This window comes from Paenibacillus sp. MMO-58, from assembly GCF_037146255.1.
In the GTDB taxonomy this organism is placed as follows: domain Bacteria; phylum Bacillota; class Bacilli; order Paenibacillales; family Paenibacillaceae; genus Pristimantibacillus.
This window is the reverse complement of record NZ_JBBCVY010000002.1, coordinates 400073-457743: the sequence shown is the minus strand read 5'-3', so window position 1 is coordinate 457743 and position 57671 is coordinate 400073. Positions and strand designations below refer to the sequence as shown.

Genomic DNA, 57671 nt, shown 5'->3' with positions numbered 1-57671 from the left:
ACTGTCCCGGCCGAATTTGTATTTCCGGCATTTCCTGATGTTCCTCATTGTGCTCACGATGGTCTTTCACGGCGGATTGATTCCAAGCTATTTGCTTGTCAACAAACTTGGCATGATGAATACGATGTGGGCGCTGCTTATTCCTGTCGCCATCAATACGTATAACCTGATAATTATGCGGACTTCTTTCCAGACCATTCCGGTAAGCCTGGAGGAATCGGCAAGGATGGATGGAGCGGGGGAATGGACCATCTTATTCCGGATCGTGCTTCCGCTCTCGATGCCGGTTATCGCCGTCATGATTTTATGGTATGCGGTGGGCCATTGGAACTCGTATTTCAATGCGCTCGTGTATTTGCGAGATACCCAGAAATATCCGCTTCAGCTCGTGCTCCGCGATATTCTGATCGCCAACAGCACGGATTCGATGATGACCAGTGCGGCAAGCGATGATAAGTACGCCATTGGAGAAACGATCAAATACTCGACGATTATCGTTTCGACTTTGCCGATCATTTGCTTGTACCCGTTCCTGCAGAAGTATTTCGTTAAAGGCGTTATGATCGGGGCGATCAAAGGGTAGGAGGATGGCCTATGACAACGGTGACGTACGACAATACGCCAAGCAGCTGGAACGAAGCCTTGCCGCTCGGCAATGGGCATTTCGGCGGAATGGTCTATTACGAAGACGAGACGATGACCATGGCGCTTAACCATTACGAGGTGTACTATCGCAAGCTGCACCGTTACAGCACAGCCTTTCGGCAAGGGGAAGGACAACATTTCCGTTTGCAGTATGGCCGGACGTTTGACGAGCTTCGGAAGCATGCGCAGGAAATGTACCGCAACCCTGCAGAAGAACCGTTTTTTCTATATGGAGATGCCCTGAGCGACAATAGCATGTACCGGCAATACGGCAAGCCGCCCGGGGGGAGCTCCCATTATCCGACCGGAGAGATAAAGCTTTATCCGTCTGCAGAACTGAAGGCTCCGGATCATTACGAGCTGCAGCTTGACGTAATCAAGGCGGATGTCCGGCTGCGAATCGAGAAAGAGGATAAGAAGCTCGAGGTTGCAACGATGGCAGCCGAAGGAGAGGATTTCATTGTTACGGATATTAAACAAACGGACGGCACTCTGCTAAGCGAAATCGAACTTGCGCTGCCGTTAAGAAGATATGCCGATATTAATGCTTCCTACCATTCGCATGATGATACAACCTTTTATTATATAGGCTCCTTCTACCCGGACGGGGAAGACAAGGATCGTCATCGCCCCTTTTCCTTTGCTGTTATGACAAAACTGCTTGGCGCGAAAGGTACAGTAGTGAGTTGCGCCGGAGCTATTCGAATTCGGTTAAAAGATGCAGAGAATAGTCTAACTTTGCTTACGACGGTCGTTACGGAAGTTCAGGCGAAGGACCCGCTGCAGACTGCATTTGAGCGTCTGGGTCAATTTATTCCTGGACTAGCTGCGGCGAGAGAGCGACATCAATCCTATTGGCAGAGCTTCTGGAGGCGTTCGTCCGTTACGCTTCCGGATAAGCTGCTTGAGGATTTATACAGGATCAACCTTTATGCTCTGTCCTGCAGCAGCGGACGGGGAGGAACTATGCCTGAACAGGCCTGTGGACTAAACGGGCTATGGGATATCAAGCAGCCGACCAAGTGGGGCAGCATGTGGTACTGGGATGTCAACATTCAAGCCGCTTTTTGGCCGCTGTATACGTCCAATCACCTGGAACTGGCCGGCTTGTTTAATGAAGGCTTACTTTCCTATGCCGGCAGCGCCGAACGAATGGCTAAGCAGTTCTACGGATTGGATGGGATTGCCGGGGATTACCCGCATGCCTTGTATTACAGCATCTGGCCTTGGTGCGCGCAATTTTTATGGAATTATTACCGGTACAGCATGGACGAGACGTTTCTGCGGGAGAAGGCTTATCCGCTGATTTGCAAGATCGCCCATTTTTTTGAAGGGTTATTGCTATTTGATGCCGAGAGCGGTTTGTATAACGTCTTCCCGGATATTTCGCCGGAGCAAGGACCGCTTACGCGTAACTCGACTTGTACGCTGGCATCCGTCCGCTATTTATTCCGCATGGCCATAGAAGCAAGCGAGTTGCTTGGCGAGCCGGAGGAAGAGCGGAGTAAATGGGAGGACATTGCCCGGAAGCTCGCTCCATATCCTGAAGCGGATTCTACGCGTTACGGCAAAATATGGCTCGATTCCGAATGGGCGCAACCGGATCTTCCTCTGCGGCATCCTTCCCTATTAATGCCTCTCTATCCGATTGGCGAAATCGATAGGAAAGCCAAGTTGCCGCTGCGACAGCAGGCAGAGAATACGCTGAGTTACGTGGAGGAGAATACGGAATTTGGCATGTTCCAATTCGGGTGGCTGTCCTGTACGGCTTCGCGGTTAGGCAAGGGAGACGATGCACTGCGGCTGCTGTATGAGCAGGGTATCGACCTGTCGCTTCGTTGCAACGGTTTGTTCGCGGAGGAGACGGAAAGGTGGATGAATTACTGCAACATAACCAACGAACCGTTGTACCATCCGTTTATGATGGAGGCTTCCGGCGAGCTTGTCGCTGCCGTAAACGAGATGCTGCTGCAAAGCTATGATGGCGTAATCGAAGTATTCCCGGCCGTTCCGGAAGGAACCTTGGAGCAGGAACAGACAAATAAGATGTATAACCATCAGTTAGAGGAGCGGACTTATGGCAAATGGGAAGCTTGCGCTTTCCGGGGATTGCTTGCGGTTGGCGGCTTCGAAGTCAGTGCCAGACGCAGGGAAGGACGTACGGAATGGGTTCATATACGAAGCCTTGCCGGCGGAAAGGTTGTTTTGAGATATCCGTTTGACGTTGAAGAGAACATCAAGGTTGTGAATTTATCCGGACGTGCCTTGACGATGGAGGAGTATGCACTTCATCAAGAATGTCTGGTTTTCGATACGGTTCAAGGCAGTGATTACCTCGTCTTTGTTGATCATGCGGAAGGTATTTTACAGTCAGATTGGCCGCTGGCTCATACAAGGAGGATAAGAGATGATAATGCCTTCAGCAGCCCGCATGTTCATGAAGCGCACACAAGGCGGCGCGTATTTCTGGGGAAGAACCGGGACACAGAGCATTACCGGCTGCTCGATCATTTTACGTTCGATTATTATGCGGGAAACAGCAGAGTATCGAGACTTGCGGCATACCGGCTTGATTTTGGCGTCAAGGAAGAACTGCTGGGCAAAAATTATACGGAAGCCCTTCCCCGCCAGATTCATATTGCAGGTGTGCTTGGTCAGGCATTCCGAAAAGTAACCCCGGATATGATCTTTACGCCATATAGCGGGATTGGCTGGGAGCGGATGGATCAGCTAACCGCCATCGACCGAGGAGCCTCCGACCTGCTTCGGCGAGACTTTGTTGGTGGAGAAGGCGATGCCGTTTTTAGGATCGAGCTGCCCAAGGGCCGATACGATCTCCTGATCGTCACGGGAGACGAAGCAGCCCCTTCCTGCACAGAGCTTGAAATCGCGGGTCAGCTGAAGTGGAGGCCGGATAAGCCTCTTAAAGCGGGAGATTATGCCACGGAAATCATCCCGATTACGCAAAAAAAGGATGGCTGCGTATCTCTGCATTTCCGTTCTTGCGAAGAGCTGCCTTGGCGGATAAATATGCTTATTATTAATCGAAATTACTCGTATTTGTGAAGATGCGAGTGAAGGAATTTTCATGCGAGAAGGCGAAGAAGTTTGACACGGAAGTTCTTTCCAAAGCTGCAGTGAATGAAGAAAGAAGTATAGCAGTCAAGCAGGTATGTTGAAGAAATCGGAGGAATGGAAATGGTGCAGATCCGAAGATTGACAGGCATTGAAATACAAGAAGCTGTCCGCTTGTCGGATGCGACATTCCGGGACGGCAATCAGACTTCCATGGGCCAATTGTTTCCAATCCTCTTCTCCGATGCGGCGTTGCACTTATCTTACGGCGCATTTGAAGATGACGGCAAATTGGTATCGTTTATGGGCGTTGTCCTATGGACGATCCGGATTGGCGAGGCTGCGCTGCGCGTAGCCTCGCTTGGTTCGGTCTGTACGGAACCGTCGGCAAGAGGCAAAGGGTACGCGAGTCAGCTATTGGAGCAAGTTCAGCAATTCACGCGGGATGCAGGGGCGTCATTGCTGCTCGTATCCGGTGACCGTTCTTTATACACGCGGGCGGGTTGCAAGTTGTTCGGGAGAGTTAGCAAATACCGCATGGATGCGCTGCAAGCAGAGTCCTTGTTAGGTGGATCGGAAGTAACAGGCGAGATCCGGGAGATGCGGCCGGAAGATTTGTTTGCCATGCAGGAGGCTGCTGAAACTCGGGAGGTTCGTTATCAGCTGGGCATTAATGAATTCGGCACGCTGCTCAAGGCGGAAGCTATCGCAAGCGTGATGCGGATGAGTCAACGGGTACTTGTCCAGGAGTCGGATGGGAAAGTCATCAATTTTGCAGTTATTGGCGTTACGTCGGATCAGCAGTTAAACGGGGCGGTTCTCGAGTATGCCGGAGCTTCGGCTCAGGTTATAAGACTGTTCGCCGATGCCGTAAACCGATATGGCCTGCAGTCCTTGGAGATTCCTATTCCGTGGCATGAAACAGACATTCATGAAGAGTTGTCGGCAATTCCTTCTGCGGAGGAAGGTCAACCGGGTACCGTCCAAATTCTGAGCGGCGAGGCTTTAATCAACCAGTTATCGCCATGGCTGGAGAAACAAGAAACTGCGAATGGTCTTCGGTTGAACCGGAAGGAAAACAGCTGGCAATTGTCCGACTCCACAGGCCGGCCTTCCGCTACGTTAAGCGATGAAGAACTGATTCGATTGCTATTTGATCGTGTCGGAACAGATGCAGTAGAGCTGCCTGCTGAAGCCCAAGCCTATCAGAAATTATTCCCGGTTCCGTTTCCGTATACGGCAGGCTTATGCTTTGTGTAAAGTTGTTATAAGAGTAACTTGTTCCGTTTATATGAATAAAGCTGCCGGCTACGGCAGCTTTATTTTTTGTATTGACCATAAAAGGTGCGTTTCATAAATAAAACAGGTATTATTAAATATAAACGAATAATAAATAAATTCAATTTTGCGGGGGAAATCTTTGGAAACGCTCAGAACCTTTTTCACTCATCCGATTATCAAAAGAATTGTGTTTGTCTTACTGGTCGTAGTTCTTCTCTATAGTCTCCGCGATATGTTGAATTTGTTGCTGCTTCTGTTTATGGTCACGTTTGTGATGATGCGGCTGCAGAGCTTTATAACCAAGCAAATTCGCAGGGTGATTCCGGTGTCGCCCGTTGTAGTAACCTCGGTCCTGTATGTTGCGCTTGTGTTCGGCCTCGTTTACGGTCTGGTCAATTACGTGCCAAAGCTGATTAACGAGATCGTGGATATCGTCAACAACGTGCAAAAGTTTTTAGGATCGGCGCAAAACGATCAGATCGCCCAAGTGGTCGCGGATACGCTCGACAAGATCGAATACAAAACGTTTTTGAACAGTGCTCTCGCTTATGCGAAGAAGATTGGCGGCTGGCTCGAAATTATTTTGCTGGTTATGTTGCTTAGCTATTTCTTCCTGCTGGAGAGACGCAAGATCGTTCAGTTTACCGAGAAATTCAGCAAAAGCTCGATTAGTTGGCTGTATCTCGAATTCCGGTATTTTGGCGGCAAGTTTATTGCTTCCTTCGGCAAGGTACTTGAAGTACAGCTGATGATTGCCGTATTTAATACCGCCCTTACCATTGCCGGTCTATGGATCATGGGCTTCCCGTACCTATTCGCGCTGACCATTATGGTATTTTTGCTAAGCCTCATTCCGGTTGCGGGCGTCGTTGTTTCCTTTGTCCCGATTGGAATTATCGGCTACCAGATTGGCGGAACTAAAACCGTTATTTGGGTTATCGTTCTGGTGCTGCTCATTCATGCTCTTGAAACGTACTTCCTGAACCCAAGGTTATATTCGCACAAAACAAACCTGCCGATGTTTTACACATTCTTTATCCTTATTTTGTCCGAGCATTACATGGGCATCTGGGGGCTGTTGATTGGTATTCCGATCTTTATGTTTATGCTGGACGTGTTAAAGGTGGAGCAGGCTGATACGTTGGAAGAGCAGACGAAACAGGTGAGAAGCGGAAGATAATCATCGGATTTGTAATCCGAGTATGAGACAGATGGTCAAAAAGACCAGCTGTCTTTTTTTTAAAAAAGAGAGTTCAACGTAACATTCCAATCGCTGGAAACGTATATATTTTAGCTAATAATCAAACAATTTTTTCTGGTAAGGAGCGTTGATTAATTGAGACCAAGCAGGCAGAACATATATTGGTTTTTAGCCGGAGTATGCAGCAGCGCCATTGTTTTTATCGTTGTAGGGCGGATTCACTTATCCCATTTAGCCGCTGTCCTGCTGACTGCTGTAATCGTTACTTTAGGTGGTGGCAGTATTAAGAGGGCTTTTAGGTTCACGGATGAAAGGAGCTTCCACCCGCTGTTTTTCAGCGCAGGGATGCTTTTATTATTTATCGGTTTCAGCATTATTGGCGTTATAAAATAATAAGGCAAGGTACGATTAGGAGTATAAACGTAATGGAAGAAATGAAAAATATGGATACTTTACAATTAAAAATACGTAAGGGAAGTTAATTACGGTGTGAAGATCATTTATTTGCTGATTGGATGAGGAGATGATTTTTCGTGCAGAGGTGAATCACAGTGAAAGCTATAACGAATAAGATTCTGAAAACAAGTCTAGGGATATTTGTAGCTTCGGTAATTCTGATCTTTGTCCTCATGTGTTTGTTTGAAATTTTTTTTATTTTGGGAGTTTGGTACAAGGATGCCTTCATGAATTGAATTATGTTTGAGAGAGCCGGCCGTGCATATTGCACAGTCGGTTTTTCTTATGACGGGATAGTTGAAACAGTAATCGCATGGTAAACGTAAAACTATTATTCGATAACCTGACGAGATAGTATTTATTCCTCCGAATTGTAAGCAACCACGACGTATGTAATGCCAAAACAAGAAGGAGAAGATCGTTGTGAGTGAAGATTGGAAAAAAGTTGAGGAAGCATTAAAAAGCATTGAGGTCGTTGGACATGAAAATAATAAGCCGGTCTCGGTCATCGGCTTCTCGGAAGATTTGCGTTGCATCGGCATAGGTACGGATGCCGCGGTCTTCTATCACTCTGACACCCCTGATTACGCATATAAAGTATATACCGCTCAGTCTTTAGAGAAGAAGAACGTGGAAGCAGGCATCTATGAACGTTTACAAGGCTCCCCCTATTTTCCCCATTGTTATGGTGCCGGTTCCAACTTTCTAGTGTTAAGTTTTGAACAAGGAGTTACTCTATATGATTGTCTTTTACAGGGGATCCCTGTTTCGGAGCAGGTGATACAGGACGTCGAAAATGCCCGAGCGTTTATTCGCAGCCAAGGGATGAACCCTAGAGATATTCATCTTAAAAATGTGCTCTTGCAAGACGGAAGAGGAAAAGTTCTCGATGTATCGGAATATAGCAAGGACGGAAACGATAACCGGTGGGAACACTTAGTATGGTCATACAATCATTTTTATCCTATGATTAGCGGAGTGCAGATCCCTTTATGGATATTGGAAACGATAACGAATTGGTACAATCGGATCGATACGGCAAGTTTTGGAATAGAAGACTTCTCTAAACGGGTGAGTCAACTTTTCTTGGGAAAACGCAAATAAAACGGAGCAGTTATTTCATCTTGGAGGAATTTAAATGAGCTATGATTTAATGGTTTTTGAACCAACTAAGGCACCACGGGAAAGAAAGGACTTTATGGAATGGTATGATCAGCAAGTAGAGTGGTCGGAAGATCATCCATATAATGATCCGTCGGTTTGTTCTGAGGCGTTGCAGCGCTTATATAAAAAGCTTTCAGAGCATTTTCCCAATATGAATGTGGATGAGGAAGTTTTTGAAGCAATGGAGGAAGCCGGGACGGATAATCGGTTAACCGATTATTCATTGGGCTCAGCCGTTATCTATGCGGCTTTTGCATATTCCGTAGCTGATGAAGCATACACGACCTTGCGAGAATTGGCTTTTGAATGCAAGGTAGGATTTTTTGATGTCAGCAGTGAAGAAGGCGCAATTATTTTTCCGGATTAATACGCTTGGTGTAAAGGCAGATGGTCTTAAGCGGACCATCTGCCTTTATTTCTTAACAGAGTGCTGTTTACTTAATCGTTTTGTTCACAAGGTTGATATGATTTAAGTTCGTTCCACTCGTGCCATCAAAGATGAATTCGAGCTGGTATTTTCCGCGAACATAAGTGATTTTCTTTTGTACGGTTTTACCCGACTTAATCAGGACGGACTCATTGGGAGCGCCCCAGTGTTGAACCAGCATTTTAAGGGAGATTCCTCCCAGGTTGGTCTGCCGCTCAACATTTGTTCCGAAGTAACGCATTTCCTTGATTTTGCCTAGCTTATAGCTAATCGCATATCCAGGGTGTCCCATTTCGGCATGATATACATCAAAGTCGTCGGAATCCTTTGCCGGAGATTCAGCTTCACCAATAGCTTTGATAACCGACGCATGCGTAGTTGAACCAATCGTGAAACCGTGGAAATTAGGGAACTGGCCATTAAGGGCCGGCTTATAGAAGCTCATTAGCGTTTCAAAAGCTTTTGCGTGCGCATCAACAGAAGCGGCGCTTTGAGCAGCGGCTGCATGCGATGGGACAGCACCTGTGGCAGACAATGCTAACGTTCCAGCGACTACTGAAGCCACTGCGATTTTTTTCATGGATTTATAAAATTTCAATTTATTTACCTCCTCGGGATGTCGGGATATGTCCCCGTTCAAGTTGCACTAGCTTTGACGCATGTACATCGCAAATTGTTGCAAGCAAGATTCGATGTAAATAATTACCTCGAAAGGGGGAGGGGATTCCAATATGTGGTACAATTCATATAACCTTAAAGCGACCTATTCTAATTTAAAACGGGAGGAAAGATAGATGATTCAACTTATCCCTGTTAAAAGTCAATCCTTCAGTACGAAAGCTGAGGTGACATAAGTGTGATTCGGTTTCTTGTTTATGCGATATGGATTATGGTTCTGATTATCGAAATGTTTTAGTTTTTCAAACACAATACATAGAGTACATGATTTCGAAGAAACGTTATTCCATATCGTCCTTATATTCATTACGTTAGTAGTTGGAACGGTAGGAACATTAATTGCTCGAAAGAATTGAAGAGTTCAAGAGAGGATGAAAGATTATAGCTGGGGCGAAAAGATTTTTTAAGTTGTTTGCCAAAAATCTGAAGGAAGTCAAGGGACCAGGTGAATATAGCGCTAATGGAATCACTGTCCTTTGCGTGCATTGCCATAATAATAAATTCGAAAAAAGTTACGCGCAATTAAACACGGCTTTTATGAGTTTCCTTAATCTTGATTTCGCTAACCGTTCAGCAAATATATTGATCTGTGATCGTTGCGGTTATATTCATTGGTTTAATAAAGAAATCAAAAGAGAGTATTAAAAAGGGGAAAAATACTAAAAAGGCTGCTTAGGAAGAAATAACTAGTCCAATCTACTAAATTTTGCTATGATGCCAATAGGAAAATTTTCACCTAACAAGGAGTCATAGACAAATGAGGAACAACATTTCTACATGCTTGATGGGAATCGGAATCTTGCTGCTTGTCATTGGGTTTATTGAAGGCCTAATTTTTGGGAATGCTCCTGATGGCTTTCATATGACCATTGCCCTATATTGGTGGCTGTCGGGAGTTACGGCAGGGTTTATCTTTATAGGCTTATCGGAGATTGTTAACCTGCTGCAGAAGCTAGTGACTAAATTTGATGCCGACCAACCGATTCAGCCCGGCATTCTATCGCTGTTCCAGCCAACTTCCTCCAGAAGCGTACAGGAGAAGATCGCTGAAGTCTCCGACACCAAAATTAAGGATCTGACGATATTAATAGACGATGTGCGTTTTAGAGGATTCTTTGTATTTACCGATACTGAAGTTAAAGTGATGAAAAAATCGTTGTTCCAGGCGGAGTCTGAAGCCGTGCTCATTAAGGAGATCAGCAAGAATAGTCTTTCGGCAGATTTCGAGAGGGATGCGGATTATGTTATCTTTCAATTCACGGAAGGCAGCAGCCTTCATAAATTAGCCTTTAAAACCTTTAACATTTATGACTATGAACGAATCATCAACCTGCTTAAGCAGAAGGAAAGCCGATAACTTATCGGCTTTTTTTTGTTACTGCTGAACCGATTTGCGATAGCGAAGCGGGGAGATGCCTTCCCTGCGCTTGAAGCAGGCCGTGAAATAAGGGGCATACCGGAAACCAACCTCTTCGGCAATTCGTTCAATCGACCATTCGGAGGAAACGAGCAGCTTCTTCGCCCGGTCCAGGCGGAATTCAAGCAAGTAGTGGCTAGGCGTCATGCCGTATTTCTTCTTCATGCAGCGGACGATGTAATTGGGATGAAAGTGCAGCTCTTCAGCAAGAAGCTCATTTGTAATGTCTTTCTGAAAATTTTGCTGAAGATAAAAGGCGGCTTTTTCCGCGAGACGTGTGGCGGGAGTGCTTGTTTTGTTTAAGCTTTCGTTTTCGAGCAACGAGAGAAGCTGTGCCAGCAAGCTTTGTTCCTCCCAAAAGGAATCCCCGACGGTCAGATTCAGCAGCTGAAGCATCAGCTTGAAAACATTCTCGGGATCATTAAGGGAGAGATGCTTCGGAATCCGAATGAGGTGAGGATTCAAGAAAGATTGCGCAGAAGCTCCTTCCTTGGCATGCGATCGCCAGATCAGATGCTCGAAATGTACCCAATAAAAAACGGTGTGCTGCTCGCATGGCTTCACCGAATAATGTTCTCCGTCCGGCAGCAAAAGTAAGGTATCCCCTTTGCCAAGCGACCATTCCCGACCGTTCTCCCCGATAAATAACTCTCCTTCAGCCACAATAATCAAGTCGAATATGCCGAAGTTTCTGCGATTGGGATGCCGGTCTCCGGCCCGAAACTCGGAGCGGCCGGACTCCCAGTAATATGGGAGGGGCGGGGTTTGCAGTTCTATGAAGCTCAAAAACGATTCACATCCTTTACTGTGTCATTTTGTATAAGAAAAAGTTCATTCCGTTCCTATTGATTCAGATGAATAAAGCATATACTCGAACTTATAAGGAGTCAATTTTTATCGTTTTTAGCGAATTGGCAGTCATCTGAAGGAGGATTATGATGAAGAACACGCAGATCAGCATCAAGGATGATTTTTGGAATGAATATACAGAGCTAGTACGCAGTACGGTCATCCCTTATCAATGGGAGGCTTTAAATGACCGCATTCAAGACGCCGAACCCAGCTATTCGATCCGTAATTTCCGGATTGCCGCGGGCTTGGAGAAGGGCGAGTTCGGCGGATGGATTTTTCAAGACAGCGATCTCTACAAGTGGTTGGAGGCCGTTGCTTATTCGCTTGAACGTCAGCCCGATCCGGAGCTGGAAAAGATTGCGGATGAAGCCATAGAGCTGATCGGACAAGCTCAGCATGAGAACGGATATTTAAACACTTATTTCACGATCCAAGAGCCGGGCAAAGAGTGGTCTAACCTGTATGAAGCTCATGAGCTGTATTGCGCGGGTCATTTGTTCGAAGCGGCTGTTGCTTATTATCGGGCAACGGGCAAGCGTAAGCTGCTCGACATTTCCTGCCGTTTTGCCGACCTTATCGCAAGCTTGTTTGGTACGGAACCAGGGCAAATGCGGGCTTATTGCGGCCATCCGGAGGTTGAACTAGCCTTAGTTAAGCTGTATCAAGCTACGGGAGAAGGGCGTTATCTGAATCTGAGCTTGTACTTTATCGACGAACGCGGCAGCAAGCCCAATTATTTTATCGAGGAATGGGAACGCCGCGGCCGGACAACGATTTGGGCCCAAGGGGAGCCTAATCTCGAGGTTTACCAAAGCCATCTTCCGGTTCGCGAGCAGCCGGTTGCCGTCGGACATGCCGTTCGTGCGGTATACCTGTATACGGCAATGGCGGATCTTGCCCGCTTAACCGGTGACGTCAAGCTCCGCGAAGCATGCGAGCGGCTGTGGGCGAATACGACCGGCAAGCAAATGTACATTACCGGGGGGATCGGCGCGACGCATCTCGGAGAAGCTTTTACATTCGACCACGATCTTCCGAACGACATTGTCTATGCGGAGACCTGCGCGTCGATCGGCCTGATCTTCTGGGCGCGTCGGATGCTTCAGTTGGAGGCCAAGAGCGAGTACGCGGACGTGATGGAGCGGGCCTTGTACAATAACGTGCTCGGAAGCATGGCGAAGGACGGCAAGCATTTCTTCTATGTGAATCCGCTTGAGGTCTGGCCGGAAGCGAGCACGAAAAGCCCGGATAAGTTTCATGTGAAGCCGGTTAGGCAAAAATGGTTCGGATGCTCCTGCTGCCCGCCTAACGTAGCCCGTTTGCTTGGTTCTCTTGACGAGTATATTTATGATGTATCTGAGGATGGCTCAACCGTGCGTGTCCATCTCTTTATCGGAAGCGATGTGGCATTCGAGACGGGAGGCAAGAAAATCGTGCTGAACCAGAAATCGGAGCTCCCGTGGAACGGCCAGGTTGAATTTAGGGTATCGCTGCAAGAAGATAAAGGTGATGTTCCGTTTATGCTTGCGCTTCGTATTCCGAACTGGTTCTCTTCGAAAGAGCCGGTATTGAAAATAAACGGAGAAACGGTCCGATATCATGTGGATAAAGGTTACGCTACCGTATACCGCGTATGGCAGGACGGTGATCAGGTGGAATGGCTGCTGCCACTCGAGACGCAGCTGATTGCCGCGAACCCGTTAATCCGTGCGGATGCCGGTAAAGCCGCCATTCAACGCGGTCCGCTTGTCTATTGCGTGGAAGAAGCAGACAACGGCAAACCGCTGGTATCCCTGTCGCTGGCGGAAGAACCGGAATTGACAGCCAGCAAAGCTTCGGATCTGCTAGGTGGCTGCGTCGTTGTGGAAGGGAACGGAGTTGTTATCGACAATGCCGGCTGGGCAGAAGGTCAGCCTTATCAGCTGCTAACCAAGCATAGAGAATCGGTCCGTTTCAAGGCGATTCCTTACTATTTATGGGGCAACCGCGAGCCTGGCGAAATGAACGTATGGCTCCGCTATTAAAAAAGTTTTTCGGTACCCTGCATAATGTGGTTGCAGCTGGAGAAATTAATTTCAGCACCAAAAATTACATCACAAACCAACACATTAGGAGGGCTTTTCAATGTCTAGAAGCAACAGCAATACTTTAGTGGTACCACAAGCAGCGCAAGCTTTGGATCAAATCAAATTCGAAGTGGCTTCAGAGCTCGGTATTTCCTTATCGCGTGATGGTTACAATGGTGATATTACAACTTATAATGCCGGAAAAATCGGCGGATCGATTACTCGCCGCTTGGTTGAAATCGCTGAGCAAAGCCTCGGCGGTGCATCCACTAACTTCCGTCGTTAGTAAATACTTAACCAAAAAAGGCTGCCTACTTTATAGGCAGCCTTTTTGCTGTTCTTATTTATTAGCCTGCAGAGCCCGTTTGCGGGTCAACTGCCGAACGGATGCAAAGCAGATAAACGTCACCAGCAAGGCAGAGACGATAAAGAAGACGGATCCTAATATAGAGTTCGAAATCGCATGGGCAAATTCCGATGCGGAAGGCTGTTCGATGCGGATCGAGGTATTAAACACCGTAATAAGAACCGCAAGGCCCAAGGAAGCACCGCTTTGATGGGCGACATTGACCAGACCCGAAGCTGCGCCGCTATCTTGTGGCTGCACACCGGTCAGACCCATTGCCGTAAGCGGCTGGAATACCATTCCGGCACCGATACCCATGATAGCGAGAAGGATAAATAGATCCGGGAAGAATGACGTCTGCGCGGAAACCATACGGCTTAGCAGAAGAGTACCGATAATCGCGATGATTAACCCGGCAGACAGCACTTTGATATTGCCATACCGCCGAACCAGCCCCGGTATAATGTACATCATTCCGAACTGCGCAACGGTAAACGGCAGGAAGGCAAGACCTGCTTCAAAGGAGCTGAACCCGAGGGCATTTTGCAAATATTGCGGGATGAAGAAAAAGAGGGAGAAGTTCCCGCCTACCATCAGAAATCTTCCCAAGTAAGCCCCGGAACGCTGGCGGTTCGCAAATAACCGCAGCGGGATAATCGGTTCTGCTGCCTTGGATTCAATAAGAACAAATACCGCCAACAGGATAATTCCCGCCGCAAGGGGAATCCAAGTTGCAGGATTACCCCAGCCGTAATCAGCCGCTTGAACCAACCCGTAGACCAAGGATGACATGCCGATAACAGAGGTCAGCGCGCCGCCAATATCAAAGCGGCCGGATCTGATGCTTGTTGGCTGAATAAACTTGTGAACCAGGTACAGCAAAACAATTCCGATGGGTACATTAATAAACATACCAAAGCGCCAGGAGACGAAATCGGTAAAGAATCCGCCAAGAATGAGGCCGATGCTTCCTCCCGCAGCCGATACGGCACTGTACATGGAAATCGCCCTGGAGCGTTCCTTCGCTTCAACAAAGGTGGCAGACAGCAAAGCCAGCGCAGCTGGCGTGGCGAGTGCGGCGGCAAACCCTTGCAGGGCCCGCGAGATAAGCAAAAATTCAGCCGTCGGCGCTATACCCGCAAAAAATGAGGTCAATGAGAACAACCCGATTCCTATGCCAAGCATTCGTCTGCGCCCCAGCAAATCTCCCGCGCGGGCACCAAGCAGCAAGAAACCGCCAAAAGCGAGAATGTAGCTGTTATGAACCCAAGTCAAGCTGGTTGTCGACATGTGAAGCGTCCGGCCGATTTGGGGAATGGCCGTTACCATAACGGACGCGTCAAGCACAACGATAAGCTGGCACGCGATAATAATCGTGAGAATAATCCATTTGGACTGATGCATGTTCACGTTCCTTTCCTGTTCCGTGTTAGTGTTCCTGAAAGCTATTATGAATGGGATCGGCGGCGCGAAGTAGATCGTTCCTGCTTAAAAGTTGCCTAAACCTGCAATTCAGCTTTTCTTTTACTTTCCAAGCGACAAGAATGCTTATATAATCAGGAACAAGGCGGGAGGGATCAACGGATATGCCGGAGCAAACAATGGATTCCCGTTCAACGGGAGGGAAAAGCATTTCGATTTATAAGAAAACGCTGGATCAGCTTATTGGAATGACGGAGAGGATGACGTTGGAAGAAGGGCGGAATTCAACGATCGTGCCTTTCCTGTCCATCGTCAAACGCAGTCACGATACGGTGCGGTGTCCAGGCGTATTGACACCTTCTTTTTGTCTGATTCTCCAAGGGGAGAAGAAGCTGTATCTCGGTCAGGATATCTTTCATTACAGAGCGGGGGATTACGTTGCATCGCTGCTGGATATCCCTGCTTTTGGCCAGGTTGTTGGAGCAAGCGAAGAGCAGCCTTATATCGGACTGCGCATAGACTTCACGACGCAGGAGATTGCTTCCGTCGTTGTGGAAGCTGAGATCCTTGCGGAGCCAAAAGAGAAAGATTTGACTTCCGCAGCTTTTATCGGCAAATCGGATGCCAATCTGCTGGACATCTTTTACCGGCTGCTGAAGTTAATCGACAAGCCGAAAGAAGCCCGGTTTCTGTCCGAGCTGTTGAAGAAGGAAATGATTTTTAATCTGCTGTCAGGCGATTTCGGACATTTGTTTATGCAGAAGGTATTGTTTGACCAACGGGCGGATGGAGTAGCGAAGGCGATTCACTGGATCCAGGAGAACTACACTCACTCCTTTACCGTCGAGGAGCTGGCGAAGTCATGCAATATGAGCACGTCCGGGCTTCATCATAAATTTAAAGCCATCACTACAATGGGGCCTTTGCAATATCAGAAGCAGCTTCGCCTGCAGGAAGCGAGGCGCCTGATGCTAAGCGGTCCGGTAGGGGCAACAACAGCCGCGCTGACGGTAGGCTATGAAAGCCCGTCGCAGTTCAATCGGGAATACCGAAGACTGTTCGGCCAGCCTCCCCTTCAGGATATCAAGACGCTTCGCAAAGCATCGGGCAGTGCGGAATTTGAGGACCCTATATAAGAAGTTTACAGAAAGTAACGGAGCCGCGCGGCAAGCGGGCTCCGTTTTTCTGTTTTGGCCTAATTTATATTATAATGCAGTCATGGTGTTTCAAACTGAAACGAAAAACGAGGTGTAATGATGAATATTAAAGTTCTAGCTATAGCTCCGTATGTAGGGTTGCGGGATTTGCTTTTGGAAATGGTGCAAGAAGAAACAACGATTCGGATGGATGTGGAGGTAGCGGATTTGGAAGAAGCGCTTCCGCTTATCCAGCAGGCCGAGGAAAGGGGCTACGACATTATTATCAGCCGGGGCGGTACGGCAAACCTGATTCGCAAGCATTCCTCGCTGCCGGTCGTGGACATCCCGGTATCCGGGTACGATATTTTGCGGGTGCTGACGCTTATCCGCCGCACGAATTCCAAGGTAGCCATTATCGGCTTTCCGAATATATGCAAGGCAGTTGCGGAGGTGTCCAGCCTGCTTGATTTTGAAATTCCGATTATCCAGATCAGCGACCAGACCGAGGTGCGCGGCGCTCTGCGGCAGGCATTTGGCGACAAGGTTCAGATCGTGCTGGGGGATGCCGTTACGGTCCGGGCCGCGCAAGAAATGGGCTATCACGGTATTCTTATTACCTCAGGCAAGGAATCGGTCGGCGATATGTTCCGGGAGGTTAGGCGCGTATACGACGTTTACCGGCAAGGCCAGGAACAAACGATGTTCTACCGGGACATCCTGGACCAGGATACCAGAGCGATTATCGCGCTTGATGACCGTCAGCGGATCCTGTTCATGAACCATACTGCGGGAGAACTGCTCGGCAGCAGCGGTAATACGGATGCGGAGGCTTTGTCAGGCAGCAGCATTCAATATTCGTTACCGGCGCTTTACAAGCTGATAAGCGGAGCGGAGGAGACGGACAGTTCCGCCAAATGGTCCAAGCAGTTTCTCTATTTGAACGAGCAGCAATACAAAGTAAGCGTTAGCGAGGGCCGCAAGGAAGGAAGCTTCCGCTATCTGGTTTCCCTGGACTCGATCGAGAATTGGCGCAACGAGCGGAGATTCGCTGCTTATATTCCTCCTAGGCTTACAACGTTTAATCAAATGGTGGGCTCCAGCGTGATGTTGAATAAAACGATAGCGAAGGCGCAAAAGTATGCACTAAGCGATCGTAACCTTTGGGTTTCCGGTGATAGGGGAACAGGCAAATCGCTATTCGCTCAAGCGATCCATTCGGCAAGCAAGCGCCATGCGCAAGGCTTCTATATGATTCCGTGCGAAGGGATGACGGAGCAGGAAACCAATCTTCTGTTAAAAGGAACTGCGGAGGAGCTTGGTCTGCCCGAGACCGGTTTCTGCGGAACGATCTATCTGAACAACGTGGACAGGCTGGACCGCGGAGCGCAGGACCAATGGCTGCAGGCCATACGCCGGTACCCGCAAATCCGGTTTATTGCCTCCTCCTCAACAAGCCTAACCCGCCTGAAAGGAAAGGCGGACTACAATCATGAGCTAATCGCAGTGCTCGGCGAGCTTCAGTTAGCGGTTCCTCCTCTAAAGGAACGGATAGAGGACATCGATGAGATCATCCGGGTCATGATTGCGAATTATAATTTTCAATCCGGCAAGCAGATCGTCGGTTTCCGCGAAGCGGCTCTTGATGAGCTGTTGCAATACGATTGGCCGGGGAATTTACGCGAGCTGGAGCGTGCCATTCACGAAATGCTTGTCCTTACCCAAGGCAATCATGTAGAGAAGAAGGATGCGGTTACTGTTATTGAACAATATAAAGAGTCCATGATTGCGGATGCGGACAATGTTTCCACCACGATAGATCTGCGAGGGACGCTTGAGGAGATCGAGCGCCGGATCATTACTTATGTTTTACAGGAGGAAGGAATGAATCAATCCAAAACCTGCAAGAGGCTCGGTATGAACCGGACAACCTTTTGGAGGAAAATGAACAAAACGTTTAATAATGAAACATAATGATGGTTGTTCATCACATAAGCTCGCTTTATAATTAGCAATGTAGCGCTTACAAATTGAACTTACTGTTTCAATATGAAACAAAAATGTATCTTAGGGGGACTACTTGTGAAGATTAAAGCGAGCATTGAAAAAATCCCTGGCGGTATGATGATCGTCCCATTATTGATTGGAGCAATCATAAATACGGCTTTTCCAACGATTTCGACTTATTTTGGTTCCTTCACCGGCGCATTGATGACCGGATCGCTTCCCATGCTGGCTGTCTTTTACGTCTGTATGGGATCCACCATCGATTTTAAAGCAACGCCTTACATCGTAAAAAAAGGCGGCACCTTATTGATCACCAAAATCGCTATTGCGATGCTGGTCGGCTTTATCGCCGGCAAGTTTCTTGGCAATGGCATGATTGATAACGGTTTCTTCGCCGGGCTATCCGTTCTGGCAATCGTCGCGGCCATGAATGATACAAACGGCGGTCTGTACATGGCGCTGATGGGTCAATTCGGACGCAAAGAAGATGTAGGCGCATATTCGATCATGAGCCTTGAGTCCGGCCCGTTCCTGACCATGATTACGCTTGGCGCAGCCGGCCTCGCCGCGTTCCCATGGCAAACGCTTGTAGGCGCTATCCTTCCGCTGGTTGTCGGCATGATTCTCGGTAATTTGGATAAAGAGCTACGCGGTTTTCTCTCTAAAGGGGTACCGGTCCTCGTTCCGTTCTTTGCCTTTGCGCTTGGTGCCGGGCTGAATCTGGGCAATGTGTGGAAAGCGGGCGCGCTTGGCGTGCTGCTTGGCGTTGCGGTTGTTGTCATTACAGGCTTGGCGCTGATGGGTACCGACCGGCTTACGGGCGGCAATGGCGTAGCCGGCTTGGCTGCAGCTACTACCGCGGGCAATGCCGCAGGCGTACCGGCGGCCGTCGCCGCCGCAAACGCGATCTATGTACCGCTGGTGCCTTCGGCAACCGCGCTTGTTGCTTCGAGCGTTATTGTGACGGCTATCCTTACGCCGATTGTGACCGCATGGTGGTCTAAACGTCTGGAAGCTAGAAGCAAATAAAACGACGGAGGATGCAACGTGAAACAAATATCGATTATTGCAGATGATTTAACCGGCGCATCGGACTCCGGCGTTCAATTTGCCCGGAATGGCCTAAAGACGCAGGTGTTGTTTGATTGGTCGGCCATTCCCGATGATCAATCGGAGCTCGATGTGATCGTGCTAGACACGGACAGCCGCTCGATGCCGGGCGAGCTGGCTTATGAACGGGCGGCCAGTGCAGCCGCGGCGCTCAAAGAAAAAGGGTTTAGCTTTATTTATAAAAAAATGGACTCTACGCTAAGAGGGAATCTGGGGCAGGAAATACGCGGGGTCATGGACAGCTACAGCTTCGATGCCGCTTTTATTGCGCCTGCCTTTCCAAGAATCGGCCGGACGACCGTTGGAGGAATTCATTACTTGAACGGTACGCCGATTCACGAAACCGAGATGGCAAGAGATCCGAAGACACCGGTTCCGGATTCCCGGGTCGCCAATGTTTTGCAGGAGCAATCAGGCCTTGCCAGCGCGAACGTAGAGCTTGCTTTGCTGCGCGAAGGTCCGGAAGCTGTCCGCCGCTTTATCGAAGAACAACTTCGTCAAGCTGTAAAGCTGTTTGTGTTCGACGCGGAGACGGATGGTGATCTTGCTATTATTGCCGCGCTTATTCCGGTATTTCAATCCAGCGTATTGTGGGGAGGCTCGGCCGGCTTGGCAGAGTTCCTGATTGCGCCGGACCCGTCGAGAACCGCTGAACGATACGAAAAACAAGCAGCGGAAGGTGCCGTCGTTCTCGTAGCGGGAAGCATTTCGGCTATTACCCGGGAACAAGTTGCGGAGGTTAACCGGCAGGCTAATGTTACCGCCTTGGAGATGGATCCGCTTGCGGCCATCGGACCGATGGAAGAGCGGGAGCGCGAAATCGCAAGGTGTGCGGCCGAGCTGCAGCTTGCGATTGCAGCAGGGAAAGATATTTCGCTGCACGCAGGTTCTTCTCCGGAGCAGGTCCGCGCAGCCAAGGAAAAGGGAGCCGCGCTAGGACTAGATCCCTCGGATGTCTCCAACCGGATTGCGGATACCCTTGGTCAGATTACTAGCCAGGTTGCCGCAGGCAGCTCCGTACAAGGTCTCGTACTCACCGGCGGAGATACAGCCAAAGCCGTCTGCCGGTATTTAGGCGTCAGCGGTTTTGAACTTCATCATGAGGTGGAGCCGGGTATCCCGTTCGGAACGTTAGTTGGCGGATCCCGATTGCCGGCAATTACGAAAGCAGGGGCGTTCGGCCGTAAAGGATCGTTATGGCATGCCATGCAGCATATACGTGAAGGAAGAGGGGAATAACAATGAAAGCGATTATTGGGATCACAATGGGAGACGGCGCAGGCGTCGGCCCCGAGATTATTATGAAAGCTCTTGGCGATAACAAGGTATACGAGGACAGCAATCCGTTTGTGATCGGCGATGCCAAGATCTTAGAGCGTGCGGCCCGTGTTGTGAACAGCGAGCTCAAGGTTCGTCCTATTGCTTCCGTAACGGAAGCGCAATACGAATACGGCACGGTGGATTGCCTTGATCTGAATCTGCTTCCGGCCGACCTGCCGTTTGGACAAGTGTCTCCGGAAGCGGGGCATGCCGCGTTTATGTACTTGAAGACCGCCATTGAACTGGCGAACGAAGGGCTGATCGACGGCATTTGCACGGCGCCGCTGAACAAAGAAGCGCTGCATAAGGGCGGACATATTTATCCCGGTCATACGGAGATCCTGGCCGATTTGACGGGGACGCAGGATTTCGCGATGATGCTCTCCGCTCCAAAGCTGAAGGTTATTCACGTAACCACGCACGTAGGCATCATTGATGCTGTAAGAATGATCGAGCCGGAACGCGTCTACAAGGTGATCAAAATGGCTCATGAGACTCTCCGTAAAGCAGGTTACGCGGAGCCTCGCATCGCGGTTTGCGGCATTAATCCGCATGCCGGAGAGAATGGCTTGTTCGGTTACGGAGAGGAAGAAGAGAAGGTTATTCCCGGAGTTCAGCGGGCTCAGCAGGAAGGCATAAACGTGCAAGGTCCTCTGCCGGCAGACACTTTGTTCTTCCGTACGACGCGCGGCGACTTCGATATCGTTGTTGCGATGTACCACGATCAGGGACACGGTCCGGTAAAAGTATTAGGCCTCGAAGCAGGCGTGAACATTACCGTCGGCCTGCCGATTATCCGCACAAGCGTCGATCACGGGACGGCTTTCGATATCGCGGGCAAAGGCATCGCGGATGACCAAAGCATCAAAGAAGCGCTCCGCCAAGCGGTAGAGCTTGCGCCAAAGCGTTAATTTCATAACAATGATAAAGCCCAGGTCCGGATCTTCCATGGACTTGGGCTTTTTGGCATGCAAGCAGGTCGGGAAAGAGCAAGAGAGTAGTCGGCAAAGGCATAGACCATACTAAAAGCTATCAAGTAAGATGAAGAGTGACGGCATAATCGGGTGAAGGCCGCTAAGATGAGGAACTTCGATCGGAGGGCCCGAATGATCAAACGTTTGAAATCTATTCCGTGGAATTCGATTCCGGTCAAGCTGGTGCTTGGCCTTTTAGGTATTACCATGCCTTTAATCGCGCTTCTGTTCTATAACAATTCGTATAGCATGAACGTCGTTCACAGTCAGGTAGCGGCGTCGAACAAAAATTTAATCGCTATTTACATGAACCAGACCGATGGGCAATTGACCGAGGTTGAGAGACATTTGGCCAGTCTAACCTCAACGGATCTTAACGTACAGGACATGGGCGACGCGAGGACGGAAGACGATTTCGTTCTGGCCAAAACCGCGGTCTACCGCAAGCTCACTTCGGACTTGTCGATTTATCCTTATATTGACGGTTTATATGTCTATTCCCTTAACCGGCATGAAGGGGTTGAGGCATACAAAGGCAACTTGTCCTACCCTCAGCTGACCCGTATCCGGCAAGCGCTGGCAGACAGGGTGTCCGAGCTGACGCAGAAATCACAGTATCGGAACGTCGATTGGAAGATCATGCTGCTGGGAGGAGAGTCGTACCTGGTTCGCCTTATGCGCGACGGAGACCTGGTTGTCGGGGCATGGGTTAAGGCTTCAACCGTGCTGCAGCCGCTGCGCGGAATGCGTATCGGCAACACGGGAGCGGTGCTCCTCGTTGATGACAATGGCGGTATTTTATCTGCCACAAGAGATCTCTCAAACAAGGAACTTGATCTCGCGAAAGGGTTTCAGCGTTATTATTTGTCCGGAGGAGAGGACAAGTTCCTGATCGTGGGTGAGTCCTCGGCAAAAGGCGGCTTTAGCCTCGCGGCCGCCATTCCGGACGAGTCTATTTTGGAGAACCTTCCTTACTTGACCAAAGCGTCCGCCGTCGTTATTATATTGGCTCTGCTGATGCTGCCGCTTAGCTTCCTGATCTTGAGAAAAGCGATTTTGCTTCCGCTCGGCAAGATGGTCAGCGCCATGAGAAAGATCGGGAAGGGCAACTTCCAAATCCGGATTGATGCCGCCGGAGCGCCCGACGAGATTCAGCTGGTTAACCAGGCTTTTAATACGATGATTTCCAGGATTGAAGAGCTTAAGATTCACGTATACGAGGAGCAGCTCAGCAAACAAAGGGCGGAGCTGAAGCATTTGCAGCTGCAAATCAATCCGCATTTTTTCATGAATTCGTTAAACATTTTGTACAATCTGGCTCAAGTGAAGCAATTTGAGCCGATTCAGGAAATGACCATGCATCTCGTGCATTATTTCCGATACCTTTTTCAAAGCTATCATCCGCTCGTCCCGCTAAAGAATGAGCTAAGCCATATTCGGCACTATTTGCGTATTCAGCAGATGCGTTTTCCGGATACGTTCTCTTGCGAGGTGGAGATTCCGTCTTATTTGGAGACAACGGCTATTCCTCCGCTCCTTCTGCAGACGGTGGTCGAAAACTCCGTTAAATACGCGGTTAAGCCCGGTGAGCCGATCAAGCTGATTATTGAAGCGGAGCTAGATGATTTGGCCGAGGAGCCGATGGTTGTCATCACGGTAAGAGACACCGGCGAAGGTTACTCCGAGGCTGCTCTTTCCCGTTTGCGTCAAGGAATGACCTATGCGGATGAGACTGGCGAGCATATCGGACTATGGAATATAAGAGAAAGATTGAGGCTTCAATTCGGCGATAAAGCATGGATGGATTGTTATAATGACGACCCGCATGGAGCGGTAACCGAGATTGCGATCCCTCTTCATGCTAGTCAGGAGCAAAAGGAGTGAACGGGCATGCGTCAGCTGCTTATTGTGGACGATGAACCGATAGCGGTAGAAGGTCTGAAATCCGGCGTCGACTGGCAATCGATTGGAATCTCGCGGGTCATGACTGCTAATAATGCCGATCAGGCCATGGAGATTTTCGGCAGGGAGCGGGTGGATATCCTGTTATGCGATATCGAAATGCCGAAGGCATCAGGGCTCCAGCTGCTGGAGTGGGTGAGAAGCCATTGTCCGGGGACGGAAACGATATTTCTAACCTGCCATGCCGATTTTCAATATGCGAAACAAGCGATTCAACTGGGCAGTCTCGATTATCTGCTGAAGCCCATCCCTTACGACGAGCTTAAGGCTGTCGTGGAGAAAGCGATCCGCAAGATGGACAAGGATCGGTACATGAGCGAATTCAGCCAATTCGGAAAGTTTTGGCTGCAGCATCAGCCGTTGCTCGTGGAGCGTTTCTGGCTGGATGTGCTCGGTCAGGCCATTCCCGCTTTGCCTCGGGCGATCAGCATGGCAGCGCAGGAGCGCAACATTCCGTATTCCGACAAGCTTGTTTTCCTGCCTATTCTGCTGCGCGTCCGCCGCTGGTACAAGGAGTATTCGCTGAGGGACAAGAAGACGATGGAGTATGCTCTCCGCAAGGCCGCCGAAGAAGTGCTGATGCAGCGGCAGGACAGCGGTCTGCTCATTTCCGCGGGCGACGATAGTATGCTGGTTGTGTTGAACGGCGGCAAAGAAGCCTCGGAGCCGGAGAGTTTGAAAGCGTTATGCCATTCTTACATCTCCGCTTGCCGAACCTATTTCATGTGCGATGTTTCTTGCTATATCGGAGAGAAGGTCCGCGGACACGAGATGGCTGCGGCTTATCAGCGTTTGCAACGGATGGATGCCGATAACGTGGCTTCGGACAACTGCGTTGTTTTTCTTGGAGATCGGCAGGGCACGGCTTCTCCGCACACGCTCCCCGATATGGGGATGTGGGGCATCATGCTGAAGGAAGGGGCAGGGGAAAAGGTGATCGGGGAGGCAGAGAGCTTTATCGGTCAGCAGGTCGAAGCCGGCCGGCTTTCGCCTCAGCTTCTGGCCTTGTTTATCCAGGATTTTCAGCAGATGGTCCATTACGTTCTGCAGATAAAAGGGATCCAGGCCCATCAACTGCTTAGCGACAGCCTGTCGGCTGAACGCTTTGCCCGCGCCGGAAGGTCGGCGAAGGATGCGGTTATCTGGATTCGTCATATGGTGGACAAATCCCTTGATTACATGAACTCCCTGGAGCATTCGCCAAGCGTCGTGGAACAAGCGAAGACTTATATTCATCAGCATTTGGCGGAAGAAATTTCAAGGGAAGACATTGCGAGCCATGTATTTCTGAACCCGGATTATTTGACCCGGATCTTCAAGCGAGAGACCGGGATGTCGATCTCGGATTATTTGCTGCAGCAGCGTCTTCGCATTGCTGCCGAGCTCTTGGCGAATACGGATCTGGCGGTCAGCGCGGTGGCAAGCCGGATCGGGTACGCAAATTTTTCTCATTTCTCCCGCATTTTCAAAAAATACATGGGCATCAATCCTCTGGAATACCGGCAGTCACAGGAAAGTCGGAAAAGTGACAGCGTGAAGTCGTAAGAACGGCAGAGGGTGAAGCGTTGTCCTTTTACAATAAAGACAGCTTCACAGAATGAATCTAGCGGGGGGAATAGAAAATGAAAAAGTCTTTGGCCGTATCTTCGGCGCTGCTTCTTGCGATTTCGCTTACCTTGTCGGCATGCGGCGGCAATAACGGCAATAACGGCTCGGAAAGCAAGGGGAGCAACGCCTCTTCGGCGCCAAGCGGCAAGATCGATGAGCTTACGATTGCTTTTCCGGGAACATCGCCACAGGATTTGAAGCTGGTTGAGGATGAGATCAATAAGATTACCGAGCAAAAGATTCAGGCGAAAGTCCGCTTGACTTCAATCAGCGGGGGAGAATGGGTGCAGCAGACGAATCTGATGCTCACCAGCAACGAAAAGCTGGATTTGATGTTTGTCTCGGGCGCTTTGTATAACAGCATGGTGTCGAAAGAGCAGCTTGTACCGCTCGACGAATTGCTGGACAAATACGGGGAAGGCATTAAGTCGGCGGTTGGCGAGGACTATTTGAGCGCAGCCAAAGTAAACAATAAAATCTTTGCGGTTCCAAGCGTACGTGACATGGCAGCTTATTACGGCATCACCATGCGCAAGGATCTCGTGGATAAATACGGGATAGACACGGCCTCGATCAAGACTTTGGATGACCTCGACGGTGTACTGAAGACCATTAAGGACGGAGAAGGTTTTGCTCCGCTTATTCCTTCCGGTGCCGGTCAGACATATCTGGACAATTATTTGTTCTACGACCGTCTGGGAGACGGCATTGGCGTGCTGCCGGGCTACGATAACGGCTTGAAGGTTGTCAATCTCTATGAAACGCAGGAATACAAGGATCTCTTGACGAGACTTCGCGACTGGTACCAGAAGGGCTATATTATGAAGGATGCCGGCACCAACAAGACAACGCCTTGGGAGCTGATCAAATCCAATAAAGGATTTGCGTATATCGCGGGCATGAAGCCGGGCTTCGCCGAACAGGAATCGCAAGCGGCCGGAACGCCGCTCGTGGCGATCGAGCTTCTGCCGTCCGTTGCAATGACCAGCACGGTTACCGGCGCGATGTGGGGCATTCCGGTGAATACGAAGCTCGAGGATAAAGCCGTGCAATTCCTCAATCTCATGTATTCGGATAAGGCTATCGTCAATCTGCTCGACTGGGGAATCGAAGGCAAGCATTACGTGAAATCGCAGGACGGGGAGAATGTCATTGACTATCCGCAGGGCGTTGACGCAACGACAACCGGCTACAATATGCCGTATGGCTGGATGTTCGGCAATCAGTTCCTGTCCTACGTGATGAAGGGCAATGATCCGGCCATCTGGAGCAAGACGGAGGAGTTCAACAAAGCTGCGAATCGCTCCAAAGCGATGGGCTTTGGCTTTGATCCGACACCGGTGAAAACGGAGTATGCCGCCGTCTCCAACGTCATTACGCAATACAAAATGCCGCTGGAGACGGGCAGCGTGGATCCGGAGAAGGTACTGCCGGAATTCATCTCCAAGCTGAAGGCTGCGGGGATCGACAAGATCATCGCGGAGAAGCAGAAACAGCTGGATGCATGGGCGCGGGCCAACTCCGTCCAATAATCGGCATCGCTTTAAGCTTAGAACCGACCAATCCGGAATTGGTCGGTTTTTTTGCGTTTGCAAGCTTCCCTGGAAGGTCAAATGAAGGTCGGTAAAACGCAAGCCGGAAGTCGTTCGCGCGGTAGAGGGGGTAGGCCCAAATTCATTACCATATAAGTAACATCGGCGATAAGCCGAAGCGAGAAAGGGGAGAGAAGCGGTGACTACCATCACGCATCGCAGCAAAAGAAGAAGCCTTCGCCGGTTCATACCGCTGTACATCATGCTTCTGCCGGGGCTTGCGTACCTGGCTATCAACAATTACATGCCGTTGTTCGGCTTGTCGATTGCTTTCAAGGACATTAACTTCCGCAAGGGGTTGTGGCACAGCGATTGGATCGGGTTCCGGAACTTCGAATACCTGTTCAAAACGAGCGACGCTTGGCTCATTACGCGCAATACGCTGCTGTATAATGCCGTGTTTATCGTGCTTGGTCTAGCCTTGGCGGTCGCGATTGCGATTCTGCTGAACGAGATCCGCAGCCGGTTCGCGTCGCGTTTGTACCAGAGCGTTATTATCCTGCCATTCCTTATTTCGATTATTCTGGTCAGCTATCTGGTCTATGCCATGCTCAGCATCGACACGGGGTTCATCAATAAGACGATCCTCCCCGCGCTTGGCATGGAACCGATCAATTGGTATAACGAGCCGAAATATTGGCCTTATATCCTGACGATCGTCCATCTGTGGAAGGGAGCCGGTTACTCCTGCATCATTTTCCTGGCGGCAATCATCGGCATCGATCCGGAATATTACGAGGCGGCGAAGCTGGACGGCGCATCCAAGTGGTTGCAGATCCGCAAAATCACGATTCCGATGATTACGCCTGTCATCATTATGCTGACGCTGCTTGGCATCGGCCGGATTTTCTATTCGGACTTCGGCTTGTTCTATCAGGTGCCGATGAACTCGGGAGCGTTGTTCTCCACCACGAACGTTATCGATACGTACGTGTTCCGCGGGTTAATGCAGCTTGGCGATATCGGCATGTCCGCCGCGGCGGGCTTTTATCAATCGCTGGTTGGATTCGTATTGGTTCTCGTCTCCAATCTGGTCGTCCGCAAAATCAACAAAGAGAACGCTTTGTTCTAGAAAGGAGCTCTTGTCATGGATAAAGAAAACCGGATTTGGCAGTGGTCGGCGCATATCATCATGATCGCTCTTTCGGCCGCTTGCGTACTGCCGTTTATCCTGCTGTTTATGGCGTCGATTACCGATGAATCAACCATCGTCAAGGAAGGCTATACGCTTTTCCCGTCGGCCTTCAGCTTTGAAGCCTACGAATATTTGTGGAAGCAGTCGAGCCAAATTTTTCACGCTTACGGCGTTACCGTCCTAGTAACGGTGATCGGAACGCTGGCGAGCCTGATCATGACGTCCCTCTTGGCCTACCCGCTGTCGCGCAAGGATTTGCCGGGAGGCCAGACGATTGCGTTTATCGTCTTTTTCACGCTGTTGTTTAACGGGGGCCTTGTTCCGACTTATCTGATCTATACGCAGGTCTTCCATTTGAAAAATACGCTGTTTGCGCTGCTGATCCCCTGGCTGCTTATGAACGGCTTTAACGTGCTCTTGATGCGAACCTTCTTTTCCACAACGATCCCGACGGCGGTGCTGGAGTCGGCTTCGATTGACGGAGCGGGAGAATTCAAGACGTATTTCCGGATTGTTTTGCCGCTGTCGATGCCGATTCTCGCTACGGTGGGCATGTTCCAAGCGCTTGGCTATTGGAACGACTGGAATAACGGGCTTGTGTTCGTGACGAATCCGGATTTATTCAGCCTGCAAAACGTGCTCAACCGCATCATGAGCGATATACAGTTCCTGACCACAAACAGCCGGATGGGGACCAGCCAGGCATTGGCGCAGCTGCCAAGCGAGACGTTCCGGATGGCGATTGCGGTGATCGGCGTTATTCCGATTCTGCTTGTCTATCCGTTTTTCCAGAAATATTTCGTGAAAGGGATGACGATTGGCGCCGTGAAGGGCTGATCCAGTCCGGCTTCATATAGCTAGAAGGGAGAAGAGAGAACCATGATTGGATTATGGCATGCTTTCGTGGAAACGCCGCGATTGAAGCTGAAACTGCAATTTAAGGTATCGAAGAAAGGGGACTATACGCTCGACATCGCGATGGAGCCCATACCGCTGCCCATTCGAATGGAAACGGTTGAGGCAGGGGAAGACAGCCTCCGGGGAACCGGACATGCATTCTGGAAGCCGGATGAAAAGGTGAAGGTGGAGCTGGCTTTCAAAGAATCGACTTTTACCGGAACCTTGTACATTCCGATGTTTGGTTCGTTTGCGCTGCAGGGCGGGAAGGGACGCGGTCCATTCTTGTCGGAGGCGTTAGTCGAGACGGTGAAGCCGTACCGCAAGGGCAAGATGGCCGAACGTACGGATGAGGAGATAGCGGCTGCGGTAGAGCAGCTCCTCGGTAAGCTGTCTTTGGAGGAAAAGATCGGTCAGATGTGCCAATGCATGGCCTCCAACTTCTCGTTTGGCGGTACCGTGACTTCCGATCCTCCCGAGAAGCTGATTGCCGAAGGGCGGGCAGGTTCGGTATTGGGCGCGTTTGACGTCAACCGGGTATTCGAGCTGCAAAAGATTGCGGTGGAGCAGTCGCCGCATAAGATTCCGTTATTTTTCAACGGCGATATTATTCACGGAGCGCAGACGATCTTTCCGGTTCCGCTTGCCTGGTCCTGCAGCTGGGATACGGAAGCGATCCGGGAAGCCTGCGCGATCTCGGCCAAGGAAGCCAGCGCCTCCGGCATCATGTACAATCATGGCCCGATGATCGACATTTCCCGCGATCCGCGCTGGGGACGCGTCGTTGAAGGCGCGGGAGAAGATCCGTACCTGGGATCGCTGATTGCGAAAGCGCAGGTAGAGGGTTATCAAGGCTCTTCTCTTCAGAATGAGGAGACGATTATCGCCTGCCTGAAGCATTTTATCGGTTATGGCGCGTCCGAAGGCGGACGTGATTACAATACCGCTGACTTCTCCGAAGGAACGCTGCGGAATTTGTATTTGCCGCCGTTCCGGGCGGGAATAGCAGCCGGTGCCGGCTCGGTCATGAACGCTTTCAATATTTATCAAGGCGTACCGGTGGCCGCAAGCTCTTATTTGCTAAAGGAGCTGCTTAGGGATGAGCTTGGCTTTGACGGCATTCTGATTTCGGATTACGGAGCAGTAGACGAGATCGTGGAGCACGGCTATGCCAAGGATGCCAAGGAAGCGGCCAAGCATGCGGTGAACGCGACGATGGACATCGAGATGGTGACCCGTTCTTTCGATTATATCCCGGAGCTTATCCGCGAAGGAAAGCTTTCGGAGCCGCAGCTGGACGAAGCCGTGCGCAGAATTCTAACTCTCAAGTATAAGACCGGTCTGATGGACGATCCGTTTCGTTATATTCGTCCGGAGCAAGAGATGGCTATTCACTTTAGCGAGGCGCATTTGCGGGCGAGCAGAGAGCTGGCCAGGAAATCGATTGTATTGCTGAAGAACGACGGGGTGCTTCCGCTTGCGGGGGAAACGGGAAAAGTCGCGCTGATTGGTCCTTTCGCCGACAGTAAGGATTTGCTTGGCCCTTGGCAGTTTTCCCGGTATGGCCATGAGACGGTGACCCTGTACGAAGGACTGCGGGATAAAGGCATCCCCGAAAAAAACTTACTCTATGCTGCCGGCTCCGGCGTGAGTGCTTCTCTTGAAGGCGGCATTGAAGCTGCGGTGGAGCAAGCCGGACAAGCCGACCTAGTTATTCTGGCGCTTGGCGAGAGCAGTGATATGTCCGGCGAAGCGGCCTCGAGGATGAGCCTCGAGCTGCCGGAAGCCCAGCTTCGGCTGGCTGAAGCGGTGATTGGAGCGGGCAAGCCGGTCGTGCTGGTGCTGACAAACGGCAGACCGCTTGTGCTGACAGGGTTCGAAGGAAGGGTAAACGCGATTCTGGAGACGTGGTACCTTGGCGCGCAGGCGGGGCATGCCATAGCGGATGTGCTTGCGGGAGATTACAACCCTGCAGGCCGACTGACGATGAGCTTCCCGGTGCATACCGGACAGGTTCCGGTCTATTACAATCACTTCCGCACCGGACGCCCGCTTACGGAAGCGAATGCTGCCGAGAAATTTATAAGCAAATATCTGGACGGTCCCAACGAGCCGCTTTACCCGTTCGGCTTCGGACTTAGCTATACAAGGTTCGAATACGGGGAAGTGACCTTGGACCGGAAGGAAATGAAGCCGGGGGAAAGTCTCCGCGCCAGCGTAACGGTTACCAATGCCGGAAGCCGTGCGGGAGAGGAGACGGTGCAGCTGTATATCCAGGATGTCTATGGCAGCGCGGTTCGCCCGGTGAAGGAATTGAAGCGTTTTGCCAAAGTCATGCTTGAAGCCGGAGAAAGCCTGGAAATCGCATTCGAGATTGATTGCTCGGATCTTTCCTTTTGGTCTCCGGTTCACGGCTATAAGGCAGAGTCCGGTGATTTCAGCATTATGGTTGGGCCTAACAGCCGGGACGTGCAGACGGTACAAATGGAATTAATCGAATCGTGAAGGAGATGTTTCGGAAGATGAGTCAAGCAAGGGATATACAAGCGCTGATTGCGCAAATGACACTGGAAGAAAAAGCGAGTATGTGCTCCGGCTTGGATACCTGGCATATACGCGGCATCGAACGTCTGGGCATTCCGCCTGTCATGGTGACGGACGGCCCGCATGGACTGCGCAAGCAGCGCGCTTCGGCGGATCATTTGGGCCTCTTCGACAGCGTTCCGGCCACTTGCTTCCCGTCCGCGGCCGGTGTCGCAAGCTCGTGGAACCGAAGTCTGATCCGGCGCATGGGCGAAGCGCTTGGCCGCGAATGCCAGGCGGAGGAAGTAGCGGTCCTTCTCGGACCGGGAGCGAACATTAAGCGCTCGCCGTTATGCGGGCGCAACTTCGAGTATTTTTCGGAGGACCCGTATTTGTCGGGCGAGATGGCGGCGAATCATATCCATGGCGTGCAGAGCCAGGGGGTAGGGACTTCGTTGAAGCATTTCGCGGCCAACAACCAGGAACACCGCCGCATGACCTCCGACTCGATCGTAGACGAGCGAACGCTTCGCGAAATTTATTTGGCAAGCTTTGAAGGCGCCGTGAAGCAGGCTCAGCCTTGGACCGTGATGTGCGCGTACAACAAAGTGAACGGTGAGTTCGCTTCCGAGAATAAAGAGCTGCTCACGGATATTTTGAAGGAGGAATGGGGCCACGAGGGAATTGTGGTGTCCGACTGGGGCGCGGTCAACGAACGCGCCAAAGGTCTTGCGGCCGGACTTGAGCTGGAGATGCCGGCAAGTCATGGCGAGGGTCAGCGGCAGATTGTTGAGGCGGTACGCGGCGGCGAGTTGGATGAAGCGAAGCTGGACGAGGCCGTTACGCGCTTGCTAAACATCGTGTTTCGAGCGGTGGACGAGCGGCGTCCGGATACGGTTGTCGACGCGGAAGAACACCACCTTCTGGCACGCGAGATTGCCCGCGAAAGCATGGTGCTGCTCAAAAATGAAGACGGCATTCTTCCGCTGTCCAAAAGCAAGAACATCGCCGTCATTGGAGCGATGGCCAAAGAGCCGCGTTATCAGGGAAGCGGAAGCTCCCAAATCCGGCCGACAAGGCTTGAGGATATCAGCGAAGAGCTTGCGAAGTCGGCGGGCGATAAGGCAACGCTTCGATTTGCGAAAGGTTACGAGCTGAACGGCGAGGAGCCGGATGAAGCGCTTATCGCGGAAGCGATTCAGCTTGCTCGGCAATCGGACGTTACCGTTCTGTTCGCTGGACTGCCAAGCCGCTACGAATCCGAAGGATTTGATCGGAAGCATTTGCGGATGCCCGCCAATCAAGCTGCGCTCATCGAAGCGGTTGGCAAGGCGCAGCCGAATCTGGTCGTTGTTCTTAGCAACGGAGCGCCAATCGAGATGCCATGGCTCGGCCGTGCCAAAGGCGTGCTAGAGGCGTATCTCGGCGGACAGGCATTAGGCGGAGCAATCGCTGATCTGCTGTTTGGCGATGCCAATCCTTCGGGCAGGCTTGCCGAGACGTTTCCCGCGCAGCTGTGCGACAATCCTTCTTACCTGTTCTTCCCTGGCGAAGGAGACAAGGTGGAGTACAGGGAAGGGATTTTTGTGGGCTACCGCTATTACGACAAGAAGAAGATACAGCCGTTATTCCCGTTTGGTCATGGCTTGAGCTATACCTCCTTCGACTATTCGGAGCTTGCAGCGGATAAAGGAACGTTGACGGATACCGATACCTTGAAGGTATCGGTGAAGGTGACGAATACCGGCGGGCGCGCGGGTATGGAAGTCGTGCAGCTGTACGTGCGGGACAAAGTGAGTAAGGTTATCCGTCCGGACAAGGAGCTGAAGGGCTTCGATAAAATCAGGCTGGAGCCGGGAGAATCCAAGGTGGTATCGTTTGAGCTGGATAAACGAAGCTTTGCGTATTATGACGAGGAATTGCGGGATTGGACCGTGGAAACAGGCGAATTCGAGCTGCTTATTGGCCGGTCCTCGCAGGATATCGTTTTGTCCGAGACCGTAACCGTACAGTCGACGACAGTCCGACGGATGGCGTTCCATCGCAATTCGACCTTGTCGGAGTTGAACCAAAGTCCGGTTGGAGCAAAAATCGTGAATCAGCTCATCGCGAATCTCCCGTTCTCTGCCGGACTAACGGATGAACATGCCGCCATGCTGAGGGCTTTTATGGAGCATATGCCGCTTCGCGGGCTGCTCTCGTTCAGCGGAGGCAAGTTTACGGAAGCGGGACTTGCCGCGATATTGACGCGGTTGAACGAACAATGCGAGAAGGAGGAAGCGCGATGATGACGCCCGTTTATCTCTATCCCCAGCCTCGAAGGTATGTCGCTTCCGGAGAAAGCTCGCCTGCTGCCGAACGGTTTGTCGTGCGGCATGCCGATCAAGAAGCGTTGTGGATGGCGGAGAAGCTTAACGTTGCCAATCGGCTAGCTGGCTTGCTGAAGGCTGAGGCATCAACGAATCTTCCTGCAACCTTGGTCTTTATTGAACATCAGTCCGGTCTTCATCCGCAGGGTTATATTCTCGAATGGAGTCCTGCGGGACTCCGGCTTGCGGCAAGCACGGCGCAAGGGCTGTATTACGCCTTGCTTACTGCTCGTCAGATGATAGATGCTCAGCAAGGGGAATGGATGCACTGTCTCATCGAGGACGAACCGGATTTCCCGGTCCGCGGAGTGATGCTGGACATCGGGCGGAACAAGATCCCGAAGATGGAAGCCTTGTTCGCTAGCGTTGACCGCATCTCCGAGCTGAAATACAATCACCTCCAGCTTTATATGGAGGGCTACAGCTTCCATTACGAGAAATACAGCGCCTTATTCCCGGATGCAACGCCATTGACGGCAGCGGAATACCGGGAGCTGGACGCTTACGCGGCGGAACGTTTCGTTGATCTCGTACCAAGCCAGAATTGTCTGGGCCATATGTGGCCTTGGTTGTCGAAGCCGGAGCTCCGGGATTTGGCCGAGCATCCGGACGGGATGCCATCGCCGCTGCCGTTTAAGATTCCGCCTACAACCATGAATCCGGTCGACAAGAGGTCCGCAGCGCTGGCCAAGGACCTGTTCGACGAGCTACTGCCAAACTTCTCTTCGGAATATGTCAATCTGAACATGGACGAACCGTTTGGGCTTGGCACCGGCGTAAGCAAAGAGCGGGCTGACGAGATTGGCGTCGGCAAGCTCTACTTGGAATACGCGGAGCAAATGTTTGCCGTTGCGCGTTCCCATGACAAGAAGCCGATGATGTGGGGAGACGTGCTTACGCATCATCCGGAGCTGATAAGCCTGCTGCCGGATGATGTCACGGTGCTTCATTGGAATTACGACGAACCGATCCCTTATGAACCGCATTGCAGGAGACTGCAGGAGAATAACATCCGGTATTATGTTTGTCCGGGAACAAGCACCTGGTCTTCCATCGCGGGCCGTACGGACAATATGCTCGGCAACATTGCCGACGCCGCCAAGAACGGAAAAGCGTATGGCGCTGCCGGTCTAATCGTCGCCGATTGGGGCGATGGCGGCCATTGGCAGGTACCGGCCGTTAGTTACCCGGGTTATGCTTACGCAGCCGGTGCCAGCTGGCAGCTAGATGCCAATCTTGATCAATTGGATGCGCTGAAATTTCACATCTCGCGTCGGATGCTCCAGGACGGCAGCGGAATCGGCGGGGAATTGCTGATGACGCTTGGCCGATATTACCTTTTGGAAAGATGCACGATCGAGAACGGTACTTACACCAACTATCTGATCAATCACGGATTGTCCTCTCGAGAAGACTTGGAGCGGGACACCCAGCTGCTTCCAAGAATCGCCGCGCTTCTGGGAGGCGTCGGAACTCCGTTCCGGCTCGATTACCGATACCCGGAGATGGACAAATGGCTTGCTGTCCGCCGGGAGGAGATCGAGGCGCTGGAGCTCTATGGATCGGACTCGGAGCTTGTGAAGGATGAACTGCGGAATACGCTGCGGTTAATCAAACAAGGAGCCGGGCTACACCGCTATATCTGCGGACAGGAGTTTGCGAATTCTGCTGCACAGACGGATTGGTTGAAGCATCTGCATGCGGACCTTCAAACGGCATTGAGGGAATTCGAACGTCTATGGTTGGCCCGCAACCGAGAAGGCGGTCTAACCGCCAGTACCGCAGCATTCCATAAGCTGCTCAAGCAATACGAGGAACAGCTTGGGCAATAAAGTTAAAGAACAAAAGGGATATTGGCCGATGTCCTTTTTGTTCTTTTTTTTGCCTGAACGAGAAGAAGCATTGGATAAAACAAATAAAATAATTTGTTATAAAAGATATACATAATTTTATTTTGACATGTCAAATAGGTTGTAATATATTGGGATCTGTGAAGCCGAAAGCTTAGAGGGGGATTGATCGCCCGTTCATCGGTTGCGGAAGCATAGGAAATCGGGGTAATTCAAGAGGCAAGAAGCCAGAAAGAAGAGGCAGGGGAATCCAATGTCTAGTAAAGAATCGGTTTACCGGCAATTTCGAATGTACTGGAACAATAATATGTATTTCCTGGGAATCGCCTACCGCACGGCGCCTCGCCGGGTTATCCTGCAATTTACACTCGCTGTTTTAAATTACGGAATGGATTATCTCTATGCCATATTATTTATCGGGTATGTGTTTGGTGCGGTAGAGAACGGGACGCCTTATCGCTATGTATTAGCTTTTATATGCGCCATGATCGCAACGTATTTCATTTTGTCAGTCGTCTCCGAATGGTTCGAGAAGCGTTATAAGCCGGTGTGCGATCTCATGATCTCTCAAGATCTCAACCGGATCTTGTTCGAAAAAGCCGCGGAGGTTGAGCTAGCCTGCTATGAAAATACGGAATTTTACGACAAATATACGCGGGCGGGGCTGGAAGCGGACACCCGCATGGCCAGCGTTCTGGACAATCTGACGAATTTCGTGGGGGCGCTTGCTTCATTCATCATGCTGTTAATCACGGTTATTTATCTGGATCCGATTGCCATTGTTTTTATTATTCTTCCGGCAGTAACCAAGCTTACGATCACGGTCCGCCGCAACCGCGCTTTATATGAACTGAACAAAGCAAACACCCCGTCCGTCAGGGTTGGCAAATACGTAAACCGGATTGCTTATCTGGAGAGCTATGCGAAGGAACTCAGACTCTCGAATATATTTCGGGTGATGCTGGACCGTTACGGGAAGGCTGTTGGCATCATGCGCGGCAACTTCCTGACCTTGGGCAGGCAGGTCGCCAAATACCGTGCGCTTGACGATGTTCTGGGCAGAGTCGCTCCGTATCCTCTGGCCATGCTGTATGCGGGATACAGCGTGCTTGTCCTTCAGAAAATCAAAGCCTTCCAGTTTATCGTTCTGCTGAATGCCATTAACAATTTAAGCCACTCAATGGCTACCGTGTCCGGCTTCTTCACCAATTTGCAAGAAAACGGCATTTATATTGAGAATGTGAAGGAATTTCTGCGCTATGAGCCGGTTATTCCGCAGAGCCAAGAGGGTGTGGCTCCGGACGCCGGAAAGCCAAGCCTGGAGCTTACACAGGTCGGATTTGCTTATAACGGACAGTCTCAGCCAATCCTGAGCGGCATTGATCTTAAGGTGAAGCCCGGCGAGAAGATCGCGCTGGTTGGTCATAACGGAGCGGGCAAATCCACGCTGATCAAGCTGATGATGCGGCTCTATGATCCAACGGAAGGCGTCGTTCGCTTAAACGGCGCGGAGATCAAAAACTATCGGCTTAGCGATTATCGGGAGCTGTTCGGAACCGTATTCCAGGATTGCAAGGTGATCGCGATGCCGCTTGCGGACAATGTATTTATGCGTAGAGCATCCGAGCATGAATATACGCGGGCAGCTGAGGTATTGGATAAGGTTGGCGTCTATCAAAAGATTAAAAGCATGGGAGGCTCGGTTTCTTCCGTCATGACCAGGGAATTTGACGAGAAAGGCTTGGTGCTCTCCGGCGGGGAGATTCAGAAAATTGCAATCAGCCGATTATTCGCGGATAACAGCCGAATCGCTATTCTGGATGAACCGTCAAGCGCGCTTGATCCGGCAGCGGAAGCCTATATGTTCGAGCTGCTGCTGCAGGCATCGGGGGACCGGACCATTATCTTTATCTCGCACCGGCTCTCGTCTGCCGCGCTTGCCGACCGAATCTACATGCTGGAAGAGGGCAGAATCGTAGAGACCGGCACCCACAAGGAGCTGATGGCCGTAAACGGGAAATACGCGGATATGTTCCGCAAGCAGGCGGAGCATTACCGGGAGGAGGCGGCACAATATGGTTAAGCGGGGAGACGTTCTTCGCAATAATCTTTTTATGCTCAGGTATGTGTTTCGAATCGTACCGCTATACGCCGTAGTGCACCTAATCATGCAGGCGTTGTTCGGGTTGTTTGATGTGATGTGGGGCGTTTTGCTCATCAAACTTGTCGTTGACGCGGTAACGGTTCATCATTCGGTTGTCCCCATTCTACTTGCCGCGGGCGGTTATCTGCTATACGGGGCAGCCATTCAGACTGCGGCCGGTTACGTTTACGAAATGTTTGCGCCAATCCAGCTTCAGAAGCTGAACAAAGCGATGCAGGAGGAGTTGTACGGGAAGGCTATCCAAATGGATTACGCAAGGTACAATGACCCCGAATATTATAATCAATTCGTGTGGGCGGCGTCCCAGACGGAGGGCAAAGCGGCTGATGTGCTCGACCAGACTGCGGAGCTGCTTAAGAGTACGATCACCGTAGCGGGAATCGCCGGTACCTTGCTGGTCTTGAATCCTTTAGGCGTTGCGGTTGTCCTTATCGGACTCGCGGCGAGATTCGGGATTACGATCCTGTCCAATAAAGCAGAGTTTAAAAGCGAGCTGGAGTTAAAACCTCTGGAACGGAAAAAGAACTATACCAGCCGGGTATTCTATCTGCCAGATTACGCGAAGGAGCTCCGCACGAGCCGAATCGCAGCGCCGCTCATGGAGGATTACCGCCAGGCGAATACGGCGATGCAGCAGGTTGTTCGCAAATACGCTCCCCGTTTAATTCTGCTTCGGATATTGAACGGCTTTGTGTTCCGCACGCTGCTTATGGACGGCATTTATTTTGCCATTACGGCTTATCAAGTTATTGTTCAGCATTCGATTACTTACGGTACGTTTGCGGCTGTAACGAACGGTGTATGGACGCTGGGGTGGAGTCTCAATAATCTGATTGATACGGTGACAAAGTTCCAGAAGAATAACCTTTATATCCGGCAACTGCGCTCTTTTCTAAACGATAAGCCGCAAATGGAGGAGCCGCTGCAGCCCTGCGTAATGCCGAGCTTACCGAAAGAGATCCGATTGTCCAACGTCAGCTTCACCTACGGTAATAACGATATTCCAACGCTTCGAGGCATCCATATGTGCATTCGTCCGAAGGAGAAAATCGCGATTGTTGGCTACAACGGCGCCGGCAAGTCTACGCTGATCAAGCTGCTGTTAAGGCTGCATGACACGAGCGAGGGCGATATTAGTTACGATGGACGGAGCATTCGGGATTACCGTTCGGAAGACTATCGCGGCCAGTTCGGGGTAGCGTTTCAAGATTTTCAGCTGTTTGCGGCTAGTCTCGCGGAGAACGTATGGATGGACCGGGTAGCGGACGAGGATACGGAACGACAGGCCGGTATCATTGAGGCGCTGCGGAAAGCGGATTTTTCCGGCCGTTTGAGCAGTCTGAATCAGGGGCTGAATACCGAGCTGACAAGAGAGTTTTCGGATAAAGGGCAGATCTTTTCCGGCGGAGAAGCGCAAAAGATCGCAATCGCCAGGGCATTCGCCAAGCCTTGCTCGGTCCTCATTCTCGATGAGCCTTCCAGCGCTCTTGATCCGATTAGCGAATACAATTTGAACCGGGCGATGCTGGAGGCTGCGGAGGATAAGACGGTGATCTTTATTTCTCATCGGCTGTCCACAACCCGCTTGGCCGACCGTATTTATATGATGGAGCGCGGAGAGATCATCGAATCCGGCAGCCACGAGGAGCTGATGCAGTTGGATGGTAGCTATGCCAAGCTGTTCCGGCTTCAGGCAGGGCATTACCTGTCGGCTTGATCCTGATCATGCGGGAAACGGGAAAGTCAAAAGCCTCAAGAGTATATCCGCCGAACGGATTGCTGTTGAGGCTTTCCTTATGTTTATTGCTTATGTAAAAGGCTATAAACCTTCTCCATATCCAGATGGCTCCGTATGTGATCGGCCAGCCGGTCAAAGGCTTCAAGCTGTCTGCTGCGGAAGGGCAATATTTCTTCGATTGGAGCGAGATTTTTCCGTGCGCGCACCATATTCAGGTATTGTCGCCGGAAGGCATCGTTATGAAAAATGCCATGCACATACGTTCCGAAGATCCGGCCATCTTCCGAAATGTTGCCCTCGTCTTGTCCGTTAATGGACAGAAGGGGATGAGCCTGTTCGAGGGGAGCGGTATGGCCCATATGAATCTCATAGCCTTCAATGGGAAGTCCTTGCATGTCATTCCAATCGGGCTGTCCGCAGGCAACCATTCCGCTGACTCGTTCCGTTCGTTTATTGGTATAAAAGGTTGTCGAGAGCGGAAGAAACCCTAGTCCGTCCGATTCGCCGTATGCGGATTCAACTTGATGCGGATCGTACAGCTTTTGTCCAAGCATCTGATAGCCTCCGCAAATCCCGGCAACATAACAGCCGTTTGCGGCATGCATGCCGATGGCTTCCGCCAGTCCGGTTTTCTTCAGAAAGAGAAGGTCCTCAATCGTGTTCTTTGAACCCGGAATAAGGATAACGTCCGGATGACCTAATTGATCTACGCTCCCGACGTAACGAACCATGACGTCCGGCTCGGCCTCCAGCGGATCAAAATCGGTGAAGTTCGAAATGCGGGGCAGTCGAATAACCGCGATATCCAAGTCTCCGGTCCCGGCTTGGTCCGTCCGCTTCTCCAGCACAACCGAGTCCTCCGCATCAATATCCAGCCTTGGCAGATAGGGGATAACTCCAAGCACGGGAATTCCCGTACGTTCTTCGAGCCAATCCAGACCGGATTGCAGCAGGCTGATGTCGCCGCGAAATTTATTGATAATAAATCCTTTTACCCGGCTTCGTTCGTCTTCTTCCAACAGCTCCATCGTTCCGACAATTGAAGCAAAAACTCCGCCCCGGTCAATATCAGCGACCAGCACGACAGGAGCATCGGCCCATTTGGCCATGCGCATATTTACGATGTCCCGGTCCTTCAGATTAATCTCGGCCGGGCTTCCCGCGCCTTCCAGCACGATAATATCATGCTCCGCGCGAAGGCGGTCCAATGCGTCTCTTACAATACCTTCGGCTAAAGGAATGTACTCCTCTCGGTATCGCCAGGCACTCATTTCTTCCAGCGGCTTGCCGTGGACAACGATTTGCGCCTTCATCTCTCCGGTGGGCTTGATCAATATCGGGTTCATATCAGTTGTAGCTGAAATCCCGCAAGCTTCTGCTTGAACGCCTTGAGCTCTGCCAATCTCCTTGCCGTCAAGCGTTACATAGGAGTTAAGCGCCATGTTTTGCGATTTGAAAGGCGCTGTTTTCCATCCGTCTTGCACGAAGATGCGGCATAACGCCGTAGTCAGAACGCTTTTTCCTACGTCTGATGCCGTGCCTTGCACCATAATGGTTGATGCCTGTTTCAAGCTTGTGCCTCCTTCAATTGCAATTACTTAAGTCGAATTAGTCATGTCTCTTCAATATAAACCATCTCTAAAGGTTGGGAAAGAATTATGCAATAAGATATATTGAATATATACAATATGAATGATATAATCTTCAACGAGATAAGCGCTTACATATCCAGGCACATTTGGCATGATTGTGGGGCGCTTATTTGCGTTTTTATGTCCGTGCATTATATAAGGGTGAAGGCAGGTGGTAGGAGGGAGGAAAACGGCAACTGGTATGCATAAAAGTTAACCCAATCATTCAAGTGGAAAAGGAGACTAAAGATGAAATGGAATAAGAAATTTGGTGCAGTCTTGCTTGCGACCGTTATTATGGCTGCATCTTCTCCGTTCGTGGGGCTTCCCAAAGCGGAGGCAGCCGGATTAAGCTGGCCCTCCGAGCAAATTTTGCCGTCTTTCTCGGCGCCGGCTTCTACGCTCGACGTTATGAATTTGGTAACGGAATATAGATACGAGGCGGAAGGCAAAGGAATCGGCCATGGTACCGGTCGTCCGGAAAGCAACGGCTGGCTGGCGCAAACATCGATCGATGCTCCAAATAAGCATATGGTATACGGGCCGTACGCTAAGGATATTCCGGCAGGAGAGAATCAGGCTTATTACGATATGATTATTGATAATAATACGGCTAATGATGATCTCATTGTTACGGTTGATGTCAGAGACAATACGACGGGACAGGTATTGGCAAGCCGAGACATTACCCGGAAGCAATGGACGAAGGTAGGCACTTACGAGCGATTTACGCTCAACTACAATAACCCGACCACCGGACATGAGTTAGAATTCAGGGTGTACTGGTACGGCCGGGCTTACACCAAAGTAGATGCCGTGGGCTCCATTCAGCAAGGGAAATCGGATGAAATGGTTTTATTTACAACTCTTAAGGGACTTGTCAACAAAACGCAGCCAAGGATCTATACGTATGATGACAACGTCAGAAACGAAGACGGAAAAGATAAATGGCTCAATGACCTGGGATTGGGACATGCGGATGTAGCGGACAACTGGTCCTTAATTACCAAGTATGCCAGCGAAATTAACGGAATTGTCGTTTATGACGATGCCTTGCCGGATACGTTAAACCTGGCGACAACAATCGCGGCTCAATCGGGAGCTATTGTTGCGCCGCCAAGCTTGATCAGCAAGCTGACTTCCGCACCGTACAATCTGCCGATCCTTGATGATTTGCGAGGGGATTTCAGCACAAAGCTTGAAGTCTATCAATATTTGCATGATCATTATTGGTCCTCGCTGACCCATAATCTCATTATTGGATTAAGTCCGGGAATTAAAGGCGCGCTTCGCGATTATGCAACGGCAACTGGCGCGGCTGTCATCTGGTTGAATCCTTCTGTCCCGGCAGAGAAGACCCTGTTGCAAAGCTTCTTTGCCGACATGCCTGCCGGCAGCGGAGTTTACATGGGCTGGTGGCCGGATGAAGCGATTGGCGTTCAAGCCGCTTCCGAGTATGGCATTTCTACGATTGCCAGCGACTGGTCCTCCAACCTGACGGTATTCGGCGGTACTTCCAGAACGGTTAACGTGAAGCCTGTGCCGAATAAACCGGCTCTTCAGAACAAAATTTATGTCTCGCTCATTTTGAGCGATGGTGACAACTTGCAGTATATGGAACACCGCTTCAAGAAAATTTGGGATTCGCCTAACCGCGGAGCCGTACCGCTTGGCTGGACGGTTTCGCCGGCTATGCTCGATGCGATGCCTGGCGTGCTGAATTATTTGTATGATTCCGCTACACCAAATGACGCGCTTATCGCAGGGCCGTCCGGGTTTGGCTATACGTATCCGAATGCATGGGCGAACCAAACCTATCTGAATAAATTTGTTGCTTTATCTAATGATTACATGAATCGAGCAGGATTAAAGGTAGCTACAATCTGGAATACCATTACCGGCGGCATTAATCCGAACGTAGGAGAAAGCTTTGCCCAATATGCGCCGTCCTTGTTAGGATTAACGGGTCAAAACGCCGGCAGTCCAATTACGATCTACGGAAATTCGCTGCCAACGCAGGGGCTAAGCGCGACTTATTGTTACTCCGAAGCAACGATTATTTCTGAGATTAATCACGCGATTGCAGGCTGGGATGGAACGGCACCTCGTTTTGTCAGCATCCAATCCAATCCGTGGGATGTTAATTACCAGATGATCGTCAATGCGGTAAATAACTTTAGCAGCAATAGCAATATCGTTTTTGTCAGACCCGATACTTATTTCCAATTAATGCGCGAAAACAACCAACTGCCTATCGATCCTTCTATGGTCGTTAAACAATACGAAGCGGAAACCGCCTTCTCGCATGAAACAGGATCAGCGAGCGGCAGCGACTGGTCGGCTAGCGTAAGCGGGGATAATGCAGGCTACATGCTGTCAGGCAATGCCGATAATACCATTCCTGCAGGCAGCAATACGGCGACCTTCAAGATGAAGATCGATTCCAACGCGGGCACAAACGATAACGTCGTTACGCTTGAAGTTCGCAATAACGCAACCGGGCATACCCTTGCTTCGGTTGATGTGTCCCGCAATCAGTTCAAAGCTAACAATACGTATCAAGACTTCAACCTGTCCTTTGACAATCCGTCCGGAAGCAGCTTGGAATTCAAGGTCTATTATCGGGATAAAGCGACAATTGGCATTGATAAGGTGACGGTATCAAAAAGAATCGGCAAGTATGAAGCAGAAGGTGCTGTGGTCGGGCATGAAGTGGGACGTGCCAGCGGAGATGGCTGGCAAGCTACGCCATCGCTCGATGGAACGGGATATATGCTGAACGGTCCAGATGATGCGAATGTTCCAATGGGAAAGCATACGATTGCTTATCGAATGAAGATCGATAACAACACGTCCGACAAAGACGTAGTGGCTGTTATCGACGTTTGGGATGCGGCAACAAAAACCGTCGTGAAACAAGCGAAGATTACGCGGCAGCAGTTCGCGACGGCGAATCAATACCAAGATTTCACGTTGTCCTTCAATCAGACGCTTAACCAGAATCTCGAGTATAGAGTCTGGTATGCGGATAAGGCAACGATAACGGTGGATAGCATTACGGTTAACTAGGGCTCTGCCGAAGGGAGAGGGACGCATGATCAACATGCGTCCCTCTTTATTTAGGGGGCTTTTTTTGTTGCCTCGACAAAGAAACAGGGAAGTCTCCACTCAGAAGCGGTTCTATGGAAAGAGCAATTCGCAGCCTTAAGCTTTCAACGGGATCCTTCAGCTTAACCCCAAGCAGCTTCTCGCATTTATCCAGCCGGTACACGACGGTATTGCGGTGCACGAAAAGCAGTTTTGAGGTCTCCATCAGCTGGCATTGCGTGTCGTAGAAGGCGCTAAGCGTCCGAAGCAGCTCTTTCCGCTCCTGCTCCTCCGTATGTCTGATGCCATAAAAAGTCTCCTCGTAAAATTGCTTCAGTTCGTCATGCGGCAGCATGTGGAACAAATAACCGATATCCTTCGACTGGAAGGATTGCACGAACTTGGTTCGCTTCAAGCGGTAGCCGTATTGGAGAGCCTTGATGGCTTCCTCATAGGATTGCTTGATTCCAAGCGCATTTGTTGCAGGCTTGCCGATACCTATAGACAAGCTGAATCCGATCTCCTCGTATAGTCGGTCAGACAGGCGAGCCAGTTGCTGGAGGAATAAGGATTCATCCCAACCTGAAGCGGAAAGATGCAGCAGTAGTCCAAATGAATCGTTTTTCGTAAACATCGCAAAGGACTGCCCGATAGCGGAAAAATGCCGCTTGATCCTCTCGTAATGCTCATCACGCTCGGATACGTTCCGTTCATCCTGCCGCTCTGTTTGGCTATCCCTCTGGCCGTTCCCCCAGCCCGCCCCGTCACGGCGAGCCGCAAGCATGACCCAAGCTCCGTCAGCTTTTATTCCGTATTTCTTTCCTCGATGAATAGCTTCCTGCTCGGAGGTGATGTAGCCGTCAATCAGATCGGAGAAAAACTCATTTTTGTAACGGCGCGAACGTTCCTTCACCGCTTGTGCTTTTGTCAACTCCATGCCAATGACATTGGAGGCTTGTTCCAAAGTTAAACCGTACAAATTGGACATTTTCTCTCCGGAATGGAAGGAGAGTAAATAACCTTCGTGGCGGTAGGTGTGAACCGGATACAGCAGCACGTTGCAGCGATTGCGAAGCGAAACGTCAGTGAGACAGAAGGAAGTTGGCGACGACGGTATTGCTGCTCCATCGAGAATGGCATCCGCTGCCGCTGCCAAGGCAGGCATAAGAGATGCGTAACCGAGCCTGGATTCCGCAATGGGCTGCAGTTTTCCGTTAAGAAGCAGAATGGGAGAGGAAAGCAGCTTGGTCAAGGCATCGACAATACCTGTAATGCCTTTGCCTTTCATGATCATTTCGGAGAACTGCTTATGGATGTGCAAGGCATATTGCAGCTCTTCATTCTTGTTATTCATGATCAGACTTGTGGATCTTTGCAAAATTTCGCCTAAAGACAGCTCTACTGCCGAGATTTCGATAATCGGGAACTGAAGCCGCTCGGCTTCGAGAAGCGCTTCCTCGGGGACATGGAGCTCGAAGCGTTCCGTCTTGACGGCCATACCCGAGCATTCCATACGCTGCATATCCCGCATTAGCTCCATAAACATGCCGGGTTTCTGCTTCATGAAATAACCGTTGGTCAATAGAAGCTCGCCGGGGCGCAGAAACCGGATGATATCGGGGGCATCCATAATATTGACGGTTTGAACCTTGCGAGTAAGTCCGTTAAACCCGGCAATAACTCGTGCATGCTCGTAAATGTCGTTGGCAAGCAGCTCGCTTAGCAGCAATGGGATCCCTTCCTTTTCGAAAAGAGTTTTGTGTCATGAAATGTAACATGTAAATGGATTGGTGTAAATCAATATTTGGATCATCCATCCAATTTTCTTTTAATTTTTTAGTTGATGCAGCCAATGACTTTCCGTATAGGAACAGCTATTCTGAATTTAGCTTAAGTGGAGTCAAGAAATATGACATGGAGGGGGCTGCAATGCTTGAACAAATCATATCGAATGTCAGAGTAAAGGGTCATCATCTATTGATGGATGTAGGAGTAGCAGACGGCAATATCGTTTATGTGGAGAACAGCGGGGCTGCAAAGGAATGGACGGCGAATACCGTTGTAAATGGGGAAGGCGGCGTACTTCTGCCAGGTCTGGTAGAACCGCATATCCATCTGGAAAAGGCATACCTGTTGTCCCGGATGGAAAAGGAAGCCGAATCGCTTCAGGAAGCCATAAGGATGACGGCCGACATGAAAAAGATATTTACGAGAAGCGATATGAGAGAGCGGTCCCTGCAAGTGATTAAGGAAGCCGTAAGCAACGGCGTGACCCATATGCGTTGTCATGCGGAGGTTGATCCCATCCTAGGATTGTCGGCCATTGAATCGGCACTCGAGCTGAAGCAATCCGTACGGCATCTGTTGGATTTGCAAGTGGTCGCATTCCCTCAAGAGGGAATATTCAAAAGCCCGGGAACCGCGGATCTGATGGAAGAAGCTTTTCGCATTGGCTGTGACGTTGTGGGCGGAATTACGTATCAGGATCCGGACTTGGACGAACATTTGAAGTTTGTGTTTGAGCTCGCGGGCAAGTATAACAAGCCGTTGGATTTCCATGCGGATTTCTCCGACAAGCCCGAGGATCTCGCAATCGTTCAAATTGCCAAGCGGACCATGCAATACGGGCTGCAAGGACGCGTAAGCGCCGGGCATGTCACCTCTCTTGGTTCTCTTGCGAGAGTGGAGGCAGAAGCGGCAGCAGAGCTGCTGAGCGAAGCGGGCATTCATATCATCACGCTGCCGGCAACCGACCTTTATATTAATGGACGGGGTGATGAGGAGAAGCCGCGCAGAGGTTTGACGCCCGTCAAGCTGCTTCAGGAAAAAGGGGTTAATGTAGCCATTGGCATGAACAACGTGCAGAATCCCTTCACTCCGTTCGGCAAAGCGGATCCCCTTGAAACGGCATGGCTGCTTGCCGTTACCGCTTATTTGGGAGGCGAAAGGGATGCGAGCCGCTTGCTCGGGATGCTTACGGAAGGCGCAAGCCGGGTGTTAGCCCTCAAGGGCTACGGGATTCGCGAAGGGGCGCCGGCTGACATGGTGTTGTTCCGGGAGAGGACGGAAAGAGACGTATTGCTTCATAAGTCCGAGACCAGGACGGTATGGAAAAGAGGCGTTAAGGTCGCGGATACAAGAATCGAGAGAGATTGTCCATGTTATGAAAGATAGAGGAGAGGATCATAGATGAGTAAACGTTATAACCTTAAGGTATGGTGTGCGGCATGGATGGCGGTTATGGTACTGGTGCTCGCGGGCTGCGGCGGCAACAAAGCGGCTTCGGGCGATGGCAACAAAAGCGATAAACCGATTCTGATCGGCATGTCTACGGAAGCTACGGGCGATAACGCCATGAACTCTATTAATTTGTACCAGGGGGTTCAAATCGCCGTCGATCAGATTAACGCCAAAGGCGGCTTGCATGGCCGAACCGTTGAGCTAGTCGTTCGCGACACCGAGCAGAATCCTACGCGAGGCATCAGCATTATCAGGGATTTTGGGCAGAAGGAAGGCGTGCTTGGAGCAGTTGGGGGCTTTTACAGCACCGTTATGCTGGCGCAATCCCCCATTATTATGGAGGAGAAATTTCCGTTTGTCGTAGCCACCTCCAATGTTCCCGCATCGGTAGAAAGCGGCATGCCTTGGACCTTTGGCGTACGGATGAACGCGAACATTACGGCACAATACGCTTTGCAATTCATTAATAAATATTTTGCTACCGACAAAATCGCCATTCTTCATGAGAATGGCGGTTACGGCAAAGGCGCCGCCGCGGCGATGACAAAAGCGCTTGAGGAAAAGGGACTGAAGCCGGTAGCCGTGGAGTCGTTTGATAATGCCAAGGATAAAGATATGACCGCGCAGGTCAACCATGCGAAGGAAGCGGGAGCCGAAGTAATCTACCTGTTCGGGCAAGGAGCCGGCAATGGCTATGTGCTTCAAGCGATGGATAAGCTCGGCTGGAAGGTTCCGATCGTTGGCGAGAACGGCATGGCCAATAAAGGCGTGCAAGAGGTAGGCCAGCAGCTGGCAGAAGGAACTTATGCGATTCAGACAGCCAACTTTAACGTTGATCAGACCCGTGAGCCCGCGGCGGCATTTCTGAAGGATTTTACGGCGAAATTCGGCCATATTCCAACGACGTTTGCTTCCGCGGCACAAGGCTATGACGGCGCGATGATGCTGTTTCAGGCCATTGAACGCACGGAGCTGACGGGCAATCTGAAGAAAGACCGCGAGGCGGTCAAAAACACGCTGGAAACCAATCTTGGCCCGTACAGCGGGGTTATCAAGGATTGGGATCAGGCGTTCACGAAAGACAATCATGATGCAATCGACGTTCATTCGTATTTGATGTCCGTGTGGAAGGGCGGCAAGCTTGTCGTATCCGACAAACAGTAACACAGCGGAAAAGAGGGATCAGCATGTCGCTTATCTTGCAATTAATCATCAGTGGTCTTGCGGTCGGCTGCCTCTATGCCGTTATCGCTCTCGGCTACAGCTTAACCTATGTCGTAAACGGTACTCTCAATATGTCGCAAGGCCAGCTCGTCATGGTAGGAGGAGTCCTGCTGTTTGGTTTCTCCGAGCACGCGGGGCTGCCGTTTCCTCTCGCGTTTGCTGCTTCAATCCTGCTGGTAGCCTTGCTGAATCTCGTGATCGAGAGGCTGGCCATACGCAAGTTCGATAAGGGTGCGAATTCGGTTGAATGGGTGCTAAGCACAATCGCAGTCGGCATTATTATCCAAGACGTTGCTCTCTATTTCAATGGTCCGGATGAAGGGGTTGTCCCTTCTCCGGCGGGCAGCGGAATGCTTCGCATTATGGATGCCGGCATCTATTGGAAGGAGTTTATTTTATTCCCTATCGTTGGCGTGCTGCTCGCGTTGTTAATTCTGTTTTATCAAAAATCGCACTGGGGCTTGTGGCTGCGCGCAACGGCGGATAACCGGACAGCCGTTGAGATGATGGGCATTAGTAGCGGGCGTGTCGTGGCCGTTGCTTATGCATTAAGCGGATTGCTCGCGGGGATTGGCGGGGCTTTAATGTCTACGAACTATGCCGTATCCGTCGATGTAGGCTTGCCGCTTGGTCTAAAAGCCATCTCCGTCGCCATTCTGGCCGGCGTCAATAATCCCAAGGGAATCGTAGGCACGGGGCTGCTGCTTGGCGTCGCCGAGGTGTTTATCGGTCAATATATTTCGACCGCATTTCGGGAGATGTTCGTATACGGCATTGTTATTCTCGTGTTGTATTGGAAGCCGATGGGGCTGTTTAACGTTAGGAAAACAGTCGTCAAGGTATAGGGCTAGACTTGCTTAGGGGGAAGCGGAAATGAAAGATACCAGGAAAAATATAATCTTCCGCAGGTCAGCTCTTTGGGGCGGACTGCTTGCCGCAGCGGCGATTGTTTCCGCATCATGGACGGCTGATGCATATATGCTGAACTTGTTTTTTACAATCGGCATTTATGTGATTGCGTGTGTCGGCATGAATATTCTGGTCGGCTACTGCGGGATTGTCTCCATCGGCCATGCCGGATTGATGGCAGCGGGAGCGTATACGTCGGCATATGCCAGCACGCATTACGGATTGAACTTCTGGCTGTCCGCGCTTGCCGGCATTGCGGTTTCTCTGATCATCGGCAGCCTGATTGCCATTCCTACGATTAGAGCGGGGGGCGTGTATCTCTCCATGATTACCATCGCCTTCGGGGTAGTTGTGCATGAAGCGTTGATCAGATGGGATGGGGTTACAGGCGGGCCGCTTGGCATATCGGGCATTCCAAAGCCAAAGCTTGGCGGTTATGCCTTTGATCTGAAGAGCATGTATCTGCTCGTAGCGGCGGTTGCTATTGGGGCTCTTGTCCTTGCCTACAATATACGGCGATCGGCTTGGGGGAGATCCATGATCGCCACGAAGGAAAACGAGATAGCCGCGGCTTCCTTGGGTATTCGAAAGTTTAAGCCGCAATACGTTGGATTTGCCGTCAGCGCCGTTCTAGCGGGTCTTGCCGGTACGTTGTATGCCCATACGAACAGCTTTATCAGTCCGGATACGTATCATTTCCAGGCTTCGGTTCAGCTTGTGCTTATCGTAATCTTAGGCGGCTCCGGACGATTGCTGGGGCCCATCATCGGCGCAGTTATACTGGTCTTCCTGCCTGAAGTGCTGGAGATGGAGAAGCTGCGTATGGCGCTGTACGGGACGATCATGTTCGCGGTTCTTTATTTTCTCCCGAAAGGGATTATGGGAACGATGAACGATTGGCTGGAATCGCGGTTTGGCTTAAAGCTGCGTTCACAGGAAGCTGATCATAGCGGCGGTAAGGCTGATCATAGCTTACTGTTCGCAAACGATAGGAAAAAAGGCGGATTTCCGAGTGCCGCACTTCGCCTAGAGGGCATTGATAAGTCGTTCGGGGGTCTACAAGCATTAAAAGAAGTTTCGGTTGAGATTAAAGCCGGCACGATCCATTCCCTTGTTGGACCTAACGGTGCCGGGAAAACGACTCTCCTTAATGTAATCTCGGGCTTATATACGCCGGAACAAGGGGCAATGGAGCTGCATGGAGCTTCTCTCTCCGGTTCGCTGTCGTCGGTATCGGGTTTAGGCATTGCCCGGACCTTCCAGCATTCCAGGCTGTTTAAAGAACTGACCGTTCTTGAAAATGTCATGACCGGAATGACCGTAAAGGCAAGGACCGGGCTTGGAGCGGCTTTCCTTCGAACACCCGGACAACGCCGCAGGGAAGCGGATTTGCAGGAGAAGGCGCATCGGTTGCTTGATCTGATTGGTTACGACGGGAACCGGCATATGTCCGCCAGCCAATTGCCTTACGGTCATCAGCGAATGGTGGAGATTGCGAGGGCGCTTGCGACAGAGCCAAGCGTATTGCTGCTCGACGAGCCGGCTGCAGGCATGACGGCAGCCGAAATCAAGCAGTTGGAGGAGCTTCTTCAGAGACTTGTCGGTTATGGCCTCACGATCGTGCTGATCGAGCATCATATGGATTTTGTTCAGCGCGTATCCGATACCGTCACTGTTCTGGATTTCGGCAAAGTCATTGGGACGGGTAACCCTGCCCAGCTGCTGAGCGATCCGCGGGTGATACAGGCGTATTTAGGCAAAGAGGAGGTTGCTGCGGATGCTGAGCGTTAATGGCTTACACGTCAGGTATGGTCCGGTTGAAGCGTTAAAGGGCGTGGATATCGAGGTGGAGAAAGGCGAGATTGTAGCCATTATCGGTTCGAACGGCGCCGGCAAGACAACGCTTATGCAAACCATTTTAGGGCTTGTGAAGCCGCATTCCGGCAAGGTGCTGCTGGAGGGGACGGATATTACCGCGATGCCGGCAAACCGGACTGCAAACCTTGGGGTGTCACTTGTTCCGGAGGGGCGGGAAGTGTTCGGTACTTTATCGGTGCTTGAAAATATGCGGATGGGCTTAAAGCGACGGATTGGTTCAGTTCGAAAGGAGCAGTTCAACAAGGAGCTGGAGCCTTTATTTGACCGGTTCCCGAAGCTGTATGAGCGGCGGACGCAGCTTGCTTACACCTTAAGCGGCGGGGAGCAGCAGATGCTGGTTCTGGCGAGAGCGATGATCAGCAGGCCCAAGCTGCTGCTGCTCGACGAGCCTTCGCTTGGTCTTGCTCCGATTATCGTAAACGAAATTTTTGAAGCGATCTACGGTTTATCGAAGGAAGGGACATCGATTCTGCTTGTCGAGCAGATGGCTCATAAAGCTCTAAACCTAGCAAGCAGAGGATACGTGATCGATAAAGGCTCGGTCGCGATGCACGGGGATTCCGACGAGCTGCTCCGGGATGAGCGGATGGTTAAAGCTTATTTGGGAGCCCATTAGCCAACCAGAGAGGGATGAAGGTGATCAGTGATGGAAGCGAATAAAACGATAGTGCGAAACGTAAAGATCGAAGACCGGTTGTATGACTTGACTCTGGACCTGACGACAGGTTGCGTGGCAGAGATTGAAGCCAGCGGTAAAACAATGCCGTCCGCAGCGGACTTCGCGCGAGTCTGGGATGCTGACGGGCTGCTCTACCTGCCGGCCTTGTCCGATATGCATATCCATCTGGACAAACATTTTCTCGGGGAGCCGTGGAAGCCGCTGCAGCCGTTTGTTACGTTGCCCGGGCAGCTTGCGTTCGAGACTCGCATGCTGGAAGCACTGCCTACGCGTGCTGCGGTAAGAGCGCACCGGCTGCTGCAGCTTCTGCTGATGAATGGAACAACGACGATTCGGACGCATGTGGATGTTGATCCCAAGCTTGGACTTTCTCATCTGGAGGATATCCTGGAGGTCAGAGAGCATTTTAGAGGGCGGATGAATATCGAAATCGTAGCTTTTCCGCAACAGGGCCTGCTGCGGTCCCAATCCATATCTATTATGAAAGAAGCGCTTCGGGCAGGAGCGGATTACGTCGGAGGAGTTGATCCGGCCGGGCTGGACGGACAGGTTGACGCGAGCCTGGAAGCGATGTTTGAGCTCGGCACGGAGTTTAATGCCGGCGTAGATCTGCATCTGCATGACCCCGGGCATCTGGGGACCTATACGATTAGCCGATTCGCTGACTTGACCTTGAAAGCAAGCCAAAGCGGTCGTACGGCTGTCAGCCACGCCTATTGTCTCGGGCAGGTCAGTGAAGCCGAATCCCGAGAGCTGGCGCAAAAGCTTAGCGCAAGCAAAGTGGCGATTATGACCAGCGTTCCTATCGACCGTCCTATGCCGCGGGTAGATCAGCTGCTTCAGGAAGGGGTTCGGGTTCATGTCGGTTCGGACAATATTCTGGATGCGTGGAGTCCGTTCGGCAACGGAGATTTGCTTGCGCGCGGCTCGAGGCTGGCTGAAAAATTCGGCTGGATTACGGACGAACAGCTGCTGCAAACCTATCTGCTTATTTCTTCGGATTCGCTTGTTCCGAAGGTTGGAGACCGCGCTAGCTTTTCTTTGGTCAATGCCTTAAATGCCCGGCATGCTATCGCGGCTGTACCTCCCCGCGAAGCAGTTTTTTCCGGAGGCATCCTGGTAGGCGGCCGTTGGCACGTATGCGTTAGACAAGATCAAATCGTATTAGCTTAATCATTGTGATAAGCAGTGCGTCCCGAATGGATGCACTGCTTTTTTTGTTGCTCCGCATGCCCGAACATCCGGCTTGATTATCTTGGAAATACATACATTTTCCGTAGATTTGCATCTTATTGCCGCAGCCTTATCCTTCCTATAATTAGAGATATGCAAAATGAAAGGAGGACCGTTAAGGGACAACTTGTAATCGCTTCCAAGTGAAAGGCTAATCAGAGTTATCATTCGAGGAGGAATAAAATGCGCAACAAGTATGTCGCATGGCTGCTGATTGCAACGATGCTGATCACCAGCCTGTTCGTATCAATCGGCGAGCCGGTCTCTGCTGCAGGCGGACAAAATTTAACGCTGGGCAAGACCATTACGGCTAGCGGACAATCGCAAACGTACTCGCCAAACAATGTGAAAGACAGTAACCAGGCTACTTATTGGGAAAGCGCGAATAACGCGTTCCCGCAATGGATTCAGGTTGATCTAGGTGCCGTTACAAGCATCGATCAGATTGTACTGAAGCTGCCAGCTGGCTGGGGCGCGCGGACACAAACTTTGGCCGTTCAAGGAAGCGCGGACGGCTCGACGTTTTCGAATATCGTTGCTTCAACCAATTATGCGTTTGATCCAGCCATTCAGAACAACACGGTTACGATCAACTTTGCTGCGGCAAGCACCCGTTATGTCCGTTTGAATGTTACGGCAAATACCGGATGGCCGGCAGCTCAGTTATCCGAGTTCGAAATTTATGGAACAAGTACTCCCGCGACGCCTGGTACATATCAAGCGGAGTCCGCCGTTTTGTCTGGCGGAGCAAAGGTAAATACCGATCATACGGGCTTCTCCGGTACCGGTTTTGTTGACGGTTATTGGACGCAAGGGGCATCGACTGCTTTTACGGCAAGCGTCTCTTCGGCTGGAAGCTATGACGTGACTTTGAAGTACGGCAATGCCAACGGCGATTCTAGAACTGTCAGCATTTATGTGAACGGCACAAAGATCCGTCAGACTACGCTGCCTAATCTGGCGAATTGGGATACTTGGGGAACCAAGGTAGAGACGCTTACGCTTAACGCAGGCAACAACACGATAACCTACAAATACGATGCCGGCGATTCCGCGAACATTAACATTGACGAAATCAGAGTAACGGCATCCAGCTCGCCAACACCAACGCCAACACCAACACCAACACCAACACCAACACCAACGCCAACACCAACGCCAACACCAACGCCAACACCAACGCCAACACCAACGCCAACACCAACGCCAACACCAACACCAACGCCAACGCCAACGCCAACACCGCCGGCAACCGACAACATCGCGATTGGCAAGACCATGACGGCGTCCTCAAACACGCAAGCGTTTGTGGCTTCGAACGCTAACGACAACAATACAAGCACGTATTGGGAAGGCGGCAGCAACCCAAGCACGCTGACTCTTGATCTCGGCAAAAACTACGATGTCACCTCGATCGTATTGAAGCTGAATCCGGCAAGCGAGTGGAGCACGCGCACCCAAACGATTCAAGTGCTTGGCCACAATCAGACGACAACAACTTTCAGCAATCTTGTCTCATCGCAGTCTTATACCTTTAACCCGGCTTCCGGCAACACTGTGACGATACCGGTTACGGCTACGGTAAAACGACTTCAATTAAACCTGACGGCCAATTCCGGAGCTCCCGCAGGTCAAATTGCAGAGTTCCAAGTATTCGGCACGCCTGCGGCCAATCCGGATTTGACGATTACAGGCTTATCCTGGACGCCGGCTTTACCGGATGAATCCAGCGCCATAACGCTTAACGCAACGGTTAAGAATGATGGCAATGCCGGCTCCGCGGCATCTACCGTCAACTTTTACCTGAACAACGAGCTAGCCGGTTCTGCCGCAGTCACGGCATTAGCTGCCGGTGCTTCTGCTCCGGTATCCGTAAATATCGGCAGCAAGACCGCAGCAAGCTATTCGGTCAGCGCGAAAGTAGACGAGAATAATGCGATTATCGAGCTTAATGACAACAATAACAGCTATACGAATGCATCGGCCTTGGTGGTTGCGCCAATTGCAAGCGCCGACTTTGTCGGAACTACGACATGGACGCCTAACAATCCGGTAGCCGGTAATTCGATTGTCTTTACGGTTAATTTGAAAAACCAAGGTACCGTAGCTTCCGCTGGCGGCTCCCATGCCATTACCGTTGCCTTGAAAAATTCGGCCGGCTCCACGATCCAGACATTTAGCGGTTCGTATAACGGCGCATTAGCCTCGGGGGCTTCGGCTAATGTAAGCATTCCGGGCACCTGGACGGCCGTCAACGGCAATTACACCGTAACGACAACCATTGCGGCTGATGCCAATGAAGCGGCGTCCAAGCAAGGGAATAACGTAAGCACAACGAATCTGGTTGTCTATTCGGTCCGTGGAGCAAGCGTTCCGTATACCCGTTACGATACGGATGACGCAACCCGCGGCGGTGGAGCAACGCTTCAGTCCGCACCAACCTTCGACCAGGCCTTAACGGCATCCGAAGCTTCCGGGCAAAAATATATCGCGCTTCCTTCGAGCGGTTCCTATCTGCAATGGACCGTTCGGCAGGGTGAAGGCGGAGCAGGCGTGACGATGCGCTTTACTATGCCTGACTCGACGGATGGCATGGGTCTGAGCGGCTCCCTTGACGTCTATGTCAACAACGTGAAGGTAAAGACCATAGCGTTAAGCTCCTACTATAACTGGCAATACTTTTCGGGAGATATGCCGGCAGATGCTCCGGGCGGAGGAAGGCCGTTGTTCCGCTTCGACGAGGTGCATTGGAAGCTGGATACTCCCCTTCAGCCTGGTGATACCGTTCGCATTCAGAAAGGAAATGACAGCATCGAATACGGGGTAGACTTCATCGAGGTCGAGCAGGTTCCGACAGCCATTGCACAACCGGCTAATTCGGTGTCCGTTACGGACTACGGCGCGATTGCCAATGACGGGCTGGACGATCTTACAGCTTTCAAAGCTGCGGTTAATGCAGCGGTTGCAGCTAACAAAACCTTGTATATCCCTGCGGGTACCTTCCATCTGGGCAATATGTGGGAGATTGGCTCGGTCAGCAATATGATCAATAACCTGACGATTACGGGAGCGGGCTACTGGTATACGAATATCCAGTTCACGAACCCAAATGCGGCTGGCGGAGGGATTTCGCTACGGATAACGGGCAAGCTGGACTTCAGCAACGTCTACCTGAATTCCAAGCTTCGTTCCCGTTACGGGCAGAACGCGATTTACAAAGGCTTTATGGATAATTTCGGAACGAACTCCAAAATCCATGATGTATGGGTGGAGCATTTTGAATGCGGCTTTTGGGTGGGGGATTATGCTCATACGCCTGCAATTTACGCGAACGGGCTGACGATTGAGAACAGCCGCATCCGCAACAACCTGGCTGACGGAGTCAACTTCTCCCAAGGAACGAGCAATTCCATCGTTCGCAACAGCAATCTCCGCAATAACGGCGACGATGCTCTGGCGGTCTGGACGAGTAACACAAACGGCGCTCCCGCAGGCGTGAATAACACGTTCTCCTACAACACCATTGAGAACAACTGGCGAGCAGCGGGCATTGCCTTCTTTGGCGGAAGCGGACACAAAGCCGATCACAACGTTATTATCGATACCGTTGGAGGTTCCGGCGTCCGTCTGAATACGGTCTTCCCGGGTTATCACTTCCAAAATAATACGGGTATTACAATCTCGGATACGACGATCATTAATAGCGGCACGAGTCAGGACCTGTACAACGGGGAACGGGGAGCGATCGATCTGGAAGCTTCCAACGATTCGATCAAAAACGTGACCTTTACCAACATTGATATCATTAATGCGCAGCGTGACGGGATTCAGTTCGGTTACGGCGGCGGCTTCGAGAATATCGTCTTTAACAACGTGACCATTGACGGTACCGGCAAAGACGGGGTAACGACGTCGAGATTCTCGGGCCCGCATTTAGGCGCGGCCATCTATACCTATACGGGGAACGGATCGGCAACGTTTAACAATCTCGTTACGAGAAACATCGCTTACCCGAACGTGAACTACGTGCAAAGCGGATTTACGCTAACTTTTAATTAGAGGAAAGGACCACTCCGATTGGCTTGGAGTGGTCCTTATTCAAGCGCAATTTACACAATCAAAACGTGGCGTTCATACAATCCCTCATGTCCTTTTATATACTTGAGAAGACGACTTTCAAGGACTAGGGTGATAGATACGATGATTAAAAAACGAGATTTGCACGAATGCCACTCCTTGTATCAATTATTGGTTGATCCCGCTGTTTTCCCTTATGTTCGCTACAAACCCCAGTCGTATGAAGAGTATTTATTCGCAACCAAGCAGTTGATCGTCGAAGAAGAGCAGGGCACATGTATTTCAAGAACGATTCTGA

At 50.9% G+C, this 57671-nt stretch carries 39 protein-coding genes (2 of these 39 running past the window's edge); 34 read left to right on the top strand and 5 right to left on the bottom strand.

Annotated features, from left to right (window positions below):
• From WFJ73_RS07865 to WFJ73_RS07835, 7 genes are all read left to right on the top strand, one after another.
• Positions 1 to 583, top strand: partial view of a carbohydrate ABC transporter permease gene (locus WFJ73_RS07865; protein WP_336772517.1) — the 3' portion only. It extends 293 nt beyond the left edge of the window; the window shows 583 of its 876 coding nt (coding positions 294–876); its start codon lies beyond the left edge, outside the window; the stop codon is at positions 581 to 583.
• Between the two features lie 11 nt (positions 584 to 594).
• Positions 595 to 3711: a glycosyl hydrolase family 95 catalytic domain-containing protein gene (locus WFJ73_RS07860; protein WP_336772516.1), complete on the top strand. Its 3117-nt coding sequence runs from the start codon at positions 595 to 597 to the stop codon at positions 3709 to 3711.
• Between the two features lie 132 nt (positions 3712 to 3843).
• A complete protein-coding gene (locus tag WFJ73_RS07855; protein ID WP_336772515.1) occupies positions 3844 to 4980 on the top strand; it encodes a GNAT family N-acetyltransferase in 1137 nt (378 codons plus the stop codon).
• Between the two features lie 160 nt (positions 4981 to 5140).
• Positions 5141 to 6181: an AI-2E family transporter gene (locus tag WFJ73_RS07850; RefSeq protein WP_336772514.1), complete on the top strand. Its 1041-nt coding sequence runs from the start codon at positions 5141 to 5143 to the stop codon at positions 6179 to 6181.
• A gap of 156 nt (positions 6182 to 6337) precedes the next feature.
• Complete coding sequence (locus WFJ73_RS07845; protein WP_336772513.1) at positions 6338 to 6595, top strand: hypothetical protein; 258 nt, start codon at positions 6338 to 6340, stop codon at positions 6593 to 6595.
• A gap of 486 nt (positions 6596 to 7081) precedes the next feature.
• A complete protein-coding gene (locus WFJ73_RS07840; RefSeq protein ID WP_336772512.1) occupies positions 7082 to 7762 on the top strand; it encodes a serine/threonine protein kinase in 681 nt (226 codons plus the stop codon).
• Between the two features lie 34 nt (positions 7763 to 7796).
• A complete protein-coding gene (locus tag WFJ73_RS07835; RefSeq protein ID WP_336772511.1) occupies positions 7797 to 8189 on the top strand; it encodes a hypothetical protein in 393 nt (130 codons plus the stop codon).
• Between the two features lie 67 nt (positions 8190 to 8256).
• Here WFJ73_RS07835 and WFJ73_RS07830 read toward each other — a convergent pair whose 3' ends face one another.
• Entirely contained in the window at positions 8257 to 8847 is a 591-nt protein-coding gene (locus WFJ73_RS07830; RefSeq protein ID WP_336772510.1) for a YjgB family protein, read from the bottom strand.
• An 837-nt stretch (positions 8848 to 9684) separates the two neighbouring features.
• On the opposite strand from WFJ73_RS07830, the gene WFJ73_RS07825 reads away from it, so the two are divergent.
• The gene (locus tag WFJ73_RS07825; protein ID WP_336772509.1) at positions 9685 to 10284 is read left to right on the top strand and encodes a hypothetical protein; all 600 of its coding nucleotides are present in this window, start codon (positions 9685 to 9687) and stop codon (positions 10282 to 10284) included.
• Positions 10285 to 10302: 18 nt separating this feature from the next.
• Here the strand turns inward: WFJ73_RS07825 and WFJ73_RS07820 are convergent, their stop codons facing one another.
• Complete coding sequence (locus tag WFJ73_RS07820; RefSeq protein ID WP_336772508.1) at positions 10303 to 11130, bottom strand: AraC family transcriptional regulator; 828 nt, start codon at positions 11128 to 11130, stop codon at positions 10303 to 10305.
• Positions 11131 to 11282: 152 nt separating this feature from the next.
• On the opposite strand from WFJ73_RS07820, the gene WFJ73_RS07815 reads away from it, so the two are divergent.
• Complete coding sequence (locus tag WFJ73_RS07815) at positions 11283 to 13220, top strand: glycoside hydrolase family 127 protein (protein WP_336773082.1); 1938 nt, start codon at positions 11283 to 11285, stop codon at positions 13218 to 13220.
• A 100-nt stretch (positions 13221 to 13320) separates the two neighbouring features.
• Positions 13321 to 13548, top strand: coding sequence for an alpha/beta-type small acid-soluble spore protein (locus WFJ73_RS07810; RefSeq protein WP_127493240.1), 228 nt, complete (start codon positions 13321 to 13323; stop codon positions 13546 to 13548).
• Positions 13549 to 13602: 54 nt separating this feature from the next.
• On the opposite strand, the gene WFJ73_RS07805 is transcribed toward WFJ73_RS07810, so the two are convergent.
• The gene (locus WFJ73_RS07805; protein ID WP_336773081.1) at positions 13603 to 15012 is read right to left on the bottom strand and encodes an MFS transporter; all 1410 of its coding nucleotides are present in this window, start codon (positions 15010 to 15012) and stop codon (positions 13603 to 13605) included.
• A 182-nt stretch (positions 15013 to 15194) separates the two neighbouring features.
• Here WFJ73_RS07805 and WFJ73_RS07800 point away from each other — a divergent pair, with 182 nt between their 5' ends.
• The 15 genes from WFJ73_RS07800 to WFJ73_RS07730 all read left to right on the top strand — a co-directional run bounded on the left by WFJ73_RS07800 (position 15195) and on the right by WFJ73_RS07730 (position 39394).
• The gene (locus tag WFJ73_RS07800; RefSeq protein WP_336772507.1) at positions 15195 to 16166 is read left to right on the top strand and encodes an AraC family transcriptional regulator; all 972 of its coding nucleotides are present in this window, start codon (positions 15195 to 15197) and stop codon (positions 16164 to 16166) included.
• A gap of 180 nt (positions 16167 to 16346) precedes the next feature.
• Entirely contained in the window at positions 16347 to 18140 is a 1794-nt protein-coding gene (locus WFJ73_RS07795) for a sigma-54-dependent Fis family transcriptional regulator (RefSeq protein WP_336772506.1), read from the top strand.
• 108 nt (positions 18141 to 18248) lie between these two features.
• Complete coding sequence (locus WFJ73_RS07790) at positions 18249 to 19202, top strand: 2-keto-3-deoxygluconate permease (protein WP_336772505.1); 954 nt, start codon at positions 18249 to 18251, stop codon at positions 19200 to 19202.
• A gap of 18 nt (positions 19203 to 19220) precedes the next feature.
• Positions 19221 to 20522: a four-carbon acid sugar kinase family protein gene (locus tag WFJ73_RS07785; protein ID WP_336772504.1), complete on the top strand. Its 1302-nt coding sequence runs from the start codon at positions 19221 to 19223 to the stop codon at positions 20520 to 20522.
• A 2-nt stretch (positions 20523 to 20524) separates the two neighbouring features.
• Positions 20525 to 21514, top strand: a complete 990-nt coding sequence (gene pdxA / locus WFJ73_RS07780; RefSeq protein ID WP_336772503.1) for a 4-hydroxythreonine-4-phosphate dehydrogenase PdxA — start codon at positions 20525 to 20527, stop codon at positions 21512 to 21514.
• Between the two features lie 195 nt (positions 21515 to 21709).
• A complete protein-coding gene (locus WFJ73_RS07775) occupies positions 21710 to 23461 on the top strand; it encodes a sensor histidine kinase (RefSeq protein WP_336772502.1) in 1752 nt (583 codons plus the stop codon).
• A gap of 6 nt (positions 23462 to 23467) precedes the next feature.
• Positions 23468 to 25084 carry a response regulator gene (locus tag WFJ73_RS07770; RefSeq protein ID WP_336772501.1) on the top strand — a complete coding sequence of 539 codons (1617 nt, stop codon included), beginning with the start codon at positions 23468 to 23470 and terminating at the stop codon, positions 25082 to 25084.
• Positions 25085 to 25161: 77 nt separating this feature from the next.
• The gene (locus WFJ73_RS07765) at positions 25162 to 26679 is read left to right on the top strand and encodes an ABC transporter substrate-binding protein (protein WP_336772500.1); all 1518 of its coding nucleotides are present in this window, start codon (positions 25162 to 25164) and stop codon (positions 26677 to 26679) included.
• 262 nt (positions 26680 to 26941) lie between these two features.
• The gene (locus tag WFJ73_RS07760) at positions 26942 to 27811 is read left to right on the top strand and encodes an ABC transporter permease (protein ID WP_442955936.1); all 870 of its coding nucleotides are present in this window, start codon (positions 26942 to 26944) and stop codon (positions 27809 to 27811) included.
• Positions 27812 to 27826: 15 nt separating this feature from the next.
• Positions 27827 to 28711, top strand: a complete 885-nt coding sequence (locus tag WFJ73_RS07755; RefSeq protein WP_336772499.1) for a carbohydrate ABC transporter permease — start codon at positions 27827 to 27829, stop codon at positions 28709 to 28711.
• 42 nt (positions 28712 to 28753) lie between these two features.
• Positions 28754 to 31276 carry a glycoside hydrolase family 3 N-terminal domain-containing protein gene (locus tag WFJ73_RS07750; protein ID WP_336772498.1) on the top strand — a complete coding sequence of 841 codons (2523 nt, stop codon included), beginning with the start codon at positions 28754 to 28756 and terminating at the stop codon, positions 31274 to 31276.
• Positions 31277 to 31293: 17 nt separating this feature from the next.
• Positions 31294 to 33582, top strand: coding sequence for a beta-glucosidase (locus tag WFJ73_RS07745; RefSeq protein ID WP_336772497.1), 2289 nt, complete (start codon positions 31294 to 31296; stop codon positions 33580 to 33582).
• Positions 33579 to 35495, top strand: coding sequence for a beta-N-acetylhexosaminidase (locus tag WFJ73_RS07740; protein ID WP_336772496.1), 1917 nt, complete (start codon positions 33579 to 33581; stop codon positions 35493 to 35495). Before WFJ73_RS07745 ends, WFJ73_RS07740 begins: the two co-directional genes overlap by 4 nt.
• Before the next feature lie 271 nt (positions 35496 to 35766).
• Positions 35767 to 37596, top strand: a complete 1830-nt coding sequence (locus WFJ73_RS07735) for an ABC transporter ATP-binding protein (RefSeq protein ID WP_336772495.1) — start codon at positions 35767 to 35769, stop codon at positions 37594 to 37596.
• Positions 37589 to 39394 (top strand): ABC transporter ATP-binding protein, encoded by a 1806-nt coding sequence (locus tag WFJ73_RS07730; protein ID WP_336772494.1) that lies wholly within the window; start codon positions 37589 to 37591, stop codon positions 39392 to 39394. Before WFJ73_RS07735 ends, WFJ73_RS07730 begins: the two co-directional genes overlap by 8 nt.
• An 83-nt stretch (positions 39395 to 39477) precedes the next feature.
• On the opposite strand, the gene WFJ73_RS07725 is transcribed toward WFJ73_RS07730, so the two are convergent.
• A complete protein-coding gene (locus tag WFJ73_RS07725; RefSeq protein WP_336772493.1) occupies positions 39478 to 40986 on the bottom strand; it encodes a cobyric acid synthase in 1509 nt (502 codons plus the stop codon).
• 309 nt (positions 40987 to 41295) lie between these two features.
• Here WFJ73_RS07725 and WFJ73_RS07720 point away from each other — a divergent pair, with 309 nt between their 5' ends.
• A complete protein-coding gene (locus WFJ73_RS07720) occupies positions 41296 to 44115 on the top strand; it encodes a GxGYxYP domain-containing protein (RefSeq protein WP_336772492.1) in 2820 nt (939 codons plus the stop codon).
• Positions 44116 to 44161: 46 nt separating this feature from the next.
• On the opposite strand, the gene WFJ73_RS07715 is transcribed toward WFJ73_RS07720, so the two are convergent.
• Positions 44162 to 45862 carry a PucR family transcriptional regulator gene (locus WFJ73_RS07715; RefSeq protein WP_336772491.1) on the bottom strand — a complete coding sequence of 567 codons (1701 nt, stop codon included), beginning with the start codon at positions 45860 to 45862 and terminating at the stop codon, positions 44162 to 44164.
• A 200-nt stretch (positions 45863 to 46062) separates the two neighbouring features.
• On the opposite strand from WFJ73_RS07715, the gene WFJ73_RS07710 reads away from it, so the two are divergent.
• The 8 genes from WFJ73_RS07710 to WFJ73_RS07675 all read left to right on the top strand — a co-directional run.
• Positions 46063 to 47307, top strand: a complete 1245-nt coding sequence (locus WFJ73_RS07710; protein ID WP_336772490.1) for an amidohydrolase family protein — start codon at positions 46063 to 46065, stop codon at positions 47305 to 47307.
• Between the two features lie 15 nt (positions 47308 to 47322).
• On the top strand, positions 47323 to 48537 hold the full coding sequence (locus WFJ73_RS07705) for an ABC transporter substrate-binding protein (protein ID WP_336772489.1): 1215 nt from the start codon (positions 47323 to 47325) through the stop codon (positions 48535 to 48537).
• 23 nt (positions 48538 to 48560) lie between these two features.
• A complete protein-coding gene (locus tag WFJ73_RS07700; RefSeq protein WP_336772488.1) occupies positions 48561 to 49442 on the top strand; it encodes a branched-chain amino acid ABC transporter permease in 882 nt (293 codons plus the stop codon).
• Positions 49443 to 49470: 28 nt separating this feature from the next.
• A complete protein-coding gene (locus tag WFJ73_RS07695; protein WP_336772487.1) occupies positions 49471 to 51297 on the top strand; it encodes a branched-chain amino acid ABC transporter ATP-binding protein/permease in 1827 nt (608 codons plus the stop codon).
• Positions 51284 to 52000, top strand: a complete 717-nt coding sequence (locus tag WFJ73_RS07690; protein ID WP_336772486.1) for an ABC transporter ATP-binding protein — start codon at positions 51284 to 51286, stop codon at positions 51998 to 52000. Before WFJ73_RS07695 ends, WFJ73_RS07690 begins: the two co-directional genes overlap by 14 nt.
• Before the next feature lie 30 nt (positions 52001 to 52030).
• Positions 52031 to 53236, top strand: coding sequence for an amidohydrolase family protein (locus WFJ73_RS07685; RefSeq protein WP_336772485.1), 1206 nt, complete (start codon positions 52031 to 52033; stop codon positions 53234 to 53236).
• Between the two features lie 243 nt (positions 53237 to 53479).
• A complete protein-coding gene (locus WFJ73_RS07680) occupies positions 53480 to 57355 on the top strand; it encodes a discoidin domain-containing protein (RefSeq protein ID WP_336772484.1) in 3876 nt (1291 codons plus the stop codon).
• A gap of 141 nt (positions 57356 to 57496) precedes the next feature.
• Positions 57497 to 57671 carry the 5' portion of a GNAT family N-acetyltransferase gene (locus WFJ73_RS07675; RefSeq protein ID WP_336772483.1) on the top strand. It continues 365 nt past the right edge of the window, so the window shows 175 of its 540 coding nt (coding positions 1–175); its start codon is at positions 57497 to 57499; its stop codon lies off the right edge, out of view.

Excerpts from the sequence above, each read along its gene's own strand:
- WFJ73_RS07860 (WP_336772516.1), top strand. The coding sequence starts at position 595 with ATGACAACGGTGACGTACGACAATACGCCAAGCAGCTGGAACGAAGCC.
- WFJ73_RS07855 (WP_336772515.1), top strand. The coding sequence starts at position 3,844 with ATGGTGCAGATCCGAAGATTGACAGGCATTGAAATACAAGAAGCTGTC.
- WFJ73_RS07835 (WP_336772511.1), top strand. The coding sequence starts at position 7,797 with ATGAGCTATGATTTAATGGTTTTTGAACCAACTAAGGCACCACGGGAA.
- WFJ73_RS07825 (WP_336772509.1), top strand. The coding sequence starts at position 9,685 with ATGAGGAACAACATTTCTACATGCTTGATGGGAATCGGAATCTTGCTG.
- WFJ73_RS07815 (WP_336773082.1), top strand. The coding sequence starts at position 11,283 with ATGAAGAACACGCAGATCAGCATCAAGGATGATTTTTGGAATGAATAT.
- WFJ73_RS07810 (WP_127493240.1), top strand. The coding sequence starts at position 13,321 with ATGTCTAGAAGCAACAGCAATACTTTAGTGGTACCACAAGCAGCGCAA.
- WFJ73_RS07805 (WP_336773081.1), bottom strand. The coding sequence starts at position 15,012 with ATGCATCAGTCCAAATGGATTATTCTCACGATTATTATCGCGTGCCAG.
- WFJ73_RS07800 (WP_336772507.1), top strand. The coding sequence starts at position 15,195 with ATGCCGGAGCAAACAATGGATTCCCGTTCAACGGGAGGGAAAAGCATT.
- WFJ73_RS07795 (WP_336772506.1), top strand. The coding sequence starts at position 16,347 with ATGGTGCAAGAAGAAACAACGATTCGGATGGATGTGGAGGTAGCGGAT.
- pdxA (WP_336772503.1), top strand. The coding sequence starts at position 20,525 with ATGAAAGCGATTATTGGGATCACAATGGGAGACGGCGCAGGCGTCGGC.
- WFJ73_RS07775 (WP_336772502.1), top strand. The coding sequence starts at position 21,710 with ATGATCAAACGTTTGAAATCTATTCCGTGGAATTCGATTCCGGTCAAG.
- WFJ73_RS07770 (WP_336772501.1), top strand. The coding sequence starts at position 23,468 with ATGCGTCAGCTGCTTATTGTGGACGATGAACCGATAGCGGTAGAAGGT.
- WFJ73_RS07765 (WP_336772500.1), top strand. The coding sequence starts at position 25,162 with ATGAAAAAGTCTTTGGCCGTATCTTCGGCGCTGCTTCTTGCGATTTCG.
- WFJ73_RS07760 (WP_442955936.1), top strand. The coding sequence starts at position 26,942 with ATGCTTCTGCCGGGGCTTGCGTACCTGGCTATCAACAATTACATGCCG.
- WFJ73_RS07755 (WP_336772499.1), top strand. The coding sequence starts at position 27,827 with ATGGATAAAGAAAACCGGATTTGGCAGTGGTCGGCGCATATCATCATG.
- WFJ73_RS07750 (WP_336772498.1), top strand. The coding sequence starts at position 28,754 with ATGATTGGATTATGGCATGCTTTCGTGGAAACGCCGCGATTGAAGCTG.
- WFJ73_RS07745 (WP_336772497.1), top strand. The coding sequence starts at position 31,294 with ATGAGTCAAGCAAGGGATATACAAGCGCTGATTGCGCAAATGACACTG.
- WFJ73_RS07740 (WP_336772496.1), top strand. The coding sequence starts at position 33,579 with ATGATGACGCCCGTTTATCTCTATCCCCAGCCTCGAAGGTATGTCGCT.
- WFJ73_RS07735 (WP_336772495.1), top strand. The coding sequence starts at position 35,767 with ATGTCTAGTAAAGAATCGGTTTACCGGCAATTTCGAATGTACTGGAAC.
- WFJ73_RS07730 (WP_336772494.1), top strand. The coding sequence starts at position 37,589 with ATGGTTAAGCGGGGAGACGTTCTTCGCAATAATCTTTTTATGCTCAGG.
- WFJ73_RS07720 (WP_336772492.1), top strand. The coding sequence starts at position 41,296 with ATGAAATGGAATAAGAAATTTGGTGCAGTCTTGCTTGCGACCGTTATT.
- WFJ73_RS07710 (WP_336772490.1), top strand. The coding sequence starts at position 46,063 with ATGCTTGAACAAATCATATCGAATGTCAGAGTAAAGGGTCATCATCTA.
- WFJ73_RS07705 (WP_336772489.1), top strand. The coding sequence starts at position 47,323 with ATGAGTAAACGTTATAACCTTAAGGTATGGTGTGCGGCATGGATGGCG.
- WFJ73_RS07700 (WP_336772488.1), top strand. The coding sequence starts at position 48,561 with ATGTCGCTTATCTTGCAATTAATCATCAGTGGTCTTGCGGTCGGCTGC.
- WFJ73_RS07695 (WP_336772487.1), top strand. The coding sequence starts at position 49,471 with ATGAAAGATACCAGGAAAAATATAATCTTCCGCAGGTCAGCTCTTTGG.
- WFJ73_RS07690 (WP_336772486.1), top strand. The coding sequence starts at position 51,284 with ATGCTGAGCGTTAATGGCTTACACGTCAGGTATGGTCCGGTTGAAGCG.
- WFJ73_RS07685 (WP_336772485.1), top strand. The coding sequence starts at position 52,031 with ATGGAAGCGAATAAAACGATAGTGCGAAACGTAAAGATCGAAGACCGG.
- WFJ73_RS07680 (WP_336772484.1), top strand. The coding sequence starts at position 53,480 with ATGCGCAACAAGTATGTCGCATGGCTGCTGATTGCAACGATGCTGATC.